Below are 57,607 nucleotides of genomic sequence, written 5' to 3'. Positions count from 1 at the left end.
GCTGGTCACGGAGCTGGCGTGTGGGCATGGCTCTTCCTGCCGACGGGGTTGCCGTGGGCAGTCATGCCCGCCGTGGTCGGCCGAACACCCCGGGTGCCGCGGCGACCGGGTCGGCGTCCACCTCGCCCGCACCGCCGACCTGCCGGTCGCCCTGCTCGCCGTCTGGCGGGCCGGCGCCGCCTACGTCCCGCTCGACCCGGCCTACCCCGCCGAGCGGCTCGCCCACATGGCCGCCGACGCCCGCCTCGCGGCCCTGATCAGCGCCGACGGCCTCCCGGCGGCCGACGGGGTGCCGGTGCTGCGCCCGGACGCCGCCGCCGACGGACCCGAACTGCCCGAGCACGCCCACCCGCTGGACCCGGCGTACGTCATCTACACCTCCGGCTCCACCGGCCGCCCCAAGGGCGTCGAGGTGCCGCGCGGCGCCGTCGCCGCCCTGGTCACGGCCCTGGAGGCGAGCGGCGCCTACCGCGCCGAGCCCGGTGTGGTCGGCTGGAACGCCAGCGTCTCCTTCGACGCCTCCGTCCAGCAGTGGGCCCGGATCTGCCGCGGCGACACCGTCCTGGTGATCGGCGAGGAGCACCGCGCCGACCCGGCCCGGGTGGCCGCCCTGCTGGCCGAGCACGCCGTCACCGACCTCGACCTGACCCCCTCGCACTGGGAGCTGCTGCGCGAGCCGCTGGCCGGCGCCCGGGTGCCGCGGCTGTTCATGGGCGGCGAGGCCGTCCCCGAGCGCACCTGGCGCGAGCTGGCCGACGGCGGCGTCGACGCGCTCAACCTGTACGGGCCCACCGAGTGCACCGTCGACGCCGTCACCGCGCCGATCAGCGGCCCCGGACCGCACCTGGGCGAGCCGCTGCCCGGGGTGCGCCTGCACCTGCTGGACGAGAAGCTCGCCCCCGTCCCCGACGGCGTCGTCGGCGAGCTGTACCTGGCCGGGCCCGGCCTCGCCCACGGCTACCTCGGCCGCCCCGGACTGACCGCCGAACGCTTCGTCGCCGACCCGGTCGCCACCGGGGAACGCATGTACCGCACCGGCGACCAGGCCCGGCGCGGCGAGGGCGGCCGGCTGGAGTACGTCGGCCGGGTGGACCGCCAGGTCAAGCTGCGCGGCTACCGGGTCGAGCTCGGCGAGGTCGAGCACGCCCTGGCCCGGCTGACGGGCGTCCGGGCCGCCGCCGTCACCGTCCACGAGCCCGCCCCCGGCGACCGCCGGCTGGCCGGCTACGTCACCGGCGCCGTCACCGCCGCCGAGCTGACCGAGCGGCTGCGGGCCACCGTGCCCGCCCACCTGGTGCCCTCGGTGATCACCGTGCTGGACGCCCTGCCGCTCACCCCGAACGGCAAGGTCGACCTGGCGGCGCTGCCCGCCCCCGCCGCCGCCTCCGCCGCCGCCTCCGCCGCCTCCGCCGCCGCCTCCGCCTCCGCCGCGGAGTCGGGCGCCGGCGGACTGGCCGGGCAGGTCGCCGAGGTCTGGGGCACCGTGCTCGGCGTCACCGGCCTCCGGCCCACCAACGACTTCTTCTCGCTCGGCGGCCACTCCATCGCCGCACTGCGGGTCGTCCACCTGCTGCGCCGCCGCCTCGGCATCGAACTCCAGCTGCGCCACCTGCTCGACTCGGCCGACCTGGCCGCCTTCACCGCCACCGTCGAACGGGCCGTCGCGGTCGGCACCGCCGCCCCCCGGCCCGCCCTGACCGCCCGCGCCCGGGCGGCCGGCGCATGACCACCGCCCTGCGGGTGCGGCCCCGCGTCGAAGGGGACTGGCTGTTCGTCCCCGTGCCCCAACCGCACTGCCCGTACCGGCTAATCTGCTTCCCGCACGCCGGGGGCGACGCCACCGCCTACACCCCGCTGGCCCGTGCCCTCGCCCCGGTGGCCGAGGTCTGGGCGGTGCGCCCGCCGGCCCGCGGCGGCCGGCTCGGCCACCCGATGCCCGCGAGCTTCGACCTGCTGGTCGACGCCGTCCTGGAGGCCCTCGGCCCGCACCTGACCGGGCGGTTCGGCTTCTACGGGCAGAGCTTCGGCGCCCTGCTCGGCTACGAGGCCGCCCGGGCGCTGCCGGCCGGGCGGCGGCCCGAACTGGTCGTCGCCGCCTCCGCCTCGCCGCCCGCCGCGTGGGCCGGGGCGGATCGCCCCCAGTACACCGCCGACGAGCTGCTGCGCCTCGCCGGAATGGGGCAACTCGTCGAAGGCGAGGCCGAGTTGAAGGAGCACGCGCTGCGCGGCATCCGCACCGACCTGGACGTGGTCGACACCTACCGGCCCCGTCCGCACCCGCCGATCGGCTCCGCCCTGCACACCGTCGTCGGCGCCGAGGACCCGCTCCTGGCCGTCGGCGGCCTCGAAGGCTGGGCCGCCCACACCAGCGGCGGCTCCGGCCACCACGTCGTCCCCGGCGGCCACCTGCTCGCCACCGTCGACGGGCCCGGCCCGGTCGACCTGCTGACCTCCCTCATCGCGCGGCCCGGTGCCGCGCACCTGTCCCGGACGGAGCACTGATGCCCACCACCACCGCGGTCGACCTCACCGACCCCGACCTCTGGGCCCGGCCCGACACCCCCGCGCTGGTCGCGGAGCTGCGCCGGGAGTCCGCCGTCCACCGCACCGACACCGTCGACGACGGGCCGGTCTGGTCGGTGCTCTCCTACCGGCACTCCGCCGAGGTGCTGCGCAACGCCGCCGTCTACAGCTCCGAGCAGGGCTCGCTGCTCGGCGCCGGCGAGGGCAACGTCCCGGTCGGCTCCGGCCGGATGATGGCCCTCACCGACCCGCCCCGGCACCGCGAACTGCGCGCCCCCGCCAACCCGTTCTTCTCGCCCGGCGCCGTGCGCGGGGCCGCCCGGGGCATCGCCGGACTCGCCGCCTCGATCGTCGACCGGGCCGTCGAACTGGGCGAGGTGGACCTCGTCGACGCGGTCTCCGCGCTGCCGCTGTCCGTCATGTGCGACCTGCTGGACGTCCCCGAGGGCGACCGCGAGATGGTCGAGCGGGTCTGCGACGTCGCGTTCCTCGGCCGCACCCCCGAGGAGCGCCGGGCCGGCCACCAGCAGCTCATCCCGTACCTGCTGCACCAGGTGATGCTGCGGCGCAGCGACCCGCGCGACGACCTGATCAGCATGATGGCCACCTACCGGGTCGGCGGGAGGCTGCTGCCGATCGAGGACGTCGTCCTCAACCTGGACAACATCGTGGTCGGCGGCGTCCAGACCGTCCGCCACACCGCAGCGATGGGCCTGTACACCCTGGTCCGGCACCCCGAGCTGTGGCGGAGCCTCCAGCGCGGCGAGGTCGGCATGGACTCGGCGCTGGACGAACTCCTGCGCTGGACCTCGGTCGGGCTGCACACCCTGCGCACCGCGAGCCGGGACACCGAGCTCGACGGGCGCACCATCCGGCGCGGCGACCGGGTCGCGGTCTGGGTGTGGTCCGCCAACCGGGACCCGGAGGCCTTCGACCGGCCCGAGGAGATCCTGCTCGACCGCGCCCCCAACAAGCACCTCGCGCTCGGCCTCGGCGCCCACTACTGCGTCGGCGCGCCGCTGGCCAAGGCCGAACTCGGCGGCCTGTTCACGGCGCTGCTGGAGCGCGTCGCCGTGATCGAGCAGACCGGGCCGGTCGTCCACAACCGCTCGATCATCAACTTCGGCCTGGACCGCTTCCCGGTCCGCCTCACCCCGCGCTGAACCGCCGGGTGCCGAGCCGGCCGACGGGGTGGCCGACAGGGTGGCAGGCGGGGCGGCGGGCGGGGCGGCAGGCGGCAGGGCCCAACTGCCGCGTTCCTGCCGCGACTCCTGCCCTTCCGCCCCGCGGCCCGCCCCTACCTTCGAAGCAACCCGAGCGAAGCAAGCCGAGCTTCGAAGAAACCCGAAGAGGACACCATGAGCAACCCGTTCGAGGACGACAGCGCCGGCTACCTGGTCCTGGCCAACGACGAGAACCAGCACTCGCTGTGGCCGGTCTGGATCGACGTGCCGGCCGGTTGGACCACCGTCCACGGCGAGGACACCCGCCAGGGCTGCCTCGACTACATCGAGGCCAACTGGACGGACATCAGGCCCGCCAGCCTGGTCGCCGCCCTCTCCGCCCCCGCCGACCGGTGACCGCCGCCATGCCGACCTGGGAACTGAACCCCGGCCGCCCGGCCCTCGCCCACGCGCCGCGCACCGCGGACATGGGCGAGGCCTGCGAGTGGCTGCGCGAGAACGAGAGCGCGCTCACCGACGCCCTGCACCGGTACGGCACCATCTTCCTGCGCGGCCTGCCGGTCACCGGCACCGAGGACGTCGCCGCCGTGCGCGACGTCCTCATCCCCGAGCGCACCCCCTACCGGGAGAAGGCCACCCCGCGCAGCGACTACGGCAACGGCGTCTACTCGTCCACCGACCTGCCGCCGGTCCAGCCGATCCGGATGCACAACGAGAACAGCTACACCCTGACCTTCCCCGGCCGGCTGCTCTTCGCCTGCCTGACCGCCCCCGACGAGGGCGGGGCCACCCCCACCGCCGACTGCCGCCAGGTGCTCGCGCAGCTGCCCGCCCACCTGGTGGAGCGGATGCGGACCAACGGCTGGACGCTCACCCGCAACTACTCGGACTACATCTCGCTCGGCTGGCGCACGGCCTTCGCCACCGAGGACCGCGCCGAGGTCGAGGCCTACTGCAAGGAGAACGGCATCAGCTGCGAGTGGCTGGCGGACGGCAACCTGCGCACCACCCAGGTGCGCCCCGGCACCATCCGCCACCCGCGGACCGGCGAGCAGGTCTGGTTCAACCACCTCGCCTTCTGGAACGCGTGGTCGCTCGACCCGGACATCCGGGAGGCGATGACCGAGGAGTTCGGGCCGGACGGACTGCCGTTCAACACCGGCTTCGGCGACGGCGAGCCGCTGGAGCGCGCCGACGTCGACGCCCTCAACGAGGCCTACCACGCCGCCACCGTGCGGGAGCGCTGGCAGGTCGGCGACGTGATGCTGGTCGACAACGTGCTCTGCGCCCACGGCCGGGACCCGTACCGGGGCGGGCGCAAGATCGCCGTCTCGATGGGGCAGCCCCTGGAGATCCAGGACTGCCGGCCCACCGCGGGGCTCACCGTCTGACCGCCGTCCGACCCCTCGACCAGCCCGTGCCGTCAGTAGACCCGAGTAGAGGAAGCACCGTGATCCCGGTTTCGTACGCCCAACAGCGGCTCTGGCTGATCGACCAGATCGAGGGGCCGACCGCGCTGTACAACCTGCCGTTCGCCCTGCGCCTGCGCGGCGCGCTCGACACCGCCGCGCTGCGTGCCGCGACGGCGGACGTGGTCGCCCGGCACGAGGCCCTGCGCACGGTGTTCCCGGTGGCCGGGGGAGTCCCGGTGCAGCGGATCCTGCCGGCCGAGGAGGCGCGACCGCGCTTCCTGGCCGAGGACTGCGCACCGGCCGACTACCCGGCCCGCCGGGACGCCGCGGCCGCCGAGACCTTCGACCTGAGCCGCGAACTGCCCATCCGGGTCACGGTGTTCACCCTCTCCCCGACCGAGCACGTGCTGCTCGTGGTGCTCCACCACATCGCCAGCGACGGCTGGTCGCTCGGCCCGCTGCTGCGCGACCTCGCCGAGGCCTACCGGGCCCGGCTGGCCGGCGGCGCCCCCGACTGGGAGCCGCTGCCGATCCAGTACGCCGACTACGCGCTCTGGCAGCGCGACCTGCTCGGCGACGAGCACGACCCCGAGAGCCTGCTCGCCCGCCAACTCGCCCACTGGCGCGAGGCGTTGGCCGGGCTGCCGGAGGAACTGGAACTGCCGACGGACCGCCCCCGGCCGCCCGCCCCCACCGGCGCCGCCGACTCCGTCGACCTCGCGTGGGACGCCGGCCTGCACACCGCCCTGCTCGACCTCGCCCACACCCACCGCACCACCCTGTTCACCGTCCTCCAGGCCGGCCTGGCCGCCCTGTTCACCCGGCTCGGCGCCGGCACCGACATCCCGCTCGGCACCGGCCTCGCCGGACGCGCCGACGAGGCCCTGGACGACCTGGTCGGCTTCTTCGTCAACTCCCTGGTCCTGAGAGCGGACACCTCCGGCGACCCGGGCTTCGCCGAGCTGCTCGGCCGGGTCCGGGAGGCCCAGCTCGACGCCTTCGCGAACCAGGACCTCCCCTTCGAGCGCCTCGTCGAGGAGCTCAACCCGCCCCGCGCGCTCGGCCGCCACCCGCTGTTCCAGACCCTGCTGGTGCTCCAGAACCACGGCCAGGACGCCGAACTCGCCCTGCCCGGGCTGGAGTCCGCACCCGAACCGATCGGCCTGCGGGTCGCCAAGTTCGACCTCAACATCGGCATCGCCGAACAGCACGGCCCCGACGGCGCCCCCGCCGGGCTCACCGGCTCGATCGAGTACGCCGCCGACCTCTACGACCGCGCCACCGTCGCCGCCCTCGCCGAGCGGCTCGGCCGGCTGCTGGCCGGTGCCGCCGCCGACCCCCACGCCCCCATCGGCACCCTGGAGCTGCTCGCCCCCGAGGAGCGCACCCGCGTCCTCACCGAGTGGAACGCCACCGACACGCCCCGGTGGAGCGGCACCCTCGCCGAGTCCTTCGAGCGCCAGGCCGACCGCACCCCGCACGCCACCGCCCTCGTCCACGACGGCGGCACCCTCGACTACGCCGCACTCGACGCCCGCGCCAACCGGCTCGCCCACCACCTGACCGCCCTCGGCGTCGGCCCCGAGACCCCCGTCGCGATGCTGATGGAGCGCTCCGCCGACGTCGTCGTCGCCACCCTCGCCGTCCTCAAGGCCGGCGGCTGCTACGTCCCCATGCACCCCGGCCTGCCGCCCGAGCGGATGGCCGACGTGCTCGCCGACACCGGCGCCCCCGTGCTGCTCACCGACCGCGCCGACCCCGGCTTCCCGCACGGCGCCGCCGTGGTCCGCCCCGGCGACGAGGCCGGCGCCCCCGACCACCGCCCCGCCCTGCCCGTCCACCCGGACCGGCTCGCCTACGTGATGTACACCTCCGGCTCCACCGGCCGCCCCAAGGGCGTGGCCGTGCGCCACCGCGACGTCGTCGACCTCGCCGCCGACCGGCGCTGGCAGGACGGCCGCCACCAGCGCGTCCTGCTGCACTCCCCGCACGCCTTCGACGCCGCCACCTACGAGATCTGGACGCCCCTGCTGGCCGGCGGCACCGTCGTGGTCGCCCCGCCCGGCGCCCTCGACGCCACCGCCCTGCACGCCGTCACCGTCCGCCACGGCGTCACCGCCGTCTTCCTCACCAAGGCCCTGTTCGACCTCGTCGCCGAGCAGGCCCCGGAGACCTTCGCCGCCCTGCGCGTCGTCTGCACCGGCGGCGAGGCCGCCTCCGGCACCCTGCTGCGGCGCGTCCTGGACGCCTGCCCCGACCTGCTGCTCGCCCACGTCTACGGGCCCACCGAGACCACCACCTTCGCCACCCACCACCCGCTCGCCGCCGCCGACCTCGACGGCCCCCGGGTGCCGATCGGCGGCCCGCTGGACAACATGCGCGGCTACGTCCTGGACGCCCGGCTGCGCCCCGTGCCGCCCGGCGTCCCCGGCGAGCTGTACCTCGCCGGCGCCGGCCTGGCCCGCGGCTACCTCAACCGGCCCGGCCTGACCGCCGAACGCTTCGTCGCCTGCCCGTACCTGCCGGGCGAGCGGATGTACCGCACCGGGGACCTCGTCCGCCGGCGCGCCGACGGCGCCGTGGAGTTCCTCGGCCGGATCGACGGCCAGGTCAAGCTGCGCGGCTTCCGGATCGAGCTCGGCGAGATCGAGGCGGCGCTGTCCCGCCACCCCGCCGTCCGCCAGGTCATCGTGATCGCCCGCGAGGACCGCCCCGGCGACCTGCGGCTGGTCGCTTACTGCACCGCCGAGCCCGGGCTCACCCCGGACGGGCTGCGCGCCTTCGCCGGCACCGTACTGCCCGGCTACATGGTCCCCGCCGCGGCCGTCCTGCTGGACGCCCTGCCGCTCAACGCCAACGGCAAGGTCGACCGCCGCGCCCTGCCCGCCCCCGACCTCGCCGCCGACGACACCGGGCGCGCCCCCCGCGACGAGCGCGAACGGGTGCTCTGCGAGCTCTACGGCGAACTCCTCGGCATCGACGACATCACCATCGACGATGACTTCTTCGCCCTCGGCGGCCACTCCCTGCTCGCCACCCGCCTGGTCGGCCGGGCGCGCACCGAACTCGGCGTCGAACTCGCCATCGGCGACCTCTTCCAGGCGCCCACCGTCGCCGGGCTCGCCGAGCGGATCGCCGAGCGCGCCGCCGGCGCCCCCGCCCAGGCCCGCCCGGCGCTGCGGCCCGCCGTCCGGCCCGAGCGGGTGCCGCTCTCCTTCGCCCAGCGCCGCCTCTGGTTCCTCGCCCAGGCCGAGGGCCCCACCGCCGCCTACAACATCACCCTCGCCCTGCGGCTGCGCGGCCCGCTCGACCCCGCCGCCCTGGCGGACGCCCTCGGCGACACCGTCCGGCGGCACGAGGCGCTGCGCACCGTCTTCGCCGAGCACGACGGCACCCCGTACCAGCGCATCCTGGACGGGCCCGTGGCCCCGCTGCTCACCACCACCGACCGCCCGGTGGACGAACTCGCCCGGCACGGCTTCGACCTGGCCGCCGACCTGCCCGTGCACGCCTACCTGCGGCCCGAGGGCCCGGACGAGCACGTCCTGGTCCTGGTCCTGCACCACATCGCCGGGGACGGCGCCTCGCTCGGCCCGCTCTACCGCGACCTCACCGACGCCTACCGGGCCCGCCAGGGCGGCCACGCCCCCGACTGGGAGCCGCTGCCCGTCCAGTACGCCGACCACGCGCTGTGGCAGCACGGACTGCTCGGCGACGAGGACGACCCGCAGAGCCTGGCCGCCCGCCAACTCGCCCACTGGCGCGAGGCGTTGGCCGGGCTGCCGGAGGAGCTGGCACTGCCCGCGGACCGCCCCCGGCCGCCGGTCGCCAGCCACCGCGGCGCCGTCGTCCCGCTGGAGCTCGACGCGGACCTGCACGCCCGGCTCGCCGACCTCGCCGCCGAGCACGGCGCGACGCTCTTCATGGTCCTCCAGGCCGCCTACGCCACCCTGTTGCACCGCTTCGGCGCCGGCACCGACCTGCCGATCGGCACCCCGGTGGCCGGGCGCCTCGACGAGGCCGCCACCGATCTGGTCGGCTACTTCGCCAACACCCTGGTGCTGCGCACCGACCTCTCCGGCCGGCCGAGCTTCGCCGAACTGCTGCGCCGCGTCCGGGAGACCGACCTCGCCGCGTACGAGCACCAGGACACGCCGTTCGAGCGCCTGGTCGAGGAGTTCAACCCGGTCCGCTCGTTGGCCCGGCACCCGCTGTTCCAGGTGATGCTGACCTTCGCCGCCGCCGCCGAGGGCGGCCCCGCCTTCCCCGGCGTGACGGCCGCCGAGGAGCCGGTGGAGTACGGCACCGCCAAGTTCGACCTCAAGCTGGCGCTGACCGAGCGCCACCGCGCCGACGGCACCCCGGACGGGCTCGCGGGCGGGCTGGAGTACGCCACCGACCTGTTCGACCCGGAGACCGCGCAGCGGCTGGCCGACGTACTGGCCCTGATCCTGCGGCAGGCCGCCGCCGACCCGGAGCTCAGCGTCGCGGCGGCCGGGCTGACGCCCGCGGGCGGGGCGGCCGAACTCCGCCACTCCGCGGGGCCGTTGGCTTCTGAGGTGCCGCTGCTTCCGGCGGTGTTCGAGGAGCAGGCGGCGGCCACGCCGGAGGCGGTGGCGCTGGTGTGCGGTGACGAGGTGCTGACGTACCGGGAGTTGGACGCGCGGGCCTCCCGGCTCGCGGGCCGGCTGGTCGGTGCCGGGGTGACGCCGGGCGCGATGGTGGCGCTGGCGCTGCCGCGCTCGGTGGAGTCCGTGGTCGGGCTGCTCGCGGTGCTCAAGGCCGGCGGGGTCTACCTGCCGCTGGACGCCGAGTACCCGGCGGACCGCACCGCCTACACCCTGACGAACGCCGGGCCCGCGCTGGTGCTGACGGACAGCCGCTGGCCGCTGCCCGAACTGCTCGCCGAATTCCCGGTGTTGGACGTCACCGACGCGCCGGGTCCGGCGGAGTTCGCCAGGCCTGTCCTGGGCGGGTCGGACGCGGCGTACGTGATCCACACCTCCGGCTCGACGGGCCGCCCGAAGGGTGTGGTGGTCTCGCACGGGAGCATCGCCGCCCTGCTGGCCGGCCACCGGGCGACGCTGGTCGCGGACGCGGAGGCGGCGCACGGCAGGCTGCGGGTCGCGTTGACGGCTTCGCTCTGCTTCGACGCCTCGTTGGAGGTGGTGCTGTGGATGGTCGCCGGGCACGAGCTGCACCTGATCGGTGACGAGGTGCGCCGGGACGCCCGGCAGTTGGTCCGCCACGTCCACGAGGTCGGGCTGGACGCGCTGCACGTCACTCCGTCGTACGCCGAGCAACTGGTCGAGGAGGGGCTGCTGGAGGAGCCCGCGCCGAAGCTGCTGCTGCTCGGTGGCGAGGCCATCGGGCAGGGCCTGTGGAGCAGGCTGTGCGCGGCTCCGCTGACCTCCGGCCACACCATGTACGGGCCGACCGAGTCCACCGTGCACGCCCTCACCCGTCCGTTCGACGGCGCGGACCGGCCGGTGCTCGGCCAGACCGTCGCCGGAACCACCGGGTACGTGCTGGACGAGAACCTGAACCAGGCGCCGGTCGGCGTCCCCGGGGAGCTCTACCTGGCCGGCGCCGGACTGGCCCGGGGGTACCTGGGCCAGTCCGCTCTCACGGCCGAGCGGTTCGTCGCCAGCCCGTTCGTGGCGGGCGAGCGGATGTACCGCACCGGTGACCTGGTGCGCCGCGCCCGCGACGGCGAGCTGGAGTACCTCGGCCGCACCGACAACCAGGTGAAGATCCGCGGCTTCCGGATCGAACCCGGCGAGATCGAGGCCGTGCTGGCCGGCCACCCGGCCGTGCGCCAGGCCGCCGTGCTGCCCGACGACAGCGGCCGGCGCCTGGTCGCCTACCTGGTCGCCGACGGCCCCCTCGACGCGGCCGCCCTGCGCGCCTTCGCCGCCGAGTCGCTGCCCGGCTACATGGTCCCGGCCGCCTTCGTGGAGCTCGACGCCCTGCCGCTGACCGCCAACGGCAAGCTGGACCGCGCCGCGCTCCCGGCCCCCGACTTCGCCGCGCTGGCCGGCGGCCGGGCCGCCCGCACCCCGCAGGAGGAGATCCTCTGCGGCCTGTTCCGCGAGGTGCTCGGCCTCGACGTGGTCGGCGCCGACGACGACTTCTTCGAGCTCGGCGGCCACTCGCTGCTCGCCATCCGGCTGCTCAGTCGGGTCCGCGCGACGCTGGGCGCGGAACTCGGCATCCGGGACGTCTTCGAGGCGCCGACACCGGCCGGGCTCGCCGCCTGCCTCGGTTCGGGGGCGGAGCGTCTCGCGCTGACCGCCTACGTCGAGCGGCCGGAGCGGGTGCCGCTCTCCTTCGCCCAGCAGCGGCTCTGGCTGATCGACCGGATCGAGGGGCCGAGCGCCCTCTACAACTCGCCGCTGGCGCTGCGCCTGACCGGCGAGCTGGACCAGGCGGCGCTGGAACGCGCCCTGGGCGACCTGGTCGCCCGGCACGAGGTCCTGCGCACGCTGGTGGTGGAGACCGACGGCGAACCGCACCAGCTGATCCTGCCGGTCGGAGCGGCCTCGGTGCCCTTCGAGGTCCGGGACTGCCCGGCCGAGGAGGTCGGCGAGTCCGTCGACGCGGCCTCCCGCCGGCCCTTCGACCTGGCGGCCGAACTCCCGGTGCGCGCCCTGCTGTTGCGGGTCGACGCCGAGGAACACGTGCTGGTCCTGGTGCTGCACCACATCGCGAGCGACGGCTGGTCGACCCGCAAGCTGGTGCGCGACCTCGCCGCCGCCTACGCGGCGCGGACGGCCGGAACCGCGCCGCGACAGGCGCCGCTGCCCGTCCAGTACGCCGACTACGCGCTCTGGCAGCGCGACCTGCTCGGCGACGAGGCCGACGAGGAGAGCCTCTTCTCCCGCCAACTCGCCTACTGGAACGAGACCCTGGCCGGAATGCCGGAAGAGCTGGCGCTCCCGGCGGACCGCCCCAGGAGCGCCGCCGCCAGCCACCAGGGCGACCGGGTGGCACAGCTGCTCGACGTCGAACTCCACCGTGCGCTGCGGACCCTGGCGCGCGAGCAGCGGGTGACGATGTTCATGGCCATCCAGGCCGCCTTCGCCGCCCTGCTCACCCGGCTCGGCGCGGGCACCGACGTACCGATCGGCTCCGTGGTCGCCGGGCGCTCCGACGAGGCGCTGGACGAACTGGTCGGCTTCTTCGTCAACACCCTGGTGCTGCGCACCGACACCTCGGGCAACCCGAGCTTCACCGAGCTGCTGGCCCGGGTCCGGGAGACCGACCTCGGCGCCTACGCCCACCAGGACGTGCCGTTCGAGCGCCTGGTCGAGGAGCTCAACCCGACCCGCTCGCTGGCCCGGCACCCGCTCTTCCAGGTCGCGATGGTGCTCCAGAACAACGAGCAGGCCGACGCCTCCTCGTCCGGCCTGTGGAACGGGGTGCTGCCGGCCGCCACCGGGGTCGCCAAGTTCGACCTCAACGTGACCGCCCAGGAGCTCTTCGGCCCGGACGGTGAGCCCGCCGGGATCGACTTCGCGCTCGACTACGCGACGGACCTGTTCGACCAGGAGACGGCCGAGGCGATCGTCCGCCACTTCGCCGGCCTGCTGGCGGCGGCCGTCGAGCGGCCGGACACCCGGATCGGGGCACTGCCGCTGGTGAGCCCGGCGGAGCTGGCCGAACTGCTGGGCGGTGCCACGCCGTTGGCTTCGGAGGTGCCGCTGCTTCCGGCGGTGTTCGAGGAGCAGACGGCGGCCACGCCGGAGGCGGTGGCGCTGGTGTGCGGTGAGGAGGTGCTGACGTACCGGGAGTTGGACGCGCGGGCCGGACGGCTTGCGGGTCGGCTGGTCGGTGCCGGGGTGACGCCGGGCGCGATGGTGGCGCTGGCGCTGCCGCGTTCGGTGGAGTCGGTGGTCGGGCTGCTCGCGGTGCTCAAGGCGGGCGGGGTGTACCTGCCGCTGGACGCCGAGTACCCGGCGGAGCGTACCGGGCACATCCTGGCGGACGCCGAGCCGGCGCTGGTGCTGACGGACAGCCGCTGGCCGCTGCCCGAGGTGCTGGCCGAGCTGCCGGTGTTGGACGTCACGGACGTTCCCGGACCGGTGGAGTTCGCCAGGCCCGTCCTGGGCTGGGCGGACGCGGCGTACGTGATCCACACGTCCGGCTCCACCGGTCGCCCGAAGGGTGTGGTGGTCTCGCACGGCAGCCTCGCGGCCCTGCTGGCGGGCCATCGGGCGACGCTGGTCGCGGACGCGGAGGCGGCGCACGGTCGGCTGCGGGTGGCGTTGACGGCTTCGCTCTGCTTCGACGCCTCGTTGGAGGTGGTGCTGTGGATGGTCGCCGGGCACGAACTGCACCTGATCGGTGACGAGGTGCGCCGGGACGCCCGGCAGCTGGTCCGCCACGTCCGCGAGGTCGGGCTGGACGCGCTGCACGTGACTCCGTCGTACGCGGAGCAGCTGGTCGAGGAGGGGCTGCTGGAGGAGCCGGCGCCGAAGCTGCTGCTGCTCGGCGGTGAGGCGATCGGGCAGGGCCTGTGGACCAGGCTGTGCGCGGCTCCGCTGACCGCAGGCCACACGATGTACGGGCCGACCGAGTCGACCGTGCACGCCCTCACCCGGCCGCTTGACGGCGTGGACCGGCCGGTGCTCGGCCGGGCTGTCGCGGGGACCGCCGGGTACGTGCTGGACGAGCACCTGAACCTGGTCCCGCGTGGGGTGGCGGGCGAGTTGTACCTGGCGGGTGCCGGACTGGCCCGCGGGTACCTGGGCCGCGCCGCGCTCACGGCGGAGCGGTTCGTCGCCAGCCCGTTCGTCGCGGGTGAGCGGATGTACCGCACCGGTGACCTGGTGCGTCGTGCCCGGGACGGTGAGCTGGAGTACCTGGGCCGTACCGACGACCAGGTGAAGATCCGTGGTTTCCGGATCGAACTCGGTGAGATCGAGGCGGTGTTGGCGGCCCATCCGGCTGTCCGTCAGGCCGTGGTGACCGTTCGGGAGAGTGAGGACGGGGACCGTCGGCTGATCGCCTACTGCGCGGTGGCCGAGGACGCCGGCCCCGAGCTCGGTAGCGCGCTGCGCCGGTTCACCGCCGAGTCGCTGCCCGGCTACATGGTCCCGGCCGCCGTGGTGACGCTCGACGCCCTGCCGCTGACCGCCAACGGCAAGCTGGACCGGGCCGCGCTCCCGGCCCCCGACTTCGCCGCGCTGGCCGGTGGCCGGGCCGCCCGTACGCCGCAGGAGGAGATCCTGTGCGGTCTGTTCGCCGAGGTGCTCGGGCTGGACGTGGTCGGGGTGGAGGACGACTTCTTCGCGCTGGGCGGGCACTCGTTGCTCGCGACCCGGTTGCTCAGCCGGGTGCGCTCGACGCTGGCCGCCGAGTTGGCCGTTCGGGACGTGTTCGAGGCGCCGACGCCGGCTGGGCTGGCGGCCCGCCTGGGTTCGGGGGCGGAGCGTCTCGCGCTGACCGCTTACGTCGAGCGGCCGGAGCGGGTGCCGCTCTCCTTCGCGCAGCAGCGGCTCTGGCTGATCGACCGGATGGAGGGGCCGAGTGCGGTGTACAACCTGCCGCTGGTGCTCCGCGTGGCGGGCGAGCTGGACACCGACGCCCTCGGCTCCGCCCTCGGCGACCTGGTCGCCCGGCACGAGGTCCTGCGCACGCTGGTGGTGGAGACCGACGGCGAACCGCACCAGCTGATCCTGCCGGTCGGGGCGGCACCGGTGCCCTTCGAGGTCCGGGACTGCCCGGCCGACGAGGTCGGCGAGTCCGTAGACGCGGCCTCCCGCCGGCCCTTCGACCTGGCGGCCGAACTCCCGGTGCGCGCCCTGCTGTTGCGGGTCTCCTCGGAAGATCACGTGCTGGTCCTGGTGCTGCACCACATCGCCGGTGACGGCTGGTCGATGGGTCCGCTGCTGCGTGACCTCGCCGCCGCCTACGCGGCGCGGACGGCGGGTACCGTGCCCGGGTGGGCGCCGCTGCCCGTCCAGTACGCCGACTACGCGCTCTGGCAGCGCGAGCTGCTCGGCGACGAGGCCGACGAGGAGAGCCTCATCTCCCGCCAACTCGCCTACTGGAACGAGGCCCTGGCCGGAATGCCGGAGGAGCTGGCGCTGCCGGCGGACCGTCCGCGGGGTGCCGTCGCCAGTCACCAGGGCGGCCGGGTGGTGCTTCCGCTGGGTGCCGAACTGCACCGTGCGCTGGTGACGTTGGCGCGTGAGCAGCGGGTGACGATGTTCATGGCCGCGCAGGCGGCGCTCGCCGCCCTGCTCACCCGGCTCGGTGCCGGAACGGACATCCCGATCGGATCGGTGACGGCGGGGCGTTCGGATGAGGCGGTGGACCAGCTGGTCGGCTTCTTCGTCAACACGCTGGTGCTGCGGACCGACACCTCGGGCAATCCGAGTTTCACGGAGCTGCTGGCCCGGGTCCGGGAGACCCAGCTCGATGCGCATGCCCATCAGGACGTGCCGTTCGAGCGCTTGGTCGAGGAGCTCAACCCGGCTCGTTCGCTGGCCCGGCATCCGCTGTTCCAGGTGATGCTGGTCCTTCAGGGCGGTGGTGACACGGCGCCGCTGGACGCGACCGGGCTGGACGTCTCGGTCGAGCCGTCCGGTCGCGCGGTCGCCAAGTTCGACCTGAGTGTCGGCATCGGTGAGTCCTTCGGTCCCGACGGCGCGCCGGCCGGTCTGGAGTGCGTGGTCGACTTCGCGACGGACCTCTTCGACCGCGAGACGGTCGAGGCGATCGCCGTCCGGTTCGGCCGGCTGCTGGCCGCCGTCGCGGCCGGTCCGGACCTGCCGATCGGCAGGGCGGAGCTGCTGTCGCCGGAGGAGCGGGCCGAACTGATCGGTGCTGCGCGGCCGTTGGCTTCGGAGGTGCCGCTGCTTCCGGCGGTGTTCGAGGAGCAGGTGGCGGCCACGCCGGAGGCGGTGGCGCTGGTGTGCGGTGAGGAGGTGCTGACGTACCGGGAGTTGGATGCGCGGGCCGGACGGCTTGCGGGTCGGTTGGTCGGTGCGGGGGTGACGCCCGGTGCGGTGGTGGCGATCGCCTTGCCGCGCTCGGTGGAGTCGGTGGTCGGGCTGCTCGCGGTGCTGAAGGCGGGCGGGGTCTACCTGCCGCTGGACGCCGGGTATCCGGCGGAGCGCACGGCCTACACCCTGGCGGACGCCGAGCCCGCTCTCGTGCTGACCGACGACCGGTGGCCGCTGCCCGAACTGCTCGCCGAACTACCGGCGTTGGACGTCACGGACGCGCCGGGATCGGCACAGGGTCCCCTGATCGCTCTGGGCGCAGCGGACGCGGCGTACGTGATCTACACCTCCGGTTCCACCGGTCGTCCCAAGGGTGTGGTGGTCTCGCACGGCAGTCTCGCCGCTCTGCTGGCCGGCCACCGGGCGGGCATGATGGCGGGGGAGGGGAACCGGAAGTTCGCGCTGACGGCCTCGCTCTGCTTCGACGCCTCCTGGGAGGGCCTGCTGTGGATGGTGGTCGGGCATGAACTGCACCTGATCGACGACGAGGTCCGCCGGGACGCCGGGCAACTGGTCCGCCATGTGCGCGAGTCGGCGATCGACGTGGTGAACGCCACCCCGTCCTTCCTGGTCCAACTGGTCGAGGAGGGCCTGTTGGAGGCGCCGGCGCCGGGCGTCGTGCTGGTGGGTGGTGAGGCCGTCGGCCAGGCGCTGTGGACGCGGCTGCGGGAGACCCCGGGGCTGCGGGCGTACAACCTGTACGGGCCGACGGAGTCCACCGTGGAGGCCCTGGAGCAGCCGTTCGACGGTTCGGACCGGCCGGTGCTCGGCCAGGCCGTCGCCGGGACCGCCGGGTACGTGCTGGACGAGCACCTGAACCCGGTGCCCGTCGGCATCCCCGGCGAGTTGTACCTGGCGGGCGCCGGACTGGCCCGGGGGTACCTGGGCCGCGCCGCGCTCACGGCGGAGCGGTTCGTCGCCAGCCCGTTCGTCGCGGGTGAGCGGATGTACCGTACCGGTGACCTGGTGCGTCGTGCCCGGGACGGTGAGCTGGAGTACCTGGGCCGGACCGACGACCAGGTGAAGATCCGTGGCTTCCGGATCGAACTCGGTGAGATCGAGGCGGTGTTGGCGGCCCACCCGGCTGTCCGTCAGGCCGTGGTGACCGTTCGGGAGAGCGAGGACGGGGACCGTCGGCTGATCGCCTACTGCGCGGTGGCCGAGGATGCCACCTCCGAGCTCGGTGGCGCGCTGCGCCGGTTCGCCGCCGAGTCGCTGCCCGGCTACATGGTCCCGGCCGCCGTGGTGACGCTCGATGCCCTGCCGCTGACCGGCAGCGGCAAGGTCGACCACCGTGCCCTGCCCGAACCCGACCTGGCAGCATTCGCGCCGGCCGGTGGCCGGGCGGCCCGTACGCCGCAGGAGGAGATCCTGTGCGGTCTGTTCGCGGAGGTGCTCGGCCTGGATGTGGTCGGGGTGGAGGACGACTTCTTCGCGCTGGGCGGGCACTCGTTGCTCGCGACCCGGCTGCTCAGCCGGGTCCGTTCGACGCTGGCTGCCGAGTTGGCCGTTCGGGACGTCTTCGAGGCGCCGACGCCGGCCGGGCTGGCGGCCCGCCTCGGTTCGGGGGCGGAGCGTCTCGCGCTGACCGCTCACGCCGAGCGGCCGGAGCGGGTGCCGCTGTCCTTCGCGCAGCAGCGGCTCTGGCTGATCGACCGGATGGAGGGGCCGAGTGCGGTGTACAACCTGCCGCTGGTGCTCCGCGTGGCGGGTGAGCTGGACACCGACGCCCTCGGTTCGGCCCTGGGCGACCTGGTCGCCCGGCACGAGGTCCTGCGCACGCTGATCGAGGAGGAGGACGGCACCCCGTACCAGCGCGTCCTGCCGGCCTGGGCGGCCCGGGTGCCCGTCGAGCTGCTGCCCGAGGGCACCGCGCCGGAGGCCTGCACCGGGCGCCCGTTCGACCTGGCCGCCGACCTGCCGATCCGGGCCCACCTGATCCCGGCCGGGCAGGCCGAGTACCTGCTGGTCCTGGTGCTGCACCACATCGCCGGTGACGGGTGGTCGATGGGTCCGCTGCTGCGGGACCTCGCCGCCGCCTACGCGGCGCGGACGGCGGGCACCGTGCCCGGGTGGGCGCCGCTGCCCGTCCAGTACGCCGACTACGCGCTCTGGCAGCGCGAGCTGCTCGACGAAGCGGACCAGGACGGCCCGATGGCCCGCCAACTCGGCTACTGGCGCGAGGCGCTGGCCGATCTTCCGGAGGAGCTGGCGCTGCCGGCGGACCGTCCGCGGGGTGCCGTGGCCAGCCACCGGGGTGACCGGGTGGTGCTTCCGCTGGGTGCCGAACTGCACCGTGCGCTGGTGACGTTGGCGCGTGAGCAGCGGGTGACGATGTTCATGGCCGCGCAGGCGGCGCTCGCCGCTCTGCTGACCCGGCTCGGTGCGGGCACCGATGTGCCGATCGGTTCGGTGACGGCGGGGCGCTCGGACGAGGCGGTGGACCAGCTGGTCGGCTTCTTCGTCAACACCCTGGTGTTGCGCACGGACACCTCGGGCAATCCGAGTTTCACGGAGCTGTTGGGCCGGGTCCGGGAGACTCAGCTCGATGCGCATGCCCATCAGGACGTGCCGTTCGAGCGCCTGGTCGAGGAGCTCAACCCGACCCGCTCGCTGGCCCGGCATCCGCTGTTCCAGGTGATGCTGGTCCTTCAGGGCGGTGGCGACACGGCACCGCTGGACGCGACCGGGCTGGACGTCTCCGTGGAATCGTCCGGTCGTGCGGTCGCCAAGTTCGACCTGAGTGTCGGCATCGGTGAGTCCTTCGGTCCGGACGGCGCGCCGGCCGGTCTGGAGTGCGTGGTCGACTTCGCGACGGACCTCTTCGACCGGGAGACGGCAGAGGCGATGGTCCGCCACTTCGCCGGCCTGCTGGCGGCGGCCGTCGAGCGGCCGGACACCCGGATCGGGGCGCTGCCGTTGGTGAGTCAGGAGGAGCGGGCCGAACTGCTCGGTGCTGCGCGGCCGTTGGCTTCGGAGGTGCCGTTGCTTCCGGCGGTGTTCGAGGAGCAGGTGGCGGCCACGCCGGAGGCGGTGGCGCTGGTGTGCGGCGAAGAGGTGCTGACGTATCGGGAGTTGGATGCGCGGGCCGGACGGCTCGCGGGTCGGCTGATCGGTGCCGGGGTGACGCCCGGTGCGGTGGTGGCGTTGGCGCTGCCGCGCTCGGTGGAGTCCGTGGTCGGGCTGCTCGCGGTGCTCAAGGCGGGCGGGGTGTACCTGCCGCTGGACGCCGGGTACCCGGCGGAGCGCACGGCCTACACCCTGGCGGACGCCGAGCCCGCGCTGGTGCTGACCGACGACCGGTGGCCGCTGCCCGAACTGCTGGCAGAGCTCCCGGTGTTGGACGTCACGGACGCGCCGGGATCGGCACAGGGTCCCCTGATCGCCCTGGGCGCAGCGGACGCGGCGTACGTGATCTACACCTCCGGCTCGACCGGCCGCCCGAAGGGTGTGGTGGTCTCGCACGGGAGCCTAGCCGCCCTGCTGGCCGGCCACCGGGCGGGCATGATGGCGGGGGAGGAGAACCGGAAGTTCGCGCTGACGGCCTCGCTCTGCTTCGACGCCTCCTGGGAGGGCCTGCTGTGGATGGTCTCCGGGCATGAACTGCACCTGATCGGCGACGACCTGCGCCTCGACGCGGCCGCGCTGGTCCGCCACCTCGGCTCGCACGGCATCGACGTGGTGAACGCCACCCCGCCCTTCGTGGCCCAACTCGTCGAGGAGGGACTGCTGGAGGCGCCGGCGCCGAGCGTCGTGCTGGTGGGCGGCGAGGCCGTCGGCCAGGCACTGTGGACGCGACTGCGGGAGACCCCGGGGCTGCGGGCGTACAACCTGTACGGCCCGACCGAGTCCACCGTGGAGGCCCTGGAGCAGCCGCTCGACGGCTCGGACCGCCCGGTGCTCGGCCGGGCTGTCGCCGGGACCGTCGGGTACGTGCTGGACGAGCACCTGAACCCGGTCCCGGTCGGCATCCCCGGGGAGCTGTACCTGGCGGGCGCCGGACTGGCCCGGGGGTACCTGGGACGCGCCGCGCTCACGGCGGAGCGGTTCGTCGCCAGCCCGTTCGTCTCGGGTGAGCGGATGTACCGCACCGGGGACCTGGTGCGCCGGGCCCGGGACGGTGAGCTGGAGTACCTCGGCCGTACCGACGACCAGGTGAAGATCCGCGGCTTCCGGATCGAACTCGGCGAGATCGAGCAGGCGTTGACGACTCACCCCGAGGTCGCCGCGACCGTCGTCCGGCCGGACGACAGCGGCACCCGACTGGTCGCCTACCTGGTCACCGACCGCCCGCTCGACCCGGCCGGACTGCGGGCCTTCACCGCCGAGCGGCTGCCCGCCCACATGGTGCCCGCCGCCTTCGTCGCGCTGCCCGCCCTGCCACTGACCGGCAGCGGGAAGGTCGACCACCGCGCCCTGCCCGCACCGGAGTTCGCCGCCCACCCGGCCGGCCGCCCGGCCCGCACCCCGCGCGAGCAGCTGCTCTGCACCCTGTTCGCCGAAACCCTCGGCCTGGAGCGCGTCGGCATCGACGACGACTTCTTCGATCTGGGCGGGCACTCCCTGCTCGCCATGAAACTGCTCTCGCGCGTCCGCACCGCCCTCGGTGTCGATCTCGGCATGCGGGCGCTGTTCGAGGCGCCCACGGTGGCCGGGCTGGACGGCCGGCTCGACCAGGGCCCGGCGGCCGACGCCCTGGACGTGCTGCTGCCCCTGCGCACCGGCGGCGACCGGCCCCCGCTGTTCTGCGTCCATCCGGCGGCCGGCATCAGCTGGGTCTACTCCGGGCTGCTGCGCCACCTCGACCCGGGGCAGCCGGTGTACGGCCTCCAGGCCCGCGGCCTGCGCGGCGGGGCGCCGGCCAGCGTCACCGAGATCGCCGAGGACTACGTACGGCAGATCCGCGCCGTCCACCCGTCCGGCCCGTACCACCTGCTGGGCTGGTCCTTCGGTGCGGTGGTCGCCCAGGAGATGGCCGTCCGGCTCCAGGCCGAGGGCGCGCCGGTCGGGCTGCTGGCCCTGCTGGACGGCGGCCCGGCGGTCCGCACCGATGCCGCCCCGCCGTCGGAACCCGCCGACACGGTGGACGAGTTGCTGCGCTCGCTGGGCTACGACCCGGCGGACGGCAGCGGCCAGGCCGACCTGGCGGCGGTGCTCGGCGAGGCCGCGCACGTCCTGCCCGAGGTGTTCGACCGGCACCGCAAACTGATGGCCGAGCACCGGCCCCAGCACTACCGGGGCGATGCCGTCTTCTTCGGCGCCACCCTCGGCAAGCCGGCCGACTGGCCGTACGAGGAGGCCTGGCGGCCTCACCTGGACGGGCTGATCGAGGGCCACCGGCTGCCGTTCGGCCACGGCGACCTGGCTCGGCCGGAGCCGCTCGCCCGGATCGCCGCCGTCCTCGCCGACAAGCTGCGGCCCGAGAGCGCCGGCATCACCGACAACGCAGGCACCACCGACAGCGCCGGCACCACCGACAGCGCACGCACCACCGACAACGCCGGCACCACCGACAACGCCGGCACCACCGACAACGCCGAGAAGTCCCAGAACACCGAGAAGTCCGGAGCGTGAGCCGCGATGACCACCACCGTCCCGATCGAGTCACCGGCACCGCCGGACCGGCCGCGCAGCAGGTGGGGCCTGTGGGCCCACGGGGACTTCCGCCGGCTCTGGATCGGTGAGACCACCAGCAACTTCGGCACGGCTGTCGGGAGCGTGGCGCTGTCCCTGGTGGCCGTGGTCACCCTGGGCGCCAGCCCCCTCGCGGTGGGCGTGATCAACGCGGCCGCCTGGCTGCCCTGGCTGTTCCTCGGCCTGCTGGCCGGCGCCTGGGTGGACCGCTGGCCCCGGCTGCGGGTGATGCTGGTCTGCGACCTGCTGCTGCTCCTCCTCTTCGGCAGCGTGCCGGTGGCCAGTTGGCTGGGGGTGCTGTCGCTGGCCCACCTGGTGGTGGTGGCCCTGCTGACCGGGGCGGTGAAGGTGTTCTTCTCCACCGCCTACGGCGCGGTGCTGCCCACCCTGGTCGGCAAGGCCGACCTGCTGGAGGCCAACGTCAAGCTGCGCTCCGGCGCCTCGGCGGCCGAGATCGCCGGCCCGGGCGCGGCCGGTCTGCTCTCCCAGGCGTTCGGCGCCGCCAGCGGGATGTTCGCGGACTCGCTCACCTACCTGGTGTCGGCGGTGTTCCTGCGGCGGATCAGGACGGAGGAGCGCCCCCCGCCGGTGTCCGAGCGGCGCGGCATCCCGCGCGAGATCGGCGAGGGCGTCCGGTTCCTGCTGCGCGACCCGTACCTGCGCACGTTCGCCTGCTTCGCGGCGGTCGGCAACCTGGGGCTGAACGGCATCCAGGCGGTGCAGACGGTCTTCCTGGTGCGCAGTGTGGGGCTCGAACCGGGCGCGGTGGGCGGGGTGTTCGCGCTGGTGAGCGTCGGCGGACTGGCCGGCGCGATGCTGGCCGGACGGGTCGCCCGCAAGCTGGGCAGCGCGCGTGGGCTGCTGGTCTGCGAACTGGTGGTCGCGCCCTTCATCCTGCTGCTGCCGCTGGCGGGCGACCGGCTGCCGCTGGTGGTCAGCGCGCTCGCCTGGGCGGTCGCGGTCTGCGGGGTGGTGGCGGGCAACGTGCTCGCCGGCAGCTTCTCCCAGGGCTACTGCCCGCCCGCGATGATCGGCCGGATCCGGGCCAGCTCCGCGACCCTCAACTACAGCGCGATCCCGGTGGGCGCCCTGCTCGGCGGCTACCTCGGCGAGGCGATCGGCGCCCGCAGCACGATCTGGCTGATGGCGGGCGTGCTGCTGTCGGCGGGCGCGGTGCTGCTGGCCAGCCCGCTGCGCGGCCTGCGCGACTTCCCGACCCGGCCGCCGGCCCCCACGGCCTGACCGGCCCCCGCCTGCACCGCTCGCACCGCCCGTACTGCCCGTACCGCCCGTGACGCCCCTGCCGCCCGTACCCGACTTCCGAGGAGCTTCCGATGGCCCGCACCGCCCGCCCGCGCCACTACCTGATGTGCCGTCCGACCCACTTCGACGTCACCTACGCGATCAACCCCTGGATGGACCCGGCGAAGCCGGTGGACACCGACCTGGCCGTCGCCCAGTGGGAGCGGCTGCACGCCCTGTACGGCGAGCTCGGCCACCGGGTCGACCTGATCGACCCGCTGCCCGGCCTGCCCGACATGGTCTACGCGGCCAACGGCGCCACCGTGGTGGACGGCAGGGTGCTCGGGGCGCGCTTCCGCAACACCGAGCGGGCCGCGGAGGGCCCGGCCTACCTGGAGTGGTTCCGGGCCCGGGGCTTCGAGACCCGCGACCCGGAGTACGTCAACGAGGGCGAGGGGGACCTGCTGACGACCGCGAGCTACGTGCTGGCCGGGCGGGGCTTCCGCAGCGTGGCCGACGGGCACGCGGAGGCGCAGGAGTTCTTCGGCCGCCCGGTGGTCGGCCTGGAGCTGGTCGACCCGCGCTTCTACCACCTGGACACCGCGCTCGCCGTGCTGGACGGCGACGAGATCATGTACAACCCGGAGGCCTTCTCGGCCGGCAGCCGTGCCGTGCTGCGGCGGCTGTTCCCGGACGCGCTGCTGGCGGACCGGGCCGACGCGGAGGTGTTCGGCCTCAACGCGATCAGCGACGGCCTGCACGTGGTGCTGCCGGAGGCGGCCGTGGGACTGGCCTCGCGACTGCGCGAGCGCGGCTTCCGGCCGATCGGGATGGACCTCAGCGAGCTGCTCAAGGGCGGCGGCAGCGTGAAGTGCTGCACCCTGGAGATCCGCGCGACGGCCTGAGCGGGCGGCCTGAGCGGGCGGCCCACCGAGCACCGGTGATCATTGGTGATCACCGGTGCTCGACTGTAGATCGACCGTTGAACGCTCCCGGCCAGACTGGTGCCACACCACGACGGAACCCCTTCCCAGCAGGGAAGCGAGCCGAGGAGTACCAGAGATGACGCAGCGTCCGGCCACCACCATCCGCACCCGCCTCCGGCTGTTCACGGTCGGCCTCGGGGTGACCGTCGCCCTGGGCGCCGGCCTCTCGGTGACGGTCGCCGGGGCGGCGGCCGACGCCGGGGTGGCGACGGTGGTGAGCGGCGGCGGCGCGACGCCGACGCCCACCCCGACCCCCACCCCGACCGGCGGCAACGGCGACTGGAACAGCACCGGCTCCTGAACATCGGCTCCTGAGCACACCGGTTCCTGAACGCACCGGTTCCTGAACGCACCGGAACCGCCAGCAGGATCGATTCCTCAGCAGCCCGAGGAGAGCCGGTCGGCGGCCCGCCGGACCGCCCGGCCCGACGGGGTCGACGGATCCGGACCCTCGGCCCGGGGCAGCAGCCCCGCCACCTCCGCCGCCTCCGGCAGCCCCAGCCGGACGAAGATCCGGTGCGCCTCCCGCAGCCGTCCGTACGCCTCGGCCTCCCGCCCGAGGTCGGCCAGCGTCCGGCCCAGCACCAGCAGCGCGTGGCCCTGGTCCCGCTCGGCACCCAGCTCCTCGCACAGCTCCAGCGCCTGCCCGGCGTGCTCCAGCGCCTCCTCCGTCCGGCCGAGCGAGCGCAGACTGTCCGCCATCCGGTAGCGGGCGTGCCCGGCCCGGGCCCGCAGACCGGACGCCGAGGCCACCGCCAGGCACTCGCCGAACCAGGTGACCGCCTCCTCGTGCCGCCCCAGCCCGTGCAGCGCCAGCCCCAGCACGTACAGCGTGTACGCCCGGCCCGGATCGTCGTTCCGGGTCCGCAGCTCGGCCAGCGCCTCGTGGCAGATCGGCACCGCCTCGGCGGCCCGCCCGCTGCGCACCCGGGCCAGCGCCGCGTTCACCGTCGTCACCAGCGCCCCGGAGCGGTGGCCGAGTTCGCGGGCCAGCAGCAGCGCCTCGTCGTAGTGCCCGACGGCCTCGTCGTAGCGGCTGAGGAACTGGCAGACCAGGCCGAGGTCGTTCAGCGCCTGGCGCAGGATCACCGTGTCGCCCGCCGCGCGGGAGGCGGCCACCGCCAGCCGGGAGGCCTCCTCCGCCTCCTCCAGCCGGGTGGCGGCCAGGGCGACGTTGCCGCGCAGGAAGTGCGCCCGACCAGCTGCCCGGTGGTCGGCGCGGTGGACCGCGGCGGCGGCCAGGGCCTCCGCGGTGGTGGCCAGCTGGCGGCTGGGCGGGGCGAGGACGAACGGCGTGAGCGCGATCAGCAGGTCGATCGCGGCGCGCAGCGGGTCCGTGGTCGGTCCGTCGGAGGGGTCCGGTGCCGGGCTGTCGGAAGGCCCGCCGGTCTGGCCGTCGGTGTCGTCCGCGACGCTCCAGCCCGCCACCTGCGCGGCCAGCGCGATCGCCCCGGAACCCTCCGCCTCGGCCCAGGCCCGCGCCCCGTCCGGGCCGTCCAGCGGGACGCCCGCGCTGCGGGCCGGCCCGAGTGCGCCGGCCGCCGGATCCCCGGGGACGGCGTGCTGGAAGGCCGAGCAGGCGGTGGCCAGCAGGTGGTCCAGCATCCGGTCGCGGGCCGCGACGGCCGCGCCGGGATCGTCCGGACGGCGTCGGGCGAACGCGCGCAGCAGGTCGTGGAAGCGGTAGCGGCCGGGGAAGGGCGACTCCATCATCGCCACGTCCACCAGGGCCTCCAGCAGGTCCTCGGCGTCGTACTCGTCCAGGTCCAGCAGGGCGGCCGCGGCCTGCAGCCCGAGGTCAGGCCCGTCCACCGAGGCGGCCAGCCGGAACGCCCGGGCCTGGGCGGGCGTCAACTGGCGGTAGCTCAGTTCGAAGGCCGCCGCCACCTCCAGGTCGCCGATCCGCAGCTCGTCGATCCGCCGCCGCTCGACCGCCAGCCGGCGGCCCAGCGTCTGCACCGTCCAGCTCGGCCGGGCCGCCAGCCGGGCCGCCACGATCCGGACCGCGAGCGGGAGGTGGCCGCAGACGAGCAGCAGCTCCCGGGCGGCCTGCGCCTCGGCGGCCAGCCGCTCGGCGCCGATGGTGCGGCCCAGCAGTTCGAGCGCCTCCTCGGGTTCGAAGACGCCGAGGTCGGCCTGGACGGTCGCGGGCAGGCCGGACAGCCGGGTCCGGCTGGTGGTGAGCACGGCGCAGCCGACCGCACCCGGTAGCAGCGGTCTGATCTGTGCGGTGTCGTGGACGTTGTCGAGCACCAGCAGCAGCCGCCGGCCGTCCACCGCCGAGCGGAACAGCGCCGAGCGGGCGTCCAGCCCCTCCGGCACCGCGTCGGCCGGCACGCCGAGCGCCACCAGGAAGCCGCTGAGCACCGCCTCCGGATCGGCCGGGGTGGCGTCGGCGCCGCGCAGGTCGACGTAGAGCTGCCCGTCCGGGTAGGCCTCGCGCACCCGGTGGGCGACGTGCAGGGCCAGCGCGGTCTTGCCGACCCCGCCCATGCCGACCACGGTCGCGATCACCAGCGCCTGCTGGCCCGGTGCGCCGGGGTTTCTGTCGGGCGCCCCTCCGTGCGCCCCGCCGAGAGCCTTGCCCAGCCGTTCGACCAGGACCGAGCGGCCGGTGAAGTCGGCCGCGTCGGGCGGCAGTTGGGCCGGTCTGGGGGTCGGTGTGCTGCTCCCGGCCGGGGCGGTGTTCCCGGCCGGTGCGGCGGCGGGGGCGTTCGGCGCCGCCGGTCCGGTGGGCGGGTCCGGTGCCTCGGCCCCGGGAGCGGCCGGCTCCGCCGGACCGGCGGCGGCCGGGCCCGGGACGAGCGCGGCGGGGACGAGCGCGACGGAGGGTGCCGGGGCGGCGAGCGACGGGTCCCCTTCCAGGATCCGCTGGTGCAGCAGGTCCAGCTCCGCCCCGGGCGCCACCCCCAGTTCGGCCAGGAACAGCTGACGCGCGCCCCGGAACACGGCCAGCGCGTCCGCCTGCCGCCCGGCCTGGTACAGCGCCCGCATCAGCAGCCCGTACGCCCGCTCGTGCAGCGGGTGCTCGGTGGTCAGCGAGGTCAGCTCCGGGATGCACCGGGAGTAGCGCCCCAGCGCCAGGTCCAGGGCGATCCGCTCCTCCAGCAGGGTCAGCCGCAGCTCCTGGAGCCGCTGGCGCTGCCGCTGCGCGAACGGCCCGGGGATGCCGGCCAGCGGCTCGCCCTGCCACAGCTCCAGGGCCTGGTTCAGCAGGTCGCGCGCCTGCTGCGGCTCCCCGGCGGCCGCCGTGCGCTCGGCCTGCGCCGCCAGCTCCTCCGCCTGCGCCGCGTCCACCGCGTGCTTGGGCAGCACCAGCCGGTAGCCGTCCCCGACCGAGGTCAGCACGGTCGGCGCGTCCGGCGCCTCGCCGTGCAGGACCTTGCGCCACCGCCAGGCGTAGGTGCGCACCGTCGTCATCGCGGTGCCCGGCGGCTCCTCGCCCCACAGGGCGTCGATCAGGTCGGTGGCGCTCGCGCCGTGGCCGGGCCGGAGCAGCAGCACCGCCAGCATCGCCTGCTGCTGGGGGCTGCCCACCTTCAGTACGGTCGCGCCGCGCTGCGCCCGCATCAAGCCCAGCACCGAGAACCGGAAATCATCCATTCCTGCACCTGCCCGCTTCATGTGCTCGCCCCCGCCCGCACGTGCCACCCCCGAATTGGTGAGTCCCTATCAACCCACGGGACCTGGCGGGATGTCGAGAGATCGTCGACCCGGTGGTGATCCGGTGTTGATCGGCCGTCGCCACAATCGGTGATGTGGCGCCCGCAGTCGGCCCGGCCCCTCACCGCCGGACCCGCCACGTCCCCGGTCGCCCGGCCGCCGACCGGCGACCCCCACGGCTCTCGGAGGCGGACGCCCATGAACACGGACCGGAACAGCGACCTGAGCACCGGCCGGAAAGCGGATCCGCACGCGGAACCGAGTACGGCGTCGAGCACGGACCTGAGCACCGACCGGGTCACGGACCGGCAGGGCGGACTGGACACCGACCTGCTCCACCGCCTGCTCGACGTCGACCTGGCCGACGGACCCGTCGAACTGCTCCACCGCGCCCGCGGCGAGCGCCACCTCCCGTACCTGGTGCTCGCCGCGCTCGCCCGGGAGGACGTCCGGATGGGCGCGCACGCCCGGGACGAGCTGCGGCGCGCCCGCGACCGGGTCGAGTGTTACGCCCGGGTCGCCCGCGACCTCGCCGTCGCCACCGGGGTCCGCCCGATCCGCGACCTGCCGCTGGCCGGCTACTACCCGCCCGACCTGCCCCGGCCGCTGGCCGAGCTCAGCCTCGTCAGCCCCACCGAGGCCTCGCTCTGGCAGGCCGTCAACCGGCTGGTCACCGACCACCCGGTGGAGTCCGTGGAGGTCACCCTGCTCGGCGAGCGCCCCCGGCACACCGCCGTCACCCTGCGCTGGCCGGCCGGGGACCCGCTGCTCGACCCGTGGTACCAGGTGCGGGTCGCGACCGCCGCGCTCCCGGGCGACCTCGCCACCGTCCCGGTCCGCCCCTACCTGGCCGCCGACGACCACGTCGAATGCCTGATCGCCCTCGCCGAGGAAGGGCTCGGGCGCACCTTCCTCGCGGGCGACGTGATCGACGTGGCCCGGCTCGCCGGGCAGCCCTTCGAGCCCGTCGAGACCGCCGCGGTGGTCGCCGCCTACCGGCTCGCCCCGGAGGCCGCCGCCCTCCTCGACCTCGCCGCCGAGCACGTGCCGCTCGGCGCCCTGCGGGACGTCCGCACCGTCCTGGAGGCCGAGGTCGCCCCCGAACTCCGCCGTCGGACCTCTGCCGGCACCCCGCCGTGCCACGGCACCTCGCCGCGCCACGGCACGCTGCTGCGCCGCACCGTCATCCGGCACCAGTGGGACGAGGCGCTGCTGCTCCCGGCCGGCGACGCCACCCTGCTGCTCACCCCGGTCGCCGACTACCTGCTCGGCCCCGAGGGCACCCGGCCGACGGACCGCGAGCGCACCGCCGCCCTCGCCGCCCTGCACGCCTGGGACGCGACCCTCCCCGGCAGCCCGGACGGGGCCCCGTGCACCGGCCTGTCGGGGCCGCGCCACCGCTGAGCCGGCCCCGCGGGGCGTGGCCGAGGGCGGGTCGAGGGCGGGGGGACTTGCCGACCCGCCCCGGATGTCTTGTATCGTTCCTGGCGAATCATCCAGAGGGGTGGAGGGACCGGCCCTACGAAGCCCCGGCAACTCCCCGTTCGACCCGGCGTCCGAAGTACGCGCCGTGTTGGCGGGGGCAGTGCCAACTCCGGCCTGTCGCCACTGTGGCGCGGGAAAGATGAGGAGACACGGTGCTCTCTGTGCTGTCCTTCGCCCGGGCGCTTCCCGCCCCGGTCCTTTCGCGTACCCGTCTCGTGCCCGGCGCAGGCAATCGGCCGACTTCTCCGGCCTGTCCTCGCTGACCACACCCCCGGCTCCCCGCCAGGAGCCGCCGTGAGCAGCGCGGACCCGCTGCTCCCGGGCCTTGAGACTGGAGTACCCATCCCATGGAGAACACGAGCGGCGTCGGCGTGCTCGACAAGGTCACCTCGATCCTCGGCACCCTGGAGGCCGGGCCCGCCACCCTGGGCGGCCTCGTCGCGGCCACCGGCATGGCGCGGCCCACCGCCCACCGGCTGGCCGTCGCACTCGAACACCACCGCCTGGTCAGCCGGGACGTCCAGGGCCGGTTCATGCTCGGCCCCCGCCTCGGCGAGCTCTCGGCGGCCGCCGGCGAGGACCGGCTGCTGGCCGCGGCCGGCTCGGTCCTCGCCCAGCTGCGGGACGCCACCGGCGAGAGCGCCCAGCTCTACCGGCGGCAGGGCGAGGTCCGGATCTGCGTGGCCGCCGCCGAGCGGCTCACCGGCCTGCGCGACACCGTTCCGGTGGGCGTCACCCTCCCCATGAAGGTCGGCTCCGCCGCCCAGATCCTGCTCGCCTGGGAGGAGCCCGAGCGCCTCCACCGCGGCCTGCAGGGGGCCCGCTTCACCGCCACCGCGCTGAGCGGCGTGCGGCGCCGCGGCTGGGCCCAGTCCGTCGGCGAGCGCGAGGTCGGGGTCGCCTCCGTCGCCGCGCCCGTCCGCGGCCAGTCCAACCGGGTGGTGGCCGCCGTCACGGTCTCCGGGCCGATCGAACGGCTCAGCCGCCACCCCGGCGCCCAGCTCTCCCAGGCCGTCGTCGAGGCGGCCCACCGGCTCACCGAGGCCCTGCGCCAGCCCTGACGGGGGTTCCGAGGCTCTCGGATTCCGAGGTTCCGGGGTTCCCTGGTCACGGGTTCCGAACCTCGGGTTCCGAACCTCGGGTTCCGAGACTCCGGGCCCCGGGGCGCACCTCCGCGCGCCCCGGGGCCCGGTTCCGGCCCGTACCGGTCCCGGGTCCGGCTTGGCTCGGGCCCGGCTCAGGCCTGGTTCCGACCGGCTCAGGCCCGGTGCGGCAGGCCGGTGAGGCTGGGGCGGGGGATCCGGCTGATCACCGCGCCGATCAGTGTGCCGATCGACACCCCGAAGACCGCCGAGACGGCCGCCAGCAGCGACTGCGCCCCGTTGCCGACCTCGATCTGCGCGGTGTTCAGCAGACCGAAGGAGCCCGGCACGACGATCCAGAACGCCGGGAGGTAGAGCACCTGCCAGAGCGGACCGCCCGGCAGCCAGTGCACCAGGGTGGCCGCGACCGCGGCGGCCACGGCACCGGCCAGGCCGCCGATCGCCGCGCCGTGCACCGACCCCACCGCCACCTGGGCGGTGACGCTCACCGCGATCACCGCGACGATCCACGGGATGGCCGAGGGCGGGGTGTGGACGTTGACCACCACCCCGGCCACCGCGATCGCCAGCCCCAGCGCGATCACCCACCAGCTCGGCTTGGCCACCTGCACGTTGGCCAGCGCGGTGGACGGCATGCCGATCGCGGTCGCGGCCGCGGCCACCCCGGCGAGGAACAGCGTCAGCTGCACGGCGCCGGAGACCAGCCGGGCGGTGCCCGCGTTGGCCGCGCCGGCGGCGATCTCGGACAGCCCGGTGACCAGCAGCCCGCCCGGCAGCAGGATCGCCAGGGTGGCCACGATCGTCCGCAGCGGCCCGTCCAGCAGCGAGGCCCGCGCGAGCGCCAGGACCAGCAGCGCGACCAGGAAGCCGGCCGTGACGGGCAGCAGCGGCCGCAGGTGCGGCCGCCGCCGGGCGAGCACGGTCAGGCCCACCACGATCAGCGAGCCGAGCCCGGCGGCCAGCACGTTCGCCGCCACCGGCTGCAGGAAGATGCAGACCCCGACCCCGACCGGCAGCGCCCCGAAGTCCGCCACCCACGCGGGCCAGCGGGCGGGCGCCCGCCGGATCCGGTCCAGCTCGGCGCGCGCCCGCGGCCCGTCGAGTCCGCCCGCCCGCAGCCGGTGCACCAGGTCGAGGACGTCGGCCGTCTGCTCGAACCGCAGGGTGCCGCCGAGCGGCTGGAACCTGGTGGCGCCGTCCGGGTGCAGGGCCACGAACAGCCCGTTGGTCAGCGCGGCGACCTGGACCTCCGGGGCGCCCAACGCCCGCCCCAGTCCACGGAGTTCGTCCTCGACCTCATGGACGGGCAGGCCGCCGCCCAGCAGGGCTTCGCCCAGGTCGAGCAGGAGACGGCAGAGCGGGTCGGGCGGGGCGTCGGTGTCCCGGACCGATGGAGACTTGCTAGGCATGGCAGGTATCGTCCCACCCTGCCCGATTCGGTCTGAATCTGCCCCGGTCTGTTCGCTTCCCGAGCGCTGGTCGCTCCCGGGGCCTGGGTGACCGCTACGGGCGGACGGTGAGGACCAGCTTGCCCGTGACCCGGCCGGTCTCGCCCTCGGCGTGGGCCTTCGCGGCCTCCGCGAGCGGGTAGGTGGCGGAGACGTGCGGGCGCAGCCGCCCGGCTTCGACGAGGGCGGCGATCGCGGCCATGCCCGCCCGGTCGTGCTCGACCAGCAGGGCCTTCGCCGTCACGCCCAGCTCGGCGGCGCGCTCGGCCACCTCGTCGATCCCCTGGGGCAGGATCGACACCAGGACGCCGCCGGGCCGGAGGGTCTCCAGGGAGCGCAGCCGGTCGTCGCCGCCGAGCGGGTCGAGGACCACGTCGATGTCGCGGGCCTCCGCCACGAAGTCGGCCGTGCGGTAGTCGATGACCTCGTCCGCGCCCAGGCCCCGGACGAAATCGTGCTTGGCGGCGGACGCCGTGCCGATGACGTACGCGCCGCGCGCCTTGGCGATCTGCACGGCGACGTGCCCGACGCCGCCGGCCGCCGCGTGCACCAGGACCCGCTGCCCCGGCCGCAGCCCCGCCGTGTCGACGAGCGCCTGCCAGGCGGTGAGCGCCACCAGCGGGAGCGCCCCGGCCTCGACATGGCTCAGTACGGCGGGCTTGGGCACGAAGGCCCGGGCGGGGCCGGCGACGTACTCGGCGTGCGCGCCGGCGCCGTACGGGTAGGGCAGCATGCCGAACACCTCGTCGCCCGGGGCGAAGAGCGAGACGCCGACGCCGACCGCCTCGACGGTGCCGGAGACGTCCCAGCCGAGCGTGAACGGCGGCTGCCCGAGGAAGTAGCCGCGGTCGCGGTGCTTCCAGTCGGTGGGGTTGACCCCGGCGGCGTGGACGGCGACGAGGACCTGGCCGACGCCGGGCACGGGCCGCTCGACCTCGACCTCGTGGAGGACGTCCGGGGTGCCGAGGGCAGTCTGGGTGATGGCCCGCATCGTGTTCGTGCTCGTGGAGTTCGTGCTCGTGGAGTTCGTGCTCGTGGAGTTCGTGGTCATGGATCCAGCCTGCGGCCGCGCCCCTGACCAGCGAAATGGCAAGATTGCCAAAGACCGATAGAATCGTGCCATGCCTGCGATGGAACCCTGTGGTCCCCTCGGTTCTGGCGGCCCCGGCGCCCGGCCGCCGCACCGCGTCGTCGTCCTCGCCCTCGACGGCGTCTACCCCTTCGAGCTGGGCATCCCCAACCGGGTCTTCCCCGGGGTGCCGGGCGCGTACGAGGTGGTGACGTGCGCGGCGACGGAGGACCGGACGGTCGCGACCAGCGCCGACTTCACCATCACCGTCGGGCACGGACCCGAGGCCCTGGAGAGCGCCGACACCGTCGTCATCCCGCCGTACGCCCTGCACCGCGCCACCGCCGACCTGCCGGAGCCCGAGCGCGCGGCCCTCGCCCGGATCCGCCCCGGCACCCGCATCGTCTCCATCTGCACCGGCGCCTTCGCGCTGGCCGCCGCCGGCCTCCTCGACGGGCGCCCCGCCACCACCCACTGGGCCCTGGCACCGGCCTTCCGCCGGATGTACCCCCGGGTCGCCCTGGACGCCGACGTGCTCTTCGTCGACGACGGCGACATCCTCACCTCGGCGGGCGCCGCCTCCGGCCTCGACGTCTGCCTCCACCTGGTGCGCTCCGACCACGGCAGCGCCGTCGCCAACCAGGTCGCCCGCCAGTGCGTGGTCCCGCCCTGGCGCGAGGGCGGCCAGGCCCAGTACATCGAACAGCCGGTGCCCCCGGAAGGCACCAACGGCACCGCCGCCACCCAGGCCTGGGCCCTCCAACACCTCGACCGCCCGCTCGCCCTCCGCGAGCTGGCCGCCCACGCCCGGATGAGCCCGCGCACCTTCGCCCGCCGCTTCCAGGACGAGACCGGCACCAGCCCGGGCCGCTGGCTGATCCAGCAACGCCTCCACCGCGCCCGCCACCTGCTGGAGACCAGCGACCTCCCCGTCGACCGCATCGCCACCGAGATCGGCTTCGCCACCGGCGCCTCCCTCCGCCAGCACCTCCACGCCGCGATCGGAGTCTCCCCCCAGACCTACCGCACCACCTTCCGCGGCCACCCCGGCCCCCCAACCCCACCCTGACCATCGCCCGACGTAGGAAGTCGGCAGGCCCGACTTCCTACGTCGAGTCGTCAGCCGCCGCCGAATCGACGAGCGAGGAGCCGGGGCGAGGTGAGCCCCAGAGCCCGACAAGTCGCGGCCGGGGCCCGCTCCTTCGAAGGTCAGCGCGATGTCTCACCGGCGTCCGCGACGCGGTTGAGCTCGGCGCCGGGGTACGGCGTCTGCTTGCTCTCGGACAGTAGTCGGCGGTGGAAGCCATCCAGGACGACGCTGGCTCGGGCGTGCCGCTCGACGAGCACGGCGATCTCGGGCGGAACTGCCTCGGGTCTGTGACCTGCGGTCCACTCCTGGAGGAACGCGTCTGCTTCCATGTCACCCCGGACACGGTCGGCGAGGTGGTGGATTAGGTGGCTCGCCGTGTAGGCGTGGTCGTACCCGTGGTGGTCTGTGAGGAACTGCTGCTCGGCTGCTGAGAGTTCGAAGTCTGAACTCAGGGCCAGTCCGAAATCCGCGAAGTAGATCAGCCGGCCATCGGTCAGCAGGTTGTTGAAGTGGGCGTCGAAGTGCACGAGCCCGCGGGAGCTCATGAACGCCGTGCCCCGCGCCAGAGCATCCTCCGCCCACGCAGGAGAGCCGCCGCCGGTGGCCACCGTAGTCTCCCCGTGCTCGTGCAACAGCCTGCGGAGTGTCTGTGGCACGTGTTCCAAAAACAGCACCAGGCTGCGGGAGGATCGGCCGATGGCTTCCAGGCGCTCGCGTACCGCCTGCGAGCCTTCCCAGTGGGCGACCGCTCCGTCGATGCCCCCGAACTCGTCCACGAAGCCTTCGGGAGGGGAGTCGGGCAGGATGCGCCAGTGGTACATCAGGGGAAAGCCCTCGTACTCCTTCCCGAGGACCCAGTTGGTGGTCATGACGTGGACGGCCAGCTCTCGCCAGGCACCGAAGCCGGCCGAGCCCACTCCGTACTGGTAGAACATCGGCAGACCGAAGAGGTTCGCCGTGGACCGAATGTTCTCCGGCTGGGTCTCGACGTCCGTCAACGGCACCCTCTTGACGAAGATCCGTGTCCCGTCGATGTCCAGCTCCGCCGACCTGCCGCCGATGCCGGATCCGACCGGAGGAGCTGACGCCACGATCTCGCCGAGACGCCGGTCGTTCAGCAGGGACAGGCGGGTGGCAGTGGTCCCGTAGGCGGCCAGACGTGCGCCGTGCTGAGATTCGTGGCGCATCGACGACTCCTTTGTGCCCCCGGATCAGGGCGTCGGTGATCGCTCAAACGTAATCCACTCCCGCCACCAAGGTCACCCTCCGATCGCAGAACCGCTCGGCATCTCGTTTGCCGTCGGCGGGCCGCTGCCCGAACGACGTGCGACGCCGATCGGCTGACCTCTGGCGGAGGTCATTTCGGAGCTGCGAAGAGGCCTTCCCGGGGGGCCTGGTAGCGGTAGGAATCGGTGTCAATCTGGATGAGGGTGCAGCAGAAGGTGATGCGGTCGGCGATGGCCGGGCGGAGCCGGGCGTCTCCGAAAGCCTTGTCCCACTCGGTGGAGGGTGAGTTCGCGGCGACGGTGGTGGCCTTGCACTCCTCGCGTTCGGTGAAGATCTGGAACGGCAGTCTGGTGCCTGGGCATAGCAGGGGTCGCCGGTCACTCCGGGGCCGGGGTGCGGGGGCGGTTGCGGTGGGTGTGCCAGGCGGTGAGGGCTTCGGTGTGGGTGCCGGCCGGGTGGGAGGTGTGCCAGGTGCGGAGGAAGCGGTTGAGTTCGAACTGTGGGCCGATGTCCTGGGGTTGGGCGGCGGACTGGCGGGTGGTGTGCCAGTGGGTGGTGGCGTCGGCCAGGGTGCGTCCGGCGGATTCGGCGATGAAGGTGCGCATGGGGGCGTCGAAGTGGAAGGCTGGGCCGATCTCGTGGCGGAAGTACTCGCGCAGGACCTGGCTGCACCGCTGGCCCTCGGGGATGACGGTGGATCCGTCGACCGGTGCGGCGAGTTGGCGGCCGGCTTTGCGTGCGCGGGGTGGGGCGGCGGGTGGGGCGGCGCCGTCGAGTGCGGCTCGTAGCCGCTCCGTCAGTGCTGCCTTTCCGCCGCCGCGCGGTATGCCGAGTTCTCGGGCGAGCGCGGTCAGTTCGGCCAGTGTCCAGTACCAGCGGGCCAGTTCGTCCGCGCTCAATGCCGCACTCGGTTCCGGTCGAGTCTCAGTGCCCGTGTACGAACTCATGCCTCCATGATAGGAGGGGTGGTGTACGTCCGACGGTCCACGGGGAAACCCGTGGAACGGTGTGGAAAGCCCCGAACCCGCCCTCGCCGCTTCGGATCTGCACATGGTGATGTGCTGTGTGATGTGCACTGTCACCTGTACGCGGTGCTGAGCTGCGCTGTTGGTGGGGAGTCGAACCCCGCGTTGCTCTTCACGCGCCAGGAGTGGGCCGGAGTACCGCCGGCTCTCGGCGTGTGCACGCCTCCGAAGCTGCTACCTGCTCCACATCGCGTCCCGTCACTCTGCCGGACTGGTCAGTCCAGCAGGTCGACTTCCCAGTTGGTCCGCTGGATCCGCACGTCGACCTCGCGGATGTCCCGGGCGAGTGCGTCCGCCTGGGCGCGCAGGTCCGCGACCGGGAGTGCGGAGAGCATCATCAGTTCGGACCGGAGCTGCCGGCCGTATCCCCGTTCGCCCGTACCCGCCGCCGCGTCGGCCGCCGCGGTGACCACGGAGTGGCGCAGCCGCAGGACGTCCCGGAGCGCGAGGGCGTCGGTGAGCGTGCCGTCCGGTCCCATCTCCACGGTGGCGTTGGTCCGGTTGATCCGCCGGATCAACGCTTCCAGGGTGTCCAGCACTTCACCGACCTCGGCCAGCAGCTGGGCCGCGTCCTCGGCGGGGGTCTCCCCCTCCTGGTGTCGCGCGCTGCTGACGACGCGTGCCCGCAGCTGTTCTATTCGGCGCGTCGCCTCCGCGCGTTCTGCCAGTGCCTCGGCAAGTTTCACCGGCTGCACCTCCTTTCCGTGAGTTCGCACGAGTATAGGAGTGCGTGCCGGGGTATCCGCACCTGGTTTTTGACCGTTTGAAAGCCGTCGGGAATTCCTTCAATCCTGATGTCCGGCGGGTCCGGGTTCTACCGGGTCGATCTTGGAGCATGGGATGATGTCATCCATGACGTGCATTCGAAGGGGCCATGCCGCGTAGAACACCGGCTTCACTTCGGCCGCGCGCACGCGGCTGGGGGAGGGCCTGGGTGCGGTATCGCGATGTCCCGGGTCTTTCGGGGGCGGCCAACGCCGCCGTCCGTCTGCTTGAGCGGGAGCGGTTGGCTCCGGGCATGGTGTCAGTGGCGCTGAGCGTGTGGTCCGTGCGTGTCCACGGCACCGAGCGCCGGTGGAGGCGGTGGGAGGCCGAGTTCACCTGTCCGTGCTGTGGGTCGGGCTGGGCCCGGGACACGTTGCAGGAGGCTCTGTTCATGCTTCCGCCAAGGGCTGCCGGCGAACTCCGGGTTCAGCTGGATCGCCTGGACGCGGTGCTGCTCAGGCGGACGCATCATGAGCCGACGGCGGACGCCGAGTTGGCGTGGTGGCATCGCAGGTGCTGATGGGCCCGGGGCCTGGACCGTGGCGTTCGGGCAGGCTCCCGCAGGACGTTCCTGCGATGTCGGGCGAGGGCGTCCGCGGTCGGTCCGCCCGTAGGAGCCGGCCTTCGCCGCCCGCGAATCCGACGCCTTGGAAGGAGGTGCCGAACTCCACCTGCACGAAGCCGAGTTCCCGGTGCAGGTCGAGCGAGGCGCGGTTCCTGGCGGAGACGAAGCACCAGACCGCCGAGTCCCTTTCCCAGGCCCATTCCATCCGGCGCCGGGTCAGCAGCCTCGCCAGGCCCCGGCGCCGCCAGGCGGCATCCACCGTGACGCCGGTCAGGTAGTGGCCGGCCGGGGCGCCGTCCGCCGGGTACGCGGGCAGGTAGGCCGCACTCGCGTACCCGACGGCCTCACCGGAGACCTTCGCGGTGACGACCAGGCTGCGCTCACCGCGAAGCGCCCGGTGGATGCGGTCCGCCCATTCGTCCGCCGAGCCGCCGCGCGCCCGGGCCTGCAACTCGGCCAGCACGGGTACGTCGTCGCCGGTGGCCTCCGCCACCACGGCGGCCACCGGTGCGTGCCGTTCGGCCGGGTCGGGGGCGTAGGAGGCGAACTGTGGTTCCGTCCCTGCCATGTCGTCCCTCTCGCCGGGCCGGTGCTGTCCTGGCCCGCCACGCTATGGCGGCCGACGCGGCCCCCGCTACCCGGCCGACGGCTCGGGCGATGACTCGGGCGAAGGTCAGGTCGACGGGGTCGGGCCCGGCCTGAACGCGTCGGCGTGGTCGGCGACCCACCGGGAGAACGGCCTCGGCGGTACTCCGAGGATGTCGGACACCGCGGAGGTGAGGTACGCGGGCCTTCCGATCGTCGCGCCCCAGGCGTTGAGCAGCATGTCGACGGCCGGGCGCGGTGCCTTTCCGTCCATCGCACCGCGGAACTCGTCCGGCGACAGCTCCTCGAACCTGGTCGGGCGTCCGAGGACGTTCCCGATGATCTCCACCTGCGCCGCCTGGCTCAGGGACTCGGGGCCGGTGAGGACGTAGTCGCCGCCGGCGTGACCGTCCTCGTAGAGGGTGCGTGCCGCGACGGCCGCGATGTCACGGTCGTCGACGGGGGCGGTCCCGGCGGCGCCGTACGGCCAGCGGACCACCTCGCCGGCGCGGATGGCGGGTGCCCACCAGGCCAGGGAGTTCGATGCGAACATCCCCGGCCGGATGATCGTCGATTCGAGGCCGGTGGCCGCGATGAGTCGCTCGATCTCGGCGTGGAGCACCGCCATGGGGTTCGGCTGCCGGAAGAAGGGGTGGGGTGTCTGGTGCGGTGAGGAGAGGAGGGCGACGCGCTGCGCGTGGGCGGCCAGGCGCTCGACGACTGCCGCGGCGGTCGGCGGCGGTGCGGTCCAGAGGAGGAAGACGGCGCCGACGCCCCGCAGCGCCCCGTCGAGGGAGGCGGGCACGGTGAGATCGCCGGTGACGACGTCGACGCCGGGCGGCAGCGTGGCCGCCGCTTCGGGGCGACGGGTGAGGGCGCGGACCGGCACGCCCGCGGTGAGGAGTTCGTCGACGACTCCGCGCCCGATCCGGCCGGTGGCCCCGGTGACGAGCACCGGCGGCATGGGGGTTCGCGCGGTGTTTCGTGCGGCGTTTTGTGTGCTGTTCGGCTTGGTCACTCCTCCAGGAAATCGTTACTCGGTTAAAAAAGCAACCTGGTCACTAATGTTATGCTGTTCAGGTGATCGAGCCGACGGGGCTGCGCGCCCGCAAGAAGGCGCGGACCCGTGACGCCATCGCCGAAGCGGCGGTCTCACTGTTCCTGGCGCACGGATTCGACCAGGTCTCGGTCAGCGACATCGCCGCCGTGGCCGAGGTCTCCAAGCCGACCCTCTTCCGGTACTTCCCCACCAAGGAGGACCTGGTCCTTCAGCGGTTCGCGGACCATCAGGGCGAGGCAGCGCGCGTCGTGCGCGACCGCCTGTCCGACGTCTCGCCGATGGCGGCACTGCACGCGCACTTCCTGGACGGCCTCGATCGGTTCGAACCCGTCACCGGCCTCAACGACCATCCCGCGGTGGTGGATTTCCACCGTCTGGTGTTCACCACGCCGAGCCTGGCGGGGCGGCTCCTGCAGTACATGCTCGCGGACGAGCAGGCGCTGGCCGAGGCCCTCGACCCGGGCCTGGACGTCCAGGCGCGGCTGAGGGCGGCCCAGGTGATCGCGGTCCAGCGGGTGCTCGCCCGCGCCAACTGGCAGAAGATCGCCGACGGGCGGAGCGCCCGCGACGTGCGGCCCGAGGCCGTCGCCGACGCCGACCAGGCCTTCGCCTGCCTGCGGTAGCGGCCCGGACGCGGCCTTCGTACAAGTTCCCTCGGTGCCCGGCGGCGCTGGCGGAGAGCCTCTCGGCGATCCAGAATGATCGGATGATCAGGCTTGAGACTCCCCGTTTGATCCTGCGTCGCTGGCGCGAGGAGGACGTCGCGCCCATGGCCGCCGTCAACGCCGACCCCGAGGTCATGCGGTGGATCCGTGACGGCAGCGTCCGTGACGAGCAGCAGACCCGCGATGGGATCCGGGCGTGGGAGGGGGAGTGGGAGGCACGGGGCTTCGGCCTGTTCGCCGTGGAGATCCGCTCCACCGGCGAACTGGCCGGGTTCACCGGCCTTTCGGTGCCCTCCTACCTGCCGGAGGTGCTGCCGGCGGTCGAGGTCGGCTGGCGGCTGGGACGTGCCCACTGGGGGCAGGGCCTGGCCACCGAAGCGGCCGCGGCCGCCGTACGGTTCGGCTTCGAGGAGCGGGGGCTGGAGCGGATCGTCAGCATCGCCCAGGTGGGCAACGACGCCTCCGAGCGGATCATGACCAAGCTGGGGATGCGGCTGGAGCGCGAGACCGTCAATCCCACCGGCGGCCGGCGAGTCCGGGTCTTCGCGCTGTCGGCGGACCAGTACGTCCCAACTGCCTGTTGACGGCGGGCCCGCACGGCTTCGGCTGCTTTCCGGGTGAACGTCCACGGCGGCCGCGCGTGCCGAGGACGTGGCGCGGGGAGCGGGCGGGCGACGATGCGGGCGTCGTGCGCCGCTCCGGCGGCGCGACCGTACGCAGGGAGAGGTGCCCATGTCGATCGAGGAGAACAAGAGGCTGGTCCGCCGGTTCTACCAGGAGGTGGACGCCGGCAACCTGGAGGCCATGGACGACCTCGTCGCCGAGGACTACCAGGACCACTCGCCGCCGCCGTTCCCGGGGCTCGCCGCCGGCCGGGAGGGCTTGAAGCAGGCGTTCCGGCTGTTCTGGGAGGCCACGCCCGGAGTCCACGAGATCGAGGACCAGATCGCGGAGGGCGACAAGGTGGTGACCCGGCTGACGGGCCGTGGGATGTGCGTGGGGGACCTCCCGGGCATCCCGGCGACCGGCCGGCCGATCACGATGACGGCGACGGTGATCCACCGCATCGAGAACGGGAAGCTCGCCGAGAAGTGGTCGGACAAGGACGTCCTCGGCTTCCTCCAGCAACTGGACGTGATCCCGCCGCTCGGCGGGTCCCCGGAGTAGCCCGCTGCGCCCTCGGAACGGTTCAGGTGGTGTTCCTGGTGACGAAGTCGGCGGCGGCGTCCACCATCTGTCGGCGGCTCGCGCAGACGCGCACACACGAGGGTGGCCTTCGCGGACGGGACGCCGCCCGCGAAGACCACCCTCGGCAGTGCGCGCCGTGCTGGCGATGACCCGACACGTCGGCCGGTCGGTACGACGGGCTCAGCGGAAGTCGTCGGCGTGGTCGACGGCCCACTGGGCGTAGGCATGCGCCGGGGCGCCGGTGATCTTCTCGGCGATGACGGAGGTCACGGCCGCGACGCCGTCGGCGGCGGCCCACTGGTCGACGATCGCCTCGGCCACGACCGGGTGCATGGTCCTGGCGACGTCCGCGCGGGCCTGCTCGTGGGAGACGTGTTCGATCCGGATGGGACGGCCGATGGCCTCGCCGATGTGCTCGACCTGGCGTCGCAGGGTCAGGGACTCGGCCCCGTGGACGGTGTAGGCCTGGTGCGAGTGGCCCGGTTCGGTGAGGGCGGTCACCGCCAGCGCCGCGATGTCCTTCTCGTGCACCGGCGCCGACTGCGCGAGCGGGTAGGGGAGGCGGACGACGTTGCCGGTGCGGATCGATTCGGCCCACCAGGTACGGGTGTTGGTCGCGAACGTCCCCGGCCGGAGGAACGTCCAGTCCAGGCCGGACCGTTGGACGGCCTGCTCGATCGTGCGGTTCAGGCGGGCGACCGGGTGGTCGGCGGCGGGGTCGAGGACGACCGCCACCGACGAGAGCAGGACCACCTGCCGGATCCCGGCCGCCGCGGCCGCCGCGGTGACCTTCTCGATGTCGTAGGGCTTCTGGGGGTCGAGCATTCCGTACAGGAACACCTTGTCGGCACCGTCGAGCGCCGCGGGCAGCGTCTCGGGACGGTCCAGGTCGGCGACGACCGCTTCGTACCCGGGCGTCGAGCCCGTGGCCGGGGTCCTGCTGACCGCTCTGACCTGCTCGCCGGCGGCCAGCAGCCCGTCGGCGACATGACGACCGACGTTGCCGCGGGCGCCGAAGACGACTGCCACCATGATGGAACCTCCTGGTTGGTATGGATCTTGTTGTGGACGTGAAGTGACGTACGGGAGAGAGGAGTTGCGAGCTGCTCCGCTGCGGGTCCGCCCCCGATCGCGGATCGCCGATCGCCGGTCAGGGCCGGATGTTCTCCAGGTCCGCCAGCAGGCCGGGGCGCCGCGGCTCCCAGCCGAGCGCCTGCCGGGTGCGGGCGCTGGACGCGGGCTGGTCGGCCCGGAAGATCGGGCCGAGCGGGCCGTAGGTCTCCTCCGGCACCGACTGGACCGGCAGGCCCAGTCGTCGGCCGATGACGGCCGCGATGTCCCGCACCTCGTCCCCCTCGTCGGCCACGGCGTGCCAGGCGGTGCCGGGCTCCGCCCGCTCCAGGGCGATCCGGAAGAGGGCGGCCGCGTCGAGCGCGTGGACGGCGGGCCAGCGCTGGGTGCCGTCGCCGGGGTATCCGGAGACGCCGCTGCGGCGCGCGATATCGGTCAGCAGGCCGGCGAACCCGCCCGCGCCCTCGGTGTGGACCGTGCGCGGCAGACGGACGGAGGTGCTCCGGACTCCGCGCGAGGCCAGGCCGAGGATCGCCGTGACCGTGCGACCGCGGCCGCCGACCGGCCCGTCGGTCGGCACCGGGTCGGCCTCGGTGGAGGCGCGGCCCGGCACGTGGGGCGTACCCGAGACGGTGACCAGGGGGCGGTCGCTGCCGAGGAGCTCCTCGCCGAGGGCGGTGAGGGCGGCGGTCTCCTCGGCGACGTTCCGGGCGAGGGCCTCGGGGCTGCTGAAGTCGTTGCCGAAGGCCAGGTGGACCACCCCGTCGGCCTGGGCGGCGCCGGAGCGCAGGACGTCCAGGTCGGCGAGGCCTCCCCGCAGCGGCTCGGCGCCGGCCGCCTCGGCGGCCCGGGCGGAGGCGTCGGAGCGGGCGAGCGCGAGGACGGTGTGGCCGTTGCCGAGGAGTTCGGCGACGACGGCGGAGCCGATCAGACCGGTGCCGCCGGTGACGAAGACACGCATGGGAATCCTCCCGGAAGTGATGGGACTCTTGTCCCATCACCGTAGCAGGATGATGGGACAAGAGTCCCATCACATATGCTGAACCCATGAGTCGATGGGAACCAGGTGCGCGTGAACGCCTCGTCGTGGCCGCGGTCGACCTGTTCACGGAGCAGGGGTACGACGCCACGACGGTCGCGCAGATCGCCGAGCGCGCCGGGGTCACCAAGAGCACCTTCTTCCGGCACTTCCCCGACAAGCGCGAGCTGCTGGTCGCCGGACAGGAGACGCTGAGCCGGCTGCTGACCGAGGGCATCGCCGAAGCGCCCGGTGACGCCAGCCCGCTGGAGGCCGTCGCCGCCGGTCTCGAGCGCGCCTCGACCGCGATGGGCCCGGCCACCCGCGAACTCGCCCCCCGCCTGAAGGCGGCCATCGCGGCCAGCGCCGAGCTTCAGGAACGCGACACCCTCAAGACCGTCAGCCTCGCGGCCGCGATGACCGCCGCGCTGGTCGCCCGCCGCGTACCCGATCCGATCGCGGCCCTCGCGGGCGAGCTGGGCGTCCTCGCCTTCAAGCGGGGGTACGCCGAATGGGCCGAGGGCGACGGTGGCGCCGAGCAGGCGCTCGCCGGGTACGTCCTGGCGGCCCTGGACGAACTGCGCGCGGCGAGCGCATCGCTGGGCTGACCGGAAGGTCATCGTCCAGCGCCGGCGCGGCGGATGAGAAGCAGGCCTGACGGCTGCGGATTCGCGGTCGGGGCGTCCGCGAAGCTCACCCTCAGCGCCTCACGCCACGCGGTTGATCAATGACCCGACGCCTCCTCAGGCCGCGATGTCCTGGCCGATCGCCCGCAGGACGTCGGCGAGCCACACCAGGTGGTACCCCACCGCGCGATCCGGCTCGGCGAGGAGGCCGGTCAGGTGCTGCCAGGATTCGGAGAGCTGACCGATCGTGAGCTCGTCCGGGGCCCGGTAGACGTCGTAGAGGCCGTCCGGAGGGACGGACCAGAAGTAGTCCTTGTCCAGGGCGAGGCTGTCGCCTGGTGTGGCGGCCTCGATGTGGCGCAGTACCAGGTCGAACGATCGGCGCAGGTCGGCAAGGGGGATGGACAGGGGTTCATCGGCCATGGAGATCAGTATCGGGCCTGTGCGACGGCGCTCGCTCCGGCTTTTCCGGCCGCCCGGCTCGGATCACCATGCGGCTGCGCGAGAAGTCGGTGGAGCCGACTTCCTGTGCGCGGGGGTGGTTGGGAGCTTGGGCTGAGCACGTCGGCCGCCCGCACGGTGTGCTCGGCGCCGTGAAAGGCTGGGGCATGTCCTATCACCTGCGGTTCTTCTTCGAGTACGGCGTCGACACCCCGTTGTGGCCGGGCCCTCAGAGCGCTCCCGACCTCGACAGCCCCTACGAATACCCCTGCGTCCTGGAGAAGCTGCCCATCACCCCGGCCACCCGGAACGAACTCACCAGACTCGCTGACCTGTACCAGTCCTCCCTCGACTGGGACCACCCGGCCGGCCCCTCGCCCTGGACCCGGGACCAGCAGGAATCGTTCCGAAGCGAGGCCGACGTGGCGCTGGAGGCGCTGCGCCGCGAGCTGGGCGACGGTTGGACGGTCGAGGACCGCAGGCACTGAGCCCGCGCTCGCGGGCCGGGCCGTAGCCGGTGGCGAACTGCGCCGGACCGGCGGGTATCTCGGTGGCGACAGCTCGTCCGCACTGCCAGGGTGCCCTGGTGCTGAAGGAATCCGATGTACTCGAAGTGCTGGACCTGCTCAAGAGCGCAGGGGCCGCAGCCTGGGTGGACGGCGGCTGGGGTGTGGACGCCCTGATCGGGGAGACGACCCGAACCCATGCGGACCTCGACCTGGTCGTCCTGTTGGACCAGCTCGACGTGGTGCGAGACGCGCTGGCCGAGGCCGGGTTCACGGAGCTCCTGCGGGACTGGCTGCCCGCCGCGCTTGCCGTCGCGGACGGTGCCGGCCGGGAGATCGACCTGCACCCCGTCCTCGGCTCCTCCCGCGAGGGCGGGGTGCAGCTTCTCCCGGGCGGTGAACGGTTCCACTACCCGCCGCCGGTGACCGGGACCATCGGCGGGCGCCGGGTCCCGTGTGTCGACGCGGCGACGCAGGTGCGGTGTCACCTCGGCTATGAAGCCACGGACAAGGACCGACAGGACATGGCACGGTTGCACGCCGGCACAGGAGTCGAGCTTCCCCTGGACTACATGCCTGCGCCCTGAAAGGGTCGGAACAACGACCCCGAGGTGCTGCCCCTGTTTCTACCTGCACGGCCTGTCGTCCGGGGACTTCGTGCCCGCCCTGGAGAAGCTCCTCGGCGGCACCGCCGGCCTGTCGCCGGCCACCATGACCTGGCTGACCAAGCAGTGGAGCGACGACCACGCCGACCTCCGGACCTGGGACCTGGCCGACCGGGACTACGTCTCCGTGTGGGCCGACGGCGTACACCCGGTGCCGCTGGTCCGTGCCGGCGCGCACTTCGAGAACGGCGTCCTGGTCGAGCGGCCCGAGGTGGCAGCATGAACGACATGTTCGAGGCACTTGAAGCGCTGACCGATCGCGATCCGGGCCGTCGGGACGTCGCCGCCGACGTCCTCGGGGACCTCCTGCGCGGCGCCGCACTCGACGCGGACTCCGCTCGCCTGGTCGTCGAACATCTGGTCAGCGTGGCCGTCAACGAACTGGTGACCAAGGTGCGCGAGTCCGCCCTGAACTCGATCAGCGAGGCGTTCGACCACTACCGCGTGCCTCCGGCTCTCGTCGAACCGCTGGCGGCAGCCATGCCGACGATGGAACGCCAACTCCTCGTCCACACGCTCTACATCCTCGGCGCCACCCACGCCCTGCAGGCCCGGCCGCTGATCGAACCCTATCTCCCTCACCCCGACCCAGAGGTGCGCGAGGAGGCTCGGCTCGCAGCAGCCGAGATCACCGCTGTCGAGTCGGAGGGCCTCACCCGCAACTCCTGACTGTTGCTCCCGTGGAGGGGAGCCGGGCCTAGTCAGCTCGCAGGGCTTCTACGCCAACAGGCTGTTCAGGAGTCCCTATTGGCGCAGCCGGTCGCCGGTGTGGTCGCCGCCTGGCGCGCGACTTCGGGTGCCGCACCAGCAGTGCCGAGGAGGATGGTCCACCGGGCGATGACGGTGCTCATGACCCGGTGGGTGGCTCCGGCGGACCTGGGCCGGTGGTCGGAAGGGCAAGGGGTGGAGTTGAGCGGCTGATTCGGGGCTGTGCAGGAAGTCGGCGGGGTCGACTTCCTGCGCGGGGCGGGTGGTTGGGGGCCTGGCCGTGGCGGCAGGGGGTCGGCCGGGGCTGGCCGTGTCCGCGGATTCAGTGCGGTAGGTGCTTCGACCAGTCTCCTCCGGGGCGGTAGGCGCGGCCGTCGCCGAGCTGCCTCGTCCCGCCGGGAACGACGTCGTCGTGGTACGGGTACTGTTCCGTCACCGCCGCGAGCAGGAACTCCAGGAAGCCGCCCTCGAAGAGGTCCCACTCCCGCATCGAGTCGAACTTGGCGGCCACCGGCCAGCGGTCCGGGTCCGGGCCCCGCATCAACCAGAAGAACTGGTCGGAGTTGTAGTTGTTCGCCCATTTCAGCAGCCCGCCTTCGGCCGGGAACAGCGGGTACGGGCACTCGTCGTAGTCCCCGTCCTCGTAGGCTTGGGCCAGCATGGCGCAGTATCCGTAGGGGTCCGTCGTGTAGAACAGGAATCCCTCGAAGCCGAGCGGCTGCCAGGCCTTGGGACTGGGCGCCGCCGATGGTGTGTAGATGTGCAGTTCGTCGCTGATGCTGACCATCCCGTAGCGGTCGACGAACGCCCGGTAGTCCGCGGGCAGCTGGAAGCCGAGCACCTCGGGCCCGAGCTCCCAAGGGACCGGGACCACTCCGCCCGCGGGCGGTGGCCCGATGACCGCGCCGAGCCGGTCCAGTGTCTCCTCGATGTCCACGCCCACTCCCGTCAGCCGTTCGTTCCGGCCGGAGGCTATCCGCTGCCGGTGACACCGGAGGCGGGCGGCCCCACTTCCCTGCCCGGCCGACCAGCGGGCCGTCAAGGCGAGCCGCCGGTCCGTGGGGTTCGTCTCGGGGGCGAGGTCCTGGAGTGGCTGGCCGGGCGGTCCGGCGCGAACCGGCGTGAACCAGGGAGGACCGGCGCGAACCGGAGCGGTCCGGCGCGGCCCGGCGCGGGCATCGGGGCCGGGCACCGGACGGCTGCGGTTCGGGGTCCGAACCGTGGCACACCCTCGGTATGCTCGGCACTCGATCTGACGTTCCGTCACCATCCGACCGCGTAAGGGTTTCGCATGGACTTGAGTTCTGCACCGAACAGGCTCGTCGGCGGACGGTTCAGGCTGGTGAGAGCCCTGGCGGCCGGGGGCATGGGCCAGGTCTGGGAGGCCAGGGACGAACTGCTGGACATCGAGGTCGCGGTGAAGGAGGTCCGTTGGGAGGAGGAGGACCTCTCCGAGGACGAGCACGAGCAGGCCATCGCCCGGGCCATGGCGGAGGCCCGCCACGCGGCCGCGCTCCGCGACCACCCCAACATCGTGACGGTGCACGACGTGGTGGTGGAGGACGGCGGCCCGTGGATGGTGATGCGGCTGGTCCGCGGCCGTTCGCTGGCACAGGTGCTCCGGGCCGACGGGCCGTTGGAGCCGGAGCGGGCCGCCGAGGTGGCCGTCGGGGTGCTGCGGGCGCTGGCCGCCTCGCACCAGGTGGGCATCCTCCACCGCGACGTGAAGCCGTCGAACATCATGCTGGCCGACGACGGCGGGGTGCTGCTGGCCGACTTCGGCCTCGCGAAGACCCACGCGGGCACCGTGCTGACCACCACCGGGGGCCTGGTCGGGACGCTGGACTACATCGCACCGGAGCGGCTGGCCCACGAGCCGGACACCCCGGCCGTCGACCTGTTCAGTCTCGGCGCGACGCTGTACGAGGCCGTCGAGGGGGTGCCGCCGTTCCGGCGGGAGACGACCGCGATGACGCTCGCCGCCATCGCGCTCGCCCTCGTCCCGCCGCCTCAACGGGCTGGCCGGCTGGCTCCGTTGATCACCGCGCTGCTCTCCCGGGACCCGGCCGGACGGCCTGACGCTGTGGCGGGGCTGGCCATGCTCGACGGCCCCGGACCGGCGGTTGGGGACGCCGCTCCGCAGCACGACCCCGTAGCGGCGGAACCGACCGGCGGACCGGCGGGCGCCGCCACGCCCACCGAGCTCGACCTCCCGGCGGCCCCTCCGGTCACCCCTCCGGCGACGCCGACGGCGACATCGACACCGACGGTGACGGCGACATCGACGCCAGCAGCGACGCCGACACCGACGGTGACGGCGACATCGGCATCGGCACCGACACCGACGGCGACACCCACACCCACACCGACCGCGCCCCGCCGCGGACGGCTGCGGGAGCCCCGGACCCGGATCGCGCTGGCCACCGCGGTCGCCGTCGTCTGCGCGTCGGTCCTGTCCTGGGCCCTGCTCCAGAGCGATGACGACGCCGGCCGCGGCGCCGGCGCCGCGGCTTCCTCGCCCGCCCGGGACACCGGGGCCCCCTCGGCCTCTTCCGCCCCCTTGCCCTCCGCGACATCCTCGGCCTCCTCACCCGCCCAGGACGCCGCCATGACGGCCACGGCGACGCCCGGGAACGCGGCCGGTCCGGCGGTGGCCGACGACCAGCACCTCCGTGTCTTCACGGCGTACAAGGACCAGCAGCTCCTGGAGAGCTACGTGGACCTCGGCAACGAGGCGGCGAAGCTCCGGCAGAGCCCGAACCCGGGCCAGGTCAGGGTGGTGGACTACGCACTCAGGTCCGAAGACTCCACCATCCCCCAGGTGCTGGCCGGCACCCGCCCGGTGGCGGTGCTCGACAAGGGCATCGTCCGGGTGTTTGTCGTGAACTCCGTGAACAAGCACCTGGTGGAGGCCCGGTTGGAACCCAACAAGGACTGGCAGGCCACCGACCTCGGTGATCAGGAGGTCCGGAGCACTCCGACCGCGGCGGTAGTGGACGGGAAGGTCAACGTGTTCACCGTCGGCGTGGACAACCACCTGCGGCGGTCCTACCTGGACGACTCGGGCTGGGGCAGGCAGGACCTGCACGACGACCTCGGGCTCCTGGGCGCGGGGCAGCTGCCCGCCGCGCCGGTCGCCGCCGGCACCGCGCCGGTGGCGGTGGTGGAGGGGGATTTGGTCAGGGTGTACACGATCACGAAGGACCAGCAGCTCCAGGAGTCGTCGCTGAGGATCGGCGAGAAGTGGAACATCTTCACCATGACCGGCGTGCCGGCGTCCGTCATGACGCCGAGCGCGGTGGTGCACGACGGGGTGACGAGCGTCTTCACCGTCAACAGCGGCGACGGCCATCTCTCGGAGGCCCGGCTGACGCCTCCGGGGACGTCGGCGGGCGGCACGCAGGATGCAGGGTGGCGACTCCACGACCTGACCAAGGACTTCCGGGTGCCGGTGCCACGCTCCGCCCCGGCGGCCCTGGTGCACGGCGGGACCACCAGCCTGTTCCTGGTCGACAGGAACGGCCTGCTGACCGAGACGAAGGCGGCGGGCGGCGGGTGGGCGCCACAGGACTCCCTGGCGAACGCCGGTGTTCAGCAGGTGGCCGACGGCTTCGAGCCGGCGGTGGTGGACCACGGCGGCGTCACCCGTGTCTACACGGCCCGCCGGAGCGACGGGAAGCTCCAGGAGACCGCGTTGCGGAACGGCACGTGGAGCACCGAGGTCGTGGAGTGAGCGGGGCGGCCCGGACGGCGCCGGCCGTCCGGGCCGCCGGTCTTCCGCCACGTCCATGGACGCGGCGATCACCCCCGCGACCAGCACGTGCTGTACGGGAGGGGTCGGCAGAGCGGTCCCCGCACCAGTCGGCTGCGTGAGAAGTCGGCGGGTCCGACTTCCCGTGCGGGCGGGGTTGGTTGGGAGCCATCGCAGATCAGGAGGGATCGACGCCCGCGTACTCCAGCGGTGGCGCGATCGCCTGGGCGTCCGCGCCTTCGCCCACCCACAGGCTGATCAGGAACGCCGCCGTCGCCTCCAGGAGGCCTGCCCGGTCGAGCCCGCCTCCGTTGAGCGGTACGCAGCCGAGGTCGCGAACGAGGTGTCCGACGGTGTCGAGGGCCGGCGCGTCGTCGCCGCAGAGCGGCACCGCGAGGGGGCGTCCGTCGAAGACGGTCGGGGTCCTGCGCCACACGCTCTCGTGGCAGAGGTTGAACGCCTTGACCACGGACGCGCCGGGCGCCGCGGCCGCGATGCGCTCGGCGGCTGACGGCCCGCCATGGGTCTCCAGGACGAAACCCGGGGCGATCGGATTGGTGCAGTCGACCAGCGTCCTTCCCCGCGCGGCGTCGGCCAGGCCGGAGACCACGCCGATCGCCGCCGCGTACGGCACGGCCAGCAGCACCGCGTCCAGGCCGTGTTCGACCGCGTCCCGCGGGGTTCCCGCCCGTCCGCCGATCCGGTCGGCGAGTTCGGCGGCGCGGCCGGTGTCCCGTCCGCCCACCAGCACGTCGTGCCCGGCCCCCGCCCACCGGGTACCCAGCACCCGCGCCATTGCGCCGGTACCGATGATTCCGATCCTCATCATGACCAACCTCCTTGTGACGACCTGCCAGTCGGCTCAGGGAGACAGTAGGAAAGTCCTGGGGCACCATCTGGTAAGTGACCGCTGACCACGGCTTCCTCGCCGACTGCCGAGCCCGGCTCGCCTTCGACCTGCTCGCCAACACCTGGAACGCCGTCCTGGTGTGGGCGCTGCGCGACGGGCCCGCGCGGCCCGGCGAACTGCGCGAGCGGATCGGTGGGATCAGTCCCAAAGTCCTCACGGAGACGCTGCGCCGGCTCCAGTCCGACGGGTTGGTGGAACGCCGCGCGTACGCCGGGTCGCCGCCGCGCGTGGAGTACACCCTCACCGGGTTGGGGCGGACACTCCTGGAACCGATCGAGGCGTTCGGCGCCTGGGCCTTCGAACACGGCGAGGACGTGATGGCAGCCCGGGACCGGGCGGAGGCAACCGGGCACGGTCGCTACTGACGCCGATCACGACGGCACAGCCGGAGCGCTGAGCGGCTCCGCCGAAGCCCGCTGCCGATCCGAACCTGCGGTACGAACCCGGCCGCCCCTGGTGAACGGGGTCTGGGGGCGCCTGTCTCGAAGTCGGGTGTGAGCCTGTGGCAAGATCGCGGGATGCTGCGACTCACCGATTTCATCATCGACTGCCCGGACACGATGAAGCTGGCGGCTTTCTACTCCGAGGTGACGGGCCGTCCGATCAAGGAAGGCAGCTCGGCGGACTGGGCCGGCATCCAGTTCGGCGAGATCGAGCTGGCATTCATCCGGGTGGACGACTACCGCGCTCCGCAGTGGCCCGACAGCGAGCACCCCAAGCAGTTCCACCTCGACTTCGAAGTGGACGAGATCGGGCCCGAGCAGCGCCGCGTCCTCGACCTCGGCGCGACGCTGAGGCAGGACTTCATCGGCCCCAACGGCTACGGCTGGCAGGTCTACACCGACCCGATCGGCCACCCCTTCTGCCTGTGCCGCAACAAGGGCGTCATCTGGACCGACCAGGGCCCGGTCTGGCCCGAGCGCGGCTGACGCGGCCTTGGTGAAGTCGGCTGCTGATCCTTTGACATGACGACGATCCTGCGGCATCCCCGACCTGGGTTCATGTGGGATTGGTGGGCAGTGGACGCCCACGGTTTCCTCGTGCAGTTCAGTTGCGGGCCCGCACCTGAGCCTCTACTGGTGCATGTAGACCGTGTCGACGCTGCGGCTGCATGGGCCGAGGAGAACCGTCCCGCATGGTTCAGCCACGCCCCCTCATCGCTTCACGCCTTCAGCTGCGACGGCGAGCTACCGGTCTACACCCGCAACAGCGTCCCGGACTCCCCGCTGCGACTGTCCGACGCCCCGGCAGCCGTCGCGGAGGTTGCGGCCCTGGTTGAACTGCACAGAGCAGTGGGAGACGCCTGGACGGTCTACCTCGACGAGGGATGGGTCTAGGCAGCCCGGCTGGAGTCACCTGGCCGACCGGATGACGACGGCGGCGATGGCCCACGTGCCGTCGGCGGCCCACTCCCGCAGCCGGTTGTGGGCGCCCTTCCACGAGCCGAAGCGCTCAGGCAGATCCATCCACGGCACCCGGTGCGGTACTTGAAGGCGATCGCGCCGATCACCTGCCGGTGATCACGCCACTGCCCTCCCCGCCGAGGTGTCGGATCCGGCGGTAACGGCTCGATCCTTGCCCACTGGGTGTCAGTCAATGACGCACACATCAACCAGCGATCGGATGATCCGAAGGAACGGCCTAGGTTCGGGCGGCTCGGGCGCGGCAGTGGGCGAGGGCGTACTTGATGCGGGTCTCGGAGTGGTGGGTGGTGGTGAGGAGTTCGCCGGCCGTGACGAGGGTGGCCCAGTACAGGGCGGGGTCGCCGGTGCGGGGCATGGGGCGGGCGGCGGTGAGGGAGAGGTACGCGGTGGTGAGGTTGCCGGTGGTGAACCAGCGCTGGAGACCGTGCTGGTGGCCGGGGCGGATGCCGCCCATGGCGTCGACGGCGGTGATGAAGAGGTCGACGACGGCGAGTTCGGTGTCGGTGAGGGACTTGGGGATGTCGAAGACTCCGAGGGCTTCGAGGAGTTCGCCGGTGTCGGTCTCGGATTCGGGGCGGGGGTCGGCGAGCAGGGCGTCGTAGCAGTCGTTGAGGCGGCGGGTGGTCTCGGCGAGGGGGATCGACAGGGCGAGGCAGACGGCGCGGGCGGAGGGCAACGGCTTGCGGGTGCGGCGGGCGAGGAGGGCGTAGGTGTCGGCGGGGGTCCGGCCGCGGGAGAGGGCGTGGCGGGCCAGGGTCGTGAGGTGCATGGGGGTGACGGCTTTCAGGCGGTGGCGAGGGCGGAGACGGGGGCCGGGGCGATGAGCACCCAGACGAACTTGCCGATGTCGTCGGGTCGGGAGGTGCAGCCCCAGCGTTCGGCGAGTTCGTCGACGAGGAACAGGCCGCGTCCGTGCTCGTCGGAGGGGGTGGGGGTGTGGAGGGACGGTCGGCCGCTGCCGGCGTCGTGGACTTCCAGCCGGAGGCGGGAGTTGACGAGGGTGAAGCGGATCTCGATGTGGCGGTCGTCGGGGGCGTCGGAGTGCTGGACGGCGTTGGCGAAGAGCTCACCGAGGAGGAGCTCGGCGGTGTCGGCGTAGCGGTCGCCGGAGGGCAGGCCCGCGAGATAGGCCCGGAGCAAGTACCTCGCCAGGGGCGTGGATTCGATGCAGGAGTCGAGACGCGCGACGAAGGCACGGGGCCGGCGGGACATGAGCATGGGGACACCTCATGGGGGCAGAGGGGGCGTGCGACAGGAGCGCGCACAGTCACGCTGTGCATGCAGATGATTGCGTTCCGGTCTCAATGATCCGGGCTTCGGATGTACGGTGATGGCCGAAATCAGGTACCACGCACCTGCGGTACGTCAGGGGGTCTGACATGGCACACCGGCGACTCGTCAACGAGGTGACGGCCAGTTCGGCGCGGTTGTTCGGCGAAGAGCTGCGCTTCTACCGGGAGGCGACGGGCTACACGCAGGAGCAGTTGGCGAAGCTGCTGCACTCCACCAGGCCGAATATCACACGGTTTGAGTCCGGCAAGAGGCGCATGCCGCCGGACATGGTCATGCAGGCCGACGTACTGCTTGGCGCCGACGGGGCGCTGAAGCGGCTCTGGGATCGGGTGGACTGGAACGCCGAAGTTGAACACCCGGATTGGTTCCAGACTCATGCCGACGCGGAGTCCGAGGCTGTGGCGGCCAGAGTCTTTCAGATCGCGGTGATGAACGGGCTGTTGCAATGCCGCGAGTATGCGGAAGCCGTTTTTGCGGTCAGCGATGCAGCCGGTAAGCCGGAGATGATCAAGCAGCGAACGCAGGCTCGGTTGGCTCGGCAGAAGCGATTCCTGGAGCCGGGCGGGCCGCCCTTGCTGGCGATCCTGGACGAGAGTTGCATTCGAACCGTCTATGGCGGGCCTGGCGTGATGGTGCGTCAGATGGAGCACCTGCTGGCGGTTGCAAAGCTTCCGAACATCGTGATCCAAGTTGTGCCGTTCACGTGTCGACAGGCCAGCGTTGATGTCTCAATGGTGCTGCTGGAGATGCCTGACGGACGAACCTGTGTGTATTCCGAGAGCCTCGATCGCGGGCATTCCAGCGATGTTCCGGAGATCGTTGCGCGGCATCGCTGGAGCTATGATCTGCTCCATGGGGCGGCGCTGCCAGTGGCCGACTCGCTCGCGCTGTTCGCGGATGCGCTGGAAGGGTTCAGGGATGACGAGGAACGAGTTCGACGTGGCCGTCTGGCGCAAGAGCAGCTACAGCGGGGGCAACGGCGGCAACTGCATCGAGGTAGCCCCCGGATTCCCCGGTCTCGTCCCCGTGCGTGACTCCAAGGACCCGCGCGGCCCGGCGCTCGTCTTCCCCTCCGCTGCCTGGGGCTCCTTCATTGCCGCGATTCAGGAGGGTAAGTTCCCTGCATGAGTCTGGTCTGGCGCAAGAGCAGCTACAGCGGGGGCAACGGCGGCGACTGCATCGAGGTAGCCCCCGGATTCCCCGGTCTCGTCCCCGTGCGTGACTCCAAGGACCCGCGCGGCCCGGCGCTCGTTTTCCGGGCTGCCGCTTGGGAAGCCTTCGTGGTGGCTGTCCGTTCGTGCGAGTTTCCGGCGTAGACCTCTTCAGGGAGTTGGCTGTGTTGATCTGGCGTAAGAGCAGCTACAGCGGGGGTGACGGGCGCGAGTGCATCGAGGTGGCCCTTGGCTTTCTCCCCGGTACCGTCCCGGTGCGTGACTCCAAGGACCCGAACGGCCCGGCCCTCCTCTTTCCGTCCGCCGCCTGGGGCTCCTTCATCGCCGCGATCCGTTCCGGTGACTTCCCTGAGTGAACCCGCTGTGGCGCCTCCGGGGGCCGTCGGGGTCAGGGCCCTGCCCGTCGCCATACCGCTTGGACTAGCTCCAACCGCCTTATGGCAAATGGGAGTTAGTGAAAGCTTCCAATGAGGTCGCGGAGGTTGCCATCCCGTGCTGCCTCACATCCGGGCTTTCAGCGCGTCGACCTCGCAGCCCGGCGCGAAGGGGTCGAAGCCGTGCTCGATCAGCCAGCGGAGCGCCAGCAGGCTCCGCAGCGACCACCACGCGTGGATCACGTCGAGGTCGACGTCGACATCGGTGCCGTAGCCGGCGATGACGTCGTCGAGGTGCTCCTCGTGGCCGAGCGTGAAGGTGGCGAGGTCGTACAGGGCGTCACCCCGGCCGGCCTCGGACCAGTCGATGATGCCCGTGACCTCGTCGCCGTCGACGAAGACGTGCGCGATCTGCAGGTCGCCGTGGGTGAACGCCGGGGTCCATGGCCGGAAGGCGGCCTCGGCGACCCGGCGGTTGCGGGCGACCAGGTCGACGGGCAGGATGCCGTTCGTCACCAACACCCCGCACTCCTCGTCGAGTTCGGCCTCCAGCGCGGCGACGCTCCGGCCCGCCCGGCCGGGCCGGAGCGGCAGTGGCGCGTCGTGCAGCTTCCGGATGGCGGCGCCCGCCGCCGCCCACGCGGCCGGTGACCCGGTCGCCGGCCCGCCGAGGCGCCCGAGCGTCGTCCCGGGGACCGCGGCGAGCGCGAGTACGGGCGGCTTGCGCCACAGCACCTCGGGCGTCGGGACCGGCGCGAGGGACATCGCCTCGACCTCGCGGTCGATGCGCGCCTGATCGGCGTCCACCTTCAGGAACACGTCGCCGACGCGCAGGGTCGCGCGCTCGGAATGGGCGACGACGACTTCGACCTCATCCATGGGTGACCAGTATTCCGGGGATCACCGCCGCCGTCGCCGGATTTACCGCGTGTGATCCGCCAACACCCGCCCTGTTGACCGAGTGTGACGAACTATCCGGAAGCTGCTCCGGACAGCGCATGCGGGCCGGGCCTCGATCCCTGTCAGCCTGTCGCGAGCGCGAACACGATCAACGCCAGGAACAGCGCCAGGACCAGCGCCGGCAGTGCCGCGATGCCCAGGAACACGTAAGCGGCCCGCTTGGCGGCAGGCGTGCCGTGCTCCCTCAGAGCGGCGAAGCAGACCAACGCCACCGCGACCACCGGCACCGACCAGAACACGACGAACATCCCATCCGGCATATCCGACACAGGCTACATCCTGCTCGGCATGCTCATCGAGCGGACCACCGGCCGCAGTTGTCAGGAGGAGGTGAACCGCCGGATCTGGCTGCTCGGCCTGCGCGAGGCGATTATGCCGGTGAGCGGCCCCCGTCCCCGGCTGTCACACCCGCGCCTACGCCGGCATGCCCGGTGGCCCGGTGGACATCACGCTGTTCAACTCGACCATCAGCGCCAGGTCGTGCCCTCTCACAACCCGTACGACCCTGCTGGGGTCGCCCGTCCGCAGCTGCCTTCAACGCCCCTGGTCACCGCTTCGGCCGGACCGATGAGCGCGTTTCCGGTCGATCACGCGACGACTTCACCCCGGGCTCAGTGATGGTGGCGCAGAGCCGGGACGGACAAAATGACCGGTAGGGACGGCCGCGGCCGTCCCTACCGGTCATTCATGCCGTTCGTTCGCGGGTGCAGAGTGTCGCAGTGTCAGCACCGGGCGCGGGCAGCCGGCTGTTCAGACAGTGGTCGAGTGCCACCATTGATCCGCGTAGCCGCAGTCGAATTGGATGGCCACCGTGTCATCGGCGGAGCCCCGGACGGCGAGACACTTTCCGCTGTTGAGGTTGCGCAGTGTGTAGTGAAGGCCGGTCGAGTCGATGCCGACCTGCCAGTGCTGGTCCGGCCAACCCCCGCATGTGGTTTGGACGGCGGCGGCGTCGTTGTCCCCGCCGCGTACGGTCAGGCACAGGCCGCTGTTGCCGTTCCGCACCTGCATGTTGTTCCAGTTTGAGCCCATGAAGGTCCAGTGCTGGTCGGCCCAGGTGGCCCCTTGGATGTAGTCACAGCCGTACTGCACGGCGTTGCTTTCGCCGGACCCCCGGGCGACCAGGCACTTTCCGCTGTTGTCGTTCACTATGTGCTGGAGAGCCGACAGGGACGTTGTGGTCGTTTCGGCGGAAGCCGTCCCTCCCATCGGCAGGGCCACCAGAGCCGCGGCACCAAGAAAAACGCAGAACTTCTTCACGTGATCGCCCTCTCTTGTCGAAATCGAGCACATTCAGCATCGCCGGGAAGGATGACGAAGTCACCGTTGAAACTCGCCATGGCCCGAGGGTGGAAGACGGAGTGCTTCAAGTGACGAGGGAGGAAGCCGACCTGCGTCGTCGGCAGCCCGGCGTGGGCCGGACTTCTGGGGTCAGAGGCACGAGCACACTGGCGGGCCGCATGTGAACGCCATGGGCCGGTATTGCTTGGGAAAAGCTTGTCTCAATTTCGGCCGGATGGCCGGGGGAGCTTCAGTGGGGTCTGCTCCAGCTCCTGCTCAAGCGCGTCGGCTTCGCTCACTTGCCGTATCGCAGAACCCCGTTGTCTGCTGTCAGGCCTCGTGAGAGCATCGGGTCCAATGGTCCGTCGCCTTCCGCCCACGCTTCGCGGCGTGGCCGGGAGGCGCCGGACCCATGGGAATATAGAAGGCGTACAGAGGTGCGCCGGGGGGCCCCGAAAAGCCCGGTAACCCCCGAT

45 protein-coding genes, 2 pseudogenes and 1 riboswitch are annotated in these 57,607 nt (G+C 73.1%); of the genes and pseudogenes, 27 read left to right on the top strand and 20 right to left on the bottom strand.

Translation table 11 applies throughout. The features are described from left to right. The 9 genes from ACWDCZ_RS19855 to ACWDCZ_RS19815 form a co-directional block, all read left to right on the top strand. The coding region (locus ACWDCZ_RS19855; RefSeq protein ID WP_449816546.1) for a non-ribosomal peptide synthetase at nt 1-1,726 on the top strand (1,726 nt) is incomplete at its 5' end. Then, nucleotides 1,723-2,502, top strand: a complete 780-nt coding sequence (locus ACWDCZ_RS19850; protein ID WP_449816545.1) for a thioesterase II family protein — start codon at nt 1,723-1,725, stop codon at nt 2,500-2,502. The genes ACWDCZ_RS19855 and ACWDCZ_RS19850, both read left to right, overlap by 4 nt. Continuing rightward, nucleotides 2,502-3,686, top strand: a complete 1,185-nt coding sequence (locus ACWDCZ_RS19845; protein WP_049650868.1) for a cytochrome P450 — start codon at nt 2,502-2,504, stop codon at nt 3,684-3,686. The genes ACWDCZ_RS19850 and ACWDCZ_RS19845 overlap by 1 nt, the downstream gene beginning before the upstream one ends. Before the next feature lie 195 nt (nt 3,687-3,881). Continuing rightward, nucleotides 3,882-4,103 carry an MbtH family protein gene (locus ACWDCZ_RS19840; protein ID WP_049650867.1) on the top strand — a complete coding sequence of 74 codons (222 nt, stop codon included), beginning with the start codon at nt 3,882-3,884 and terminating at the stop codon, nt 4,101-4,103. A gap of 8 nt (nt 4,104-4,111) precedes the next feature. Next, nucleotides 4,112-5,098 (top strand): TauD/TfdA family dioxygenase, encoded by a 987-nt coding sequence (locus ACWDCZ_RS19835; protein ID WP_074006474.1) that lies wholly within the window; start codon nt 4,112-4,114, stop codon nt 5,096-5,098. A 59-nt stretch (nt 5,099-5,157) separates the two neighbouring features. Then, a complete protein-coding gene (locus ACWDCZ_RS19830; protein WP_449816544.1) occupies nt 5,158-21,705 on the top strand; it encodes an amino acid adenylation domain-containing protein in 16,548 nt (5,515 codons plus the stop codon). Between the two features lie 6 nt (nt 21,706-21,711). After that, a complete protein-coding gene (locus ACWDCZ_RS19825; RefSeq protein WP_049650866.1) occupies nt 21,712-23,007 on the top strand; it encodes an MFS transporter in 1,296 nt (431 codons plus the stop codon). 92 nt (nt 23,008-23,099) lie between these two features. Next, nucleotides 23,100-23,912, top strand: a complete 813-nt coding sequence (ddaH, locus tag ACWDCZ_RS19820) for a dimethylargininase (RefSeq protein WP_049650865.1) — start codon at nt 23,100-23,102, stop codon at nt 23,910-23,912. A 157-nt stretch (nt 23,913-24,069) separates the two neighbouring features. Then, complete coding sequence (locus tag ACWDCZ_RS19815; protein WP_117486792.1) at nt 24,070-24,294, top strand: hypothetical protein; 225 nt, start codon at nt 24,070-24,072, stop codon at nt 24,292-24,294. 77 nt (nt 24,295-24,371) lie between these two features. On the opposite strand, the gene ACWDCZ_RS19810 is transcribed toward ACWDCZ_RS19815, so the two are convergent. Then, nucleotides 24,372-27,596 carry an AfsR/SARP family transcriptional regulator gene (locus tag ACWDCZ_RS19810; protein WP_449816542.1) on the bottom strand — a complete coding sequence of 1,075 codons (3,225 nt, stop codon included), beginning with the start codon at nt 27,594-27,596 and terminating at the stop codon, nt 24,372-24,374. 258 nt (nt 27,597-27,854) lie between these two features. On the opposite strand from ACWDCZ_RS19810, the gene ACWDCZ_RS19805 reads away from it, so the two are divergent. Beyond that, on the top strand, nt 27,855-29,060 hold the full coding sequence (locus tag ACWDCZ_RS19805; protein ID WP_449816541.1) for a hypothetical protein: 1,206 nt from the start codon (nt 27,855-27,857) through the stop codon (nt 29,058-29,060). A gap of 85 nt (nt 29,061-29,145) precedes the next feature. After that, a riboswitch (SAM riboswitch) is annotated at nt 29,146-29,287 on the top strand. Nucleotides 29,288-29,488: 201 nt separating this feature from the next. Further along, a complete protein-coding gene (locus tag ACWDCZ_RS19800; protein WP_049657219.1) occupies nt 29,489-30,202 on the top strand; it encodes an IclR family transcriptional regulator in 714 nt (237 codons plus the stop codon). 197 nt (nt 30,203-30,399) lie between these two features. Here ACWDCZ_RS19800 and ACWDCZ_RS19795 read toward each other — a convergent pair whose 3' ends face one another. Together ACWDCZ_RS19795 and ACWDCZ_RS19790 are read right to left on the bottom strand one after the other, a co-directional pair. After that, nucleotides 30,400-31,653: a threonine/serine exporter family protein gene (locus ACWDCZ_RS19795; RefSeq protein ID WP_380779684.1), complete on the bottom strand. Its 1,254-nt coding sequence runs from the start codon at nt 31,651-31,653 to the stop codon at nt 30,400-30,402. A 94-nt stretch (nt 31,654-31,747) separates the two neighbouring features. Beyond that, entirely contained in the window at nt 31,748-32,743 is a 996-nt protein-coding gene (locus ACWDCZ_RS19790; RefSeq protein WP_449816540.1) for an NADP-dependent oxidoreductase, read from the bottom strand. Between the two features lie 79 nt (nt 32,744-32,822). Between ACWDCZ_RS19790 and ACWDCZ_RS19785 the strand changes: the two genes are divergently transcribed. After that, on the top strand, nt 32,823-33,830 hold the full coding sequence (locus ACWDCZ_RS19785) for a GlxA family transcriptional regulator (protein WP_387972582.1): 1,008 nt from the start codon (nt 32,823-32,825) through the stop codon (nt 33,828-33,830). A 140-nt stretch (nt 33,831-33,970) separates the two neighbouring features. Here the strand turns inward: ACWDCZ_RS19785 and ACWDCZ_RS19780 are convergent, their stop codons facing one another. From ACWDCZ_RS19780 to ACWDCZ_RS19755, 6 genes are all read right to left on the bottom strand, one after another. Further along, on the bottom strand, nt 33,971-35,038 hold the full coding sequence (locus ACWDCZ_RS19780; RefSeq protein ID WP_449816539.1) for a protein kinase family protein: 1,068 nt from the start codon (nt 35,036-35,038) through the stop codon (nt 33,971-33,973). Nucleotides 35,039-35,208: 170 nt separating this feature from the next. Then, complete coding sequence (locus tag ACWDCZ_RS19775) at nt 35,209-35,412, bottom strand: ATP-binding protein (RefSeq protein ID WP_388051508.1); 204 nt, start codon at nt 35,410-35,412, stop codon at nt 35,209-35,211. A 43-nt stretch (nt 35,413-35,455) separates the two neighbouring features. After that, nucleotides 35,456-36,025, bottom strand: a complete 570-nt coding sequence (locus ACWDCZ_RS19770; RefSeq protein WP_449816538.1) for a DUF6434 domain-containing protein — start codon at nt 36,023-36,025, stop codon at nt 35,456-35,458. Nucleotides 36,026-36,318: 293 nt separating this feature from the next. Then, a complete protein-coding gene (locus tag ACWDCZ_RS19765; RefSeq protein WP_449816537.1) occupies nt 36,319-36,789 on the bottom strand; it encodes a DIP1984 family protein in 471 nt (156 codons plus the stop codon). Nucleotides 36,790-37,323: 534 nt separating this feature from the next. Next, nucleotides 37,324-38,001 carry an N-acetyltransferase family protein gene (locus ACWDCZ_RS19760; RefSeq protein WP_449816536.1) on the bottom strand — a complete coding sequence of 226 codons (678 nt, stop codon included), beginning with the start codon at nt 37,999-38,001 and terminating at the stop codon, nt 37,324-37,326. 105 nt (nt 38,002-38,106) lie between these two features. Beyond that, nucleotides 38,107-38,982 carry an NAD(P)H-binding protein gene (locus tag ACWDCZ_RS19755; protein ID WP_449816535.1) on the bottom strand — a complete coding sequence of 292 codons (876 nt, stop codon included), beginning with the start codon at nt 38,980-38,982 and terminating at the stop codon, nt 38,107-38,109. Between the two features lie 116 nt (nt 38,983-39,098). On the opposite strand from ACWDCZ_RS19755, the gene ACWDCZ_RS19750 reads away from it, so the two are divergent. The 3 genes from ACWDCZ_RS19750 to ACWDCZ_RS19740 all read left to right on the top strand — a co-directional run bounded on the left by ACWDCZ_RS19750 (nt 39,099) and on the right by ACWDCZ_RS19740 (nt 40,910). After that, a complete protein-coding gene (locus ACWDCZ_RS19750; protein WP_449816534.1) occupies nt 39,099-39,701 on the top strand; it encodes a TetR/AcrR family transcriptional regulator in 603 nt (200 codons plus the stop codon). 83 nt (nt 39,702-39,784) lie between these two features. Next, nucleotides 39,785-40,327, top strand: coding sequence for a GNAT family N-acetyltransferase (locus ACWDCZ_RS19745; protein WP_449816533.1), 543 nt, complete (start codon nt 39,785-39,787; stop codon nt 40,325-40,327). 148 nt (nt 40,328-40,475) lie between these two features. Continuing rightward, nucleotides 40,476-40,910, top strand: a complete 435-nt coding sequence (locus tag ACWDCZ_RS19740; RefSeq protein ID WP_449816532.1) for an ester cyclase — start codon at nt 40,476-40,478, stop codon at nt 40,908-40,910. Between the two features lie 201 nt (nt 40,911-41,111). Here the strand turns inward: ACWDCZ_RS19740 and ACWDCZ_RS19735 are convergent, their stop codons facing one another. Together ACWDCZ_RS19735 and ACWDCZ_RS19730 are read right to left on the bottom strand one after the other, a co-directional pair. After that, nucleotides 41,112-41,963 carry an NAD(P)H-binding protein gene (locus ACWDCZ_RS19735; protein WP_449816531.1) on the bottom strand — a complete coding sequence of 284 codons (852 nt, stop codon included), beginning with the start codon at nt 41,961-41,963 and terminating at the stop codon, nt 41,112-41,114. A gap of 118 nt (nt 41,964-42,081) precedes the next feature. Then, the gene (locus ACWDCZ_RS19730; protein ID WP_449816530.1) at nt 42,082-42,963 is read right to left on the bottom strand and encodes an SDR family oxidoreductase; all 882 of its coding nucleotides are present in this window, start codon (nt 42,961-42,963) and stop codon (nt 42,082-42,084) included. A gap of 86 nt (nt 42,964-43,049) precedes the next feature. On the opposite strand from ACWDCZ_RS19730, the gene ACWDCZ_RS19725 reads away from it, so the two are divergent. Then, complete coding sequence (locus tag ACWDCZ_RS19725) at nt 43,050-43,628, top strand: TetR/AcrR family transcriptional regulator (RefSeq protein ID WP_449816529.1); 579 nt, start codon at nt 43,050-43,052, stop codon at nt 43,626-43,628. Between the two features lie 135 nt (nt 43,629-43,763). Here the strand turns inward: ACWDCZ_RS19725 and ACWDCZ_RS19720 are convergent, their stop codons facing one another. Continuing rightward, nucleotides 43,764-44,069, bottom strand: coding sequence for a hypothetical protein (locus ACWDCZ_RS19720; RefSeq protein WP_049649920.1), 306 nt, complete (start codon nt 44,067-44,069; stop codon nt 43,764-43,766). Between the two features lie 185 nt (nt 44,070-44,254). Between ACWDCZ_RS19720 and ACWDCZ_RS19715 the strand changes: the two genes are divergently transcribed. From ACWDCZ_RS19715 to ACWDCZ_RS19700, 4 genes and pseudogenes are all read left to right on the top strand, one after another. Then, a complete protein-coding gene (locus ACWDCZ_RS19715; RefSeq protein WP_449816528.1) occupies nt 44,255-44,575 on the top strand; it encodes a hypothetical protein in 321 nt (106 codons plus the stop codon). Between the two features lie 98 nt (nt 44,576-44,673). Further along, complete coding sequence (locus tag ACWDCZ_RS19710) at nt 44,674-45,180, top strand: nucleotidyltransferase domain-containing protein (RefSeq protein ID WP_449816527.1); 507 nt, start codon at nt 44,674-44,676, stop codon at nt 45,178-45,180. A gap of 31 nt (nt 45,181-45,211) precedes the next feature. Next, nucleotides 45,212-45,406 (top strand): annotated as a pseudogene (locus tag ACWDCZ_RS19705) (IS256 family transposase); the annotation flags it as partial. A gap of 71 nt (nt 45,407-45,477) precedes the next feature. Beyond that, on the top strand, nt 45,478-45,927 hold the full coding sequence (locus ACWDCZ_RS19700) for a hypothetical protein (protein ID WP_449816526.1): 450 nt from the start codon (nt 45,478-45,480) through the stop codon (nt 45,925-45,927). Between the two features lie 361 nt (nt 45,928-46,288). Here ACWDCZ_RS19700 and ACWDCZ_RS19695 read toward each other — a convergent pair whose 3' ends face one another. Further along, complete coding sequence (locus ACWDCZ_RS19695) at nt 46,289-46,903, bottom strand: hypothetical protein (protein ID WP_449816525.1); 615 nt, start codon at nt 46,901-46,903, stop codon at nt 46,289-46,291. A 405-nt stretch (nt 46,904-47,308) separates the two neighbouring features. On the opposite strand from ACWDCZ_RS19695, the gene ACWDCZ_RS19690 reads away from it, so the two are divergent. Continuing rightward, complete coding sequence (locus tag ACWDCZ_RS19690) at nt 47,309-49,699, top strand: protein kinase domain-containing protein (RefSeq protein WP_449816524.1); 2,391 nt, start codon at nt 47,309-47,311, stop codon at nt 49,697-49,699. Between the two features lie 196 nt (nt 49,700-49,895). Here the strand turns inward: ACWDCZ_RS19690 and ACWDCZ_RS19685 are convergent, their stop codons facing one another. Continuing rightward, nucleotides 49,896-50,543 (bottom strand): NADPH-dependent F420 reductase, encoded by a 648-nt coding sequence (locus ACWDCZ_RS19685; RefSeq protein ID WP_449816547.1) that lies wholly within the window; start codon nt 50,541-50,543, stop codon nt 49,896-49,898. Nucleotides 50,544-50,620: 77 nt separating this feature from the next. On the opposite strand from ACWDCZ_RS19685, the gene ACWDCZ_RS19680 reads away from it, so the two are divergent. Then, the gene (locus ACWDCZ_RS19680; protein WP_449816523.1) at nt 50,621-50,992 is read left to right on the top strand and encodes a winged helix-turn-helix transcriptional regulator; all 372 of its coding nucleotides are present in this window, start codon (nt 50,621-50,623) and stop codon (nt 50,990-50,992) included. 153 nt (nt 50,993-51,145) lie between these two features. Further along, nucleotides 51,146-51,556: a VOC family protein gene (locus tag ACWDCZ_RS19675; protein ID WP_449816522.1), complete on the top strand. Its 411-nt coding sequence runs from the start codon at nt 51,146-51,148 to the stop codon at nt 51,554-51,556. A gap of 423 nt (nt 51,557-51,979) precedes the next feature. On the opposite strand, the pseudogene ACWDCZ_RS19670 reads toward ACWDCZ_RS19675, so the two are convergent. From ACWDCZ_RS19670 to ACWDCZ_RS19660, 3 genes and pseudogenes are all read right to left on the bottom strand, one after another. Then, nucleotides 51,980-52,236: pseudogene (locus ACWDCZ_RS19670) on the bottom strand (transposase). 32 nt (nt 52,237-52,268) lie between these two features. Further along, nucleotides 52,269-52,820 carry a hypothetical protein gene (locus ACWDCZ_RS19665; protein ID WP_449816521.1) on the bottom strand — a complete coding sequence of 184 codons (552 nt, stop codon included), beginning with the start codon at nt 52,818-52,820 and terminating at the stop codon, nt 52,269-52,271. A 14-nt stretch (nt 52,821-52,834) separates the two neighbouring features. Beyond that, complete coding sequence (locus tag ACWDCZ_RS19660) at nt 52,835-53,269, bottom strand: ATP-binding protein (protein ID WP_387823677.1); 435 nt, start codon at nt 53,267-53,269, stop codon at nt 52,835-52,837. Between the two features lie 161 nt (nt 53,270-53,430). On the opposite strand from ACWDCZ_RS19660, the gene ACWDCZ_RS19655 reads away from it, so the two are divergent. From ACWDCZ_RS19655 to ACWDCZ_RS19640, 4 genes are read left to right on the top strand one after another with little or no spacing between them, the layout of a single operon-like run. Further along, on the top strand, nt 53,431-54,378 hold the full coding sequence (locus tag ACWDCZ_RS19655; RefSeq protein ID WP_375873524.1) for a helix-turn-helix domain-containing protein: 948 nt from the start codon (nt 53,431-53,433) through the stop codon (nt 54,376-54,378). Then, the gene (locus ACWDCZ_RS19650) at nt 54,335-54,472 is read left to right on the top strand and encodes a DUF397 domain-containing protein (RefSeq protein WP_369808269.1); all 138 of its coding nucleotides are present in this window, start codon (nt 54,335-54,337) and stop codon (nt 54,470-54,472) included. The genes ACWDCZ_RS19655 and ACWDCZ_RS19650 overlap by 44 nt, the downstream gene beginning before the upstream one ends. Continuing rightward, nucleotides 54,469-54,660 carry a DUF397 domain-containing protein gene (locus ACWDCZ_RS19645; protein ID WP_375873525.1) on the top strand — a complete coding sequence of 64 codons (192 nt, stop codon included), beginning with the start codon at nt 54,469-54,471 and terminating at the stop codon, nt 54,658-54,660. Before ACWDCZ_RS19650 ends, ACWDCZ_RS19645 begins: the two co-directional genes overlap by 4 nt. Nucleotides 54,661-54,680: 20 nt before the next feature. Beyond that, nucleotides 54,681-54,872: a DUF397 domain-containing protein gene (locus tag ACWDCZ_RS19640; protein WP_375873526.1), complete on the top strand. Its 192-nt coding sequence runs from the start codon at nt 54,681-54,683 to the stop codon at nt 54,870-54,872. 144 nt (nt 54,873-55,016) lie between these two features. Here the strand turns inward: ACWDCZ_RS19640 and ACWDCZ_RS19635 are convergent, their stop codons facing one another. From ACWDCZ_RS19635 to ACWDCZ_RS19625, 3 genes are all read right to left on the bottom strand, one after another. Then, entirely contained in the window at nt 55,017-55,769 is a 753-nt protein-coding gene (locus ACWDCZ_RS19635; RefSeq protein WP_449816520.1) for a phosphotransferase family protein, read from the bottom strand. Between the two features lie 143 nt (nt 55,770-55,912). Beyond that, nucleotides 55,913-56,098, bottom strand: coding sequence for a hypothetical protein (locus tag ACWDCZ_RS19630; RefSeq protein WP_449816519.1), 186 nt, complete (start codon nt 56,096-56,098; stop codon nt 55,913-55,915). A 502-nt stretch (nt 56,099-56,600) separates the two neighbouring features. Further along, nucleotides 56,601-57,110: an RICIN domain-containing protein gene (locus ACWDCZ_RS19625; RefSeq protein WP_449816518.1), complete on the bottom strand. Its 510-nt coding sequence runs from the start codon at nt 57,108-57,110 to the stop codon at nt 56,601-56,603. Nucleotides 57,111-57,607: the final 497 nt, after the last annotated feature.

The organism is Kitasatospora sp. NPDC001225 (assembly GCF_053597855.1).
The sequence above is the reverse complement of the archived record's forward strand: the minus strand, read 5'-3'. Positions and strand labels throughout refer to the sequence as shown.

Coding starts and splice junctions, on each gene's coding strand:
- ACWDCZ_RS19850 (WP_449816545.1), top strand. CDS start 1,723: ATGACCACCGCCCTGCGGGTGCGGCCCCGCGTCGAAGGGGACTGGCTG.
- ACWDCZ_RS19845 (WP_049650868.1), top strand. CDS start 2,502: ATGCCCACCACCACCGCGGTCGACCTCACCGACCCCGACCTCTGGGCC.
- ACWDCZ_RS19840 (WP_049650867.1), top strand. CDS start 3,882: ATGAGCAACCCGTTCGAGGACGACAGCGCCGGCTACCTGGTCCTGGCC.
- ACWDCZ_RS19835 (WP_074006474.1), top strand. CDS start 4,112: ATGCCGACCTGGGAACTGAACCCCGGCCGCCCGGCCCTCGCCCACGCG.
- ACWDCZ_RS19825 (WP_049650866.1), top strand. CDS start 21,712: ATGACCACCACCGTCCCGATCGAGTCACCGGCACCGCCGGACCGGCCG.
- ddaH (WP_049650865.1), top strand. CDS start 23,100: ATGGCCCGCACCGCCCGCCCGCGCCACTACCTGATGTGCCGTCCGACC.
- ACWDCZ_RS19815 (WP_117486792.1), top strand. CDS start 24,070: ATGACGCAGCGTCCGGCCACCACCATCCGCACCCGCCTCCGGCTGTTC.
- ACWDCZ_RS19810 (WP_449816542.1), bottom strand. CDS start 27,596: ATGGATGATTTCCGGTTCTCGGTGCTGGGCTTGATGCGGGCGCAGCGC.
- ACWDCZ_RS19805 (WP_449816541.1), top strand. CDS start 27,855: ATGAACACGGACCGGAACAGCGACCTGAGCACCGGCCGGAAAGCGGAT.
- ACWDCZ_RS19800 (WP_049657219.1), top strand. CDS start 29,489: ATGGAGAACACGAGCGGCGTCGGCGTGCTCGACAAGGTCACCTCGATC.
- ACWDCZ_RS19795 (WP_380779684.1), bottom strand. CDS start 31,653: ATGCCTAGCAAGTCTCCATCGGTCCGGGACACCGACGCCCCGCCCGAC.
- ACWDCZ_RS19790 (WP_449816540.1), bottom strand. CDS start 32,743: ATGACCACGAACTCCACGAGCACGAACTCCACGAGCACGAACTCCACG.
- ACWDCZ_RS19785 (WP_387972582.1), top strand. CDS start 32,823: ATGGAACCCTGTGGTCCCCTCGGTTCTGGCGGCCCCGGCGCCCGGCCG.
- ACWDCZ_RS19780 (WP_449816539.1), bottom strand. CDS start 35,038: ATGCGCCACGAATCTCAGCACGGCGCACGTCTGGCCGCCTACGGGACC.
- ACWDCZ_RS19770 (WP_449816538.1), bottom strand. CDS start 36,025: ATGAGTTCGTACACGGGCACTGAGACTCGACCGGAACCGAGTGCGGCA.
- ACWDCZ_RS19760 (WP_449816536.1), bottom strand. CDS start 38,001: ATGGCAGGGACGGAACCACAGTTCGCCTCCTACGCCCCCGACCCGGCC.
- ACWDCZ_RS19755 (WP_449816535.1), bottom strand. CDS start 38,982: ATGCCGCCGGTGCTCGTCACCGGGGCCACCGGCCGGATCGGGCGCGGA.
- ACWDCZ_RS19745 (WP_449816533.1), top strand. CDS start 39,785: ATGATCAGGCTTGAGACTCCCCGTTTGATCCTGCGTCGCTGGCGCGAG.
- ACWDCZ_RS19740 (WP_449816532.1), top strand. CDS start 40,476: ATGTCGATCGAGGAGAACAAGAGGCTGGTCCGCCGGTTCTACCAGGAG.
- ACWDCZ_RS19735 (WP_449816531.1), bottom strand. CDS start 41,963: ATGGTGGCAGTCGTCTTCGGCGCCCGCGGCAACGTCGGTCGTCATGTC.
- ACWDCZ_RS19730 (WP_449816530.1), bottom strand. CDS start 42,963: ATGCGTGTCTTCGTCACCGGCGGCACCGGTCTGATCGGCTCCGCCGTC.
- ACWDCZ_RS19725 (WP_449816529.1), top strand. CDS start 43,050: ATGAGTCGATGGGAACCAGGTGCGCGTGAACGCCTCGTCGTGGCCGCG.
- ACWDCZ_RS19720 (WP_049649920.1), bottom strand. CDS start 44,069: ATGGCCGATGAACCCCTGTCCATCCCCCTTGCCGACCTGCGCCGATCG.
- ACWDCZ_RS19715 (WP_449816528.1), top strand. CDS start 44,255: ATGTCCTATCACCTGCGGTTCTTCTTCGAGTACGGCGTCGACACCCCG.
- ACWDCZ_RS19700 (WP_449816526.1), top strand. CDS start 45,478: ATGAACGACATGTTCGAGGCACTTGAAGCGCTGACCGATCGCGATCCG.
- ACWDCZ_RS19685 (WP_449816547.1), bottom strand. CDS start 50,543: ATGAGGATCGGAATCATCGGTACCGGCGCAATGGCGCGGGTGCTGGGT.
- ACWDCZ_RS19675 (WP_449816522.1), top strand. CDS start 51,146: ATGCTGCGACTCACCGATTTCATCATCGACTGCCCGGACACGATGAAG.
- ACWDCZ_RS19665 (WP_449816521.1), bottom strand. CDS start 52,820: ATGCACCTCACGACCCTGGCCCGCCACGCCCTCTCCCGCGGCCGGACC.
- ACWDCZ_RS19660 (WP_387823677.1), bottom strand. CDS start 53,269: ATGCTCATGTCCCGCCGGCCCCGTGCCTTCGTCGCGCGTCTCGACTCC.
- ACWDCZ_RS19655 (WP_375873524.1), top strand. CDS start 53,431: ATGGCACACCGGCGACTCGTCAACGAGGTGACGGCCAGTTCGGCGCGG.
- ACWDCZ_RS19645 (WP_375873525.1), top strand. CDS start 54,469: ATGAGTCTGGTCTGGCGCAAGAGCAGCTACAGCGGGGGCAACGGCGGC.
- ACWDCZ_RS19635 (WP_449816520.1), bottom strand. CDS start 55,769: ATGGATGAGGTCGAAGTCGTCGTCGCCCATTCCGAGCGCGCGACCCTG.
- ACWDCZ_RS19630 (WP_449816519.1), bottom strand. CDS start 56,098: ATGTTCGTCGTGTTCTGGTCGGTGCCGGTGGTCGCGGTGGCGTTGGTC.